Source organism: Pedobacter chinensis (assembly GCF_003339865.1).
Taxonomy (GTDB): Bacteria; Bacteroidota; Bacteroidia; order Sphingobacteriales; family Sphingobacteriaceae; genus Pedobacter; species Pedobacter chinensis.
The window spans coordinates 56530-114200 of sequence record NZ_QPKV01000001.1 but is presented as its reverse complement, the minus strand read 5'-3'; the positions used below and the strand labels follow the sequence as shown (position 1 = coordinate 114200).

General features: G+C 36.7%; 44 protein-coding genes (2 of these 44 only partly in view). 25 read left to right on the top strand and 19 right to left on the bottom strand.

Translation table 11 applies throughout. From position 1 onward, the window contains the following. Positions 1-271, top strand: the 3' portion of a protein-coding gene (locus DU508_RS00565; RefSeq protein WP_115400903.1) for a PIN domain-containing protein. It extends 149 nt beyond the left edge of the window; 271 of the gene's 420 nt are visible here — the last part of the coding sequence; the start codon falls outside the window, past its left edge; its stop codon occupies positions 269-271. A gap of 81 nt (positions 272-352) precedes the next feature. Here DU508_RS00565 and DU508_RS00560 read toward each other — a convergent pair whose 3' ends face one another. Further along, positions 353-688 carry a Rieske (2Fe-2S) protein gene (locus DU508_RS00560; protein WP_115400902.1) on the bottom strand — a complete coding sequence of 112 codons (336 nt, stop codon included), beginning with the start codon at positions 686-688 and terminating at the stop codon, positions 353-355. A 106-nt stretch (positions 689-794) separates the two neighbouring features. Between DU508_RS00560 and DU508_RS00555 the strand changes: the two genes are divergently transcribed. Genes DU508_RS00555 through DU508_RS00545 form a run of 3 tightly spaced genes read left to right on the top strand, consistent with a single transcriptional unit; the run spans position 795 to position 3761 of the window. Beyond that, complete coding sequence (locus tag DU508_RS00555; protein WP_115400901.1) at positions 795-1418, top strand: 7-carboxy-7-deazaguanine synthase QueE; 624 nt, start codon at positions 795-797, stop codon at positions 1416-1418. Between the two features lie 37 nt (positions 1419-1455). Continuing rightward, on the top strand, positions 1456-3342 hold the full coding sequence (locus tag DU508_RS00550; protein WP_115400900.1) for an OmpA family protein: 1887 nt from the start codon (positions 1456-1458) through the stop codon (positions 3340-3342). A gap of 2 nt (positions 3343-3344) precedes the next feature. Beyond that, positions 3345-3761: a DUF6526 family protein gene (locus DU508_RS00545; RefSeq protein ID WP_115400899.1), complete on the top strand. Its 417-nt coding sequence runs from the start codon at positions 3345-3347 to the stop codon at positions 3759-3761. A gap of 421 nt (positions 3762-4182) precedes the next feature. Here the strand turns inward: DU508_RS00545 and kdsA are convergent, their stop codons facing one another. After that, positions 4183-4995: a 3-deoxy-8-phosphooctulonate synthase gene (kdsA, locus tag DU508_RS00540; protein ID WP_115400898.1), complete on the bottom strand. Its 813-nt coding sequence runs from the start codon at positions 4993-4995 to the stop codon at positions 4183-4185. A gap of 74 nt (positions 4996-5069) precedes the next feature. Further along, entirely contained in the window at positions 5070-7259 is a 2190-nt protein-coding gene (gene recQ, locus DU508_RS00535; protein WP_115400897.1) for a DNA helicase RecQ, read from the bottom strand. A gap of 91 nt (positions 7260-7350) precedes the next feature. Between recQ and DU508_RS00530 the strand changes: the two genes are divergently transcribed. Together DU508_RS00530 and DU508_RS00525 are read left to right on the top strand one after the other, a co-directional pair. Further along, complete coding sequence (locus DU508_RS00530) at positions 7351-8319, top strand: KpsF/GutQ family sugar-phosphate isomerase (protein ID WP_115400896.1); 969 nt, start codon at positions 7351-7353, stop codon at positions 8317-8319. Positions 8320-8333: 14 nt separating this feature from the next. Continuing rightward, complete coding sequence (locus DU508_RS00525; RefSeq protein WP_115400895.1) at positions 8334-9425, top strand: mannose-1-phosphate guanylyltransferase; 1092 nt, start codon at positions 8334-8336, stop codon at positions 9423-9425. On the opposite strand, the gene DU508_RS00520 is transcribed toward DU508_RS00525, so the two are convergent. Together DU508_RS00520 and rlmB are read right to left on the bottom strand one after the other, a co-directional pair. Continuing rightward, on the bottom strand, positions 9422-10171 hold the full coding sequence (locus DU508_RS00520) for a DUF5995 family protein (RefSeq protein WP_115400894.1): 750 nt from the start codon (positions 10169-10171) through the stop codon (positions 9422-9424). The two genes, DU508_RS00525 and DU508_RS00520, sit on opposite strands and share 4 nt — an antisense overlap. Before the next feature lie 68 nt (positions 10172-10239). Continuing rightward, positions 10240-11007, bottom strand: coding sequence for a 23S rRNA (guanosine(2251)-2'-O)-methyltransferase RlmB (gene rlmB, locus DU508_RS00515; protein ID WP_115401019.1), 768 nt, complete (start codon positions 11005-11007; stop codon positions 10240-10242). A gap of 197 nt (positions 11008-11204) precedes the next feature. On the opposite strand from rlmB, the gene dnaB reads away from it, so the two are divergent. Beyond that, positions 11205-12770, top strand: coding sequence for a replicative DNA helicase (dnaB, locus tag DU508_RS00510; RefSeq protein ID WP_115400893.1), 1566 nt, complete (start codon positions 11205-11207; stop codon positions 12768-12770). Between the two features lie 117 nt (positions 12771-12887). On the opposite strand, the gene chrA is transcribed toward dnaB, so the two are convergent. Further along, positions 12888-14105, bottom strand: coding sequence for a chromate efflux transporter (gene chrA, locus DU508_RS00505; protein ID WP_115400892.1), 1218 nt, complete (start codon positions 14103-14105; stop codon positions 12888-12890). A gap of 52 nt (positions 14106-14157) precedes the next feature. Then, a complete protein-coding gene (locus DU508_RS00500) occupies positions 14158-14493 on the bottom strand; it encodes a tetratricopeptide repeat protein (protein WP_115400891.1) in 336 nt (111 codons plus the stop codon). Positions 14494-14623: 130 nt separating this feature from the next. Here DU508_RS00500 and DU508_RS00495 point away from each other — a divergent pair, with 130 nt between their 5' ends. From DU508_RS00495 to DU508_RS00475, 5 genes are all read left to right on the top strand, one after another. Beyond that, positions 14624-15361 carry an electron transfer flavoprotein subunit beta/FixA family protein gene (locus DU508_RS00495; RefSeq protein ID WP_115400890.1) on the top strand — a complete coding sequence of 246 codons (738 nt, stop codon included), beginning with the start codon at positions 14624-14626 and terminating at the stop codon, positions 15359-15361. Between the two features lie 116 nt (positions 15362-15477). After that, the gene (locus DU508_RS00490; protein WP_115401018.1) at positions 15478-16446 is read left to right on the top strand and encodes an electron transfer flavoprotein subunit alpha/FixB family protein; all 969 of its coding nucleotides are present in this window, start codon (positions 15478-15480) and stop codon (positions 16444-16446) included. Positions 16447-16515: 69 nt separating this feature from the next. Beyond that, positions 16516-17130 carry a bifunctional nuclease family protein gene (locus DU508_RS00485; protein ID WP_115400889.1) on the top strand — a complete coding sequence of 205 codons (615 nt, stop codon included), beginning with the start codon at positions 16516-16518 and terminating at the stop codon, positions 17128-17130. A gap of 170 nt (positions 17131-17300) precedes the next feature. Further along, positions 17301-18686 (top strand): nucleoside permease, encoded by a 1386-nt coding sequence (locus tag DU508_RS00480; RefSeq protein WP_115401017.1) that lies wholly within the window; start codon positions 17301-17303, stop codon positions 18684-18686. A gap of 20 nt (positions 18687-18706) precedes the next feature. Next, a complete protein-coding gene (locus DU508_RS00475) occupies positions 18707-19828 on the top strand; it encodes a DUF3667 domain-containing protein (RefSeq protein ID WP_115400888.1) in 1122 nt (373 codons plus the stop codon). Positions 19829-19964: 136 nt separating this feature from the next. Here the strand turns inward: DU508_RS00475 and DU508_RS00470 are convergent, their stop codons facing one another. The 4 genes from DU508_RS00470 to DU508_RS00455 form a co-directional block, all read right to left on the bottom strand. Then, on the bottom strand, positions 19965-21254 hold the full coding sequence (locus DU508_RS00470) for a citrate synthase (protein ID WP_115400887.1): 1290 nt from the start codon (positions 21252-21254) through the stop codon (positions 19965-19967). Positions 21255-21386: 132 nt separating this feature from the next. Beyond that, entirely contained in the window at positions 21387-21914 is a 528-nt protein-coding gene (locus DU508_RS00465; RefSeq protein ID WP_115400886.1) for a DUF3347 domain-containing protein, read from the bottom strand. Positions 21915-22010: 96 nt separating this feature from the next. Next, positions 22011-22562, bottom strand: coding sequence for a hypothetical protein (locus tag DU508_RS00460; RefSeq protein ID WP_147273574.1), 552 nt, complete (start codon positions 22560-22562; stop codon positions 22011-22013). 367 nt (positions 22563-22929) lie between these two features. Beyond that, complete coding sequence (locus DU508_RS00455; protein WP_233509358.1) at positions 22930-26160, bottom strand: TonB-dependent receptor; 3231 nt, start codon at positions 26158-26160, stop codon at positions 22930-22932. Positions 26161-26946: 786 nt separating this feature from the next. Here DU508_RS00455 and lpdA point away from each other — a divergent pair. The 9 genes from lpdA (at position 26947) to asnS (ending at position 37451) form a co-directional block, all read left to right on the top strand. Then, on the top strand, positions 26947-28335 hold the full coding sequence (gene lpdA, locus DU508_RS00445) for a dihydrolipoyl dehydrogenase (RefSeq protein WP_115400883.1): 1389 nt from the start codon (positions 26947-26949) through the stop codon (positions 28333-28335). Between the two features lie 625 nt (positions 28336-28960). After that, the gene (locus DU508_RS00440; protein ID WP_115400882.1) at positions 28961-29290 is read left to right on the top strand and encodes a DMT family transporter; all 330 of its coding nucleotides are present in this window, start codon (positions 28961-28963) and stop codon (positions 29288-29290) included. 193 nt (positions 29291-29483) lie between these two features. Continuing rightward, positions 29484-30323 carry an MBL fold metallo-hydrolase gene (locus DU508_RS00435; RefSeq protein WP_115400881.1) on the top strand — a complete coding sequence of 280 codons (840 nt, stop codon included), beginning with the start codon at positions 29484-29486 and terminating at the stop codon, positions 30321-30323. 556 nt (positions 30324-30879) lie between these two features. Beyond that, a complete protein-coding gene (locus DU508_RS00430; RefSeq protein WP_115400880.1) occupies positions 30880-31239 on the top strand; it encodes a hypothetical protein in 360 nt (119 codons plus the stop codon). Between the two features lie 195 nt (positions 31240-31434). Beyond that, positions 31435-31962, top strand: a complete 528-nt coding sequence (locus DU508_RS00425; RefSeq protein WP_115400879.1) for a ferritin — start codon at positions 31435-31437, stop codon at positions 31960-31962. 444 nt (positions 31963-32406) lie between these two features. Next, positions 32407-33855, top strand: a complete 1449-nt coding sequence (locus tag DU508_RS00420; RefSeq protein ID WP_115400878.1) for a circularly permuted type 2 ATP-grasp protein — start codon at positions 32407-32409, stop codon at positions 33853-33855. Positions 33856-33864: 9 nt separating this feature from the next. After that, complete coding sequence (locus DU508_RS00415; protein WP_115400877.1) at positions 33865-34800, top strand: alpha-E domain-containing protein; 936 nt, start codon at positions 33865-33867, stop codon at positions 34798-34800. 47 nt (positions 34801-34847) lie between these two features. Beyond that, a complete protein-coding gene (locus DU508_RS00410; protein ID WP_115400876.1) occupies positions 34848-35834 on the top strand; it encodes a transglutaminase family protein in 987 nt (328 codons plus the stop codon). Between the two features lie 168 nt (positions 35835-36002). Beyond that, on the top strand, positions 36003-37451 hold the full coding sequence (asnS, locus tag DU508_RS00405) for an asparagine--tRNA ligase (RefSeq protein WP_115400875.1): 1449 nt from the start codon (positions 36003-36005) through the stop codon (positions 37449-37451). A 421-nt stretch (positions 37452-37872) separates the two neighbouring features. Here the strand turns inward: asnS and DU508_RS00400 are convergent, their stop codons facing one another. Continuing rightward, the gene (locus tag DU508_RS00400) at positions 37873-39534 is read right to left on the bottom strand and encodes an FMN-binding glutamate synthase family protein (protein ID WP_115400874.1); all 1662 of its coding nucleotides are present in this window, start codon (positions 39532-39534) and stop codon (positions 37873-37875) included. A 628-nt stretch (positions 39535-40162) separates the two neighbouring features. Between DU508_RS00400 and DU508_RS00390 the strand changes: the two genes are divergently transcribed. From DU508_RS00390 to nhaA, 4 genes are all read left to right on the top strand, one after another. Continuing rightward, positions 40163-40783, top strand: a complete 621-nt coding sequence (locus DU508_RS00390) for an L-threonylcarbamoyladenylate synthase (protein ID WP_115400873.1) — start codon at positions 40163-40165, stop codon at positions 40781-40783. 148 nt (positions 40784-40931) lie between these two features. After that, positions 40932-46685, top strand: coding sequence for a lamin tail domain-containing protein (locus tag DU508_RS00385; protein ID WP_115400872.1), 5754 nt, complete (start codon positions 40932-40934; stop codon positions 46683-46685). Positions 46686-46693: 8 nt separating this feature from the next. Continuing rightward, positions 46694-47614 (top strand): PorP/SprF family type IX secretion system membrane protein, encoded by a 921-nt coding sequence (locus DU508_RS00380; RefSeq protein WP_115400871.1) that lies wholly within the window; start codon positions 46694-46696, stop codon positions 47612-47614. Positions 47615-47796: 182 nt separating this feature from the next. Further along, positions 47797-48951, top strand: coding sequence for a Na+/H+ antiporter NhaA (gene nhaA, locus DU508_RS00375; protein WP_115400870.1), 1155 nt, complete (start codon positions 47797-47799; stop codon positions 48949-48951). 324 nt (positions 48952-49275) lie between these two features. Here nhaA and DU508_RS00370 read toward each other — a convergent pair whose 3' ends face one another. The 7 genes from DU508_RS00370 to ccoG all read right to left on the bottom strand — a co-directional run. Then, positions 49276-50682 (bottom strand): TolC family protein, encoded by a 1407-nt coding sequence (locus DU508_RS00370; protein WP_115400869.1) that lies wholly within the window; start codon positions 50680-50682, stop codon positions 49276-49278. Further along, positions 50669-53860: an efflux RND transporter permease subunit gene (locus tag DU508_RS00365; RefSeq protein ID WP_115400868.1), complete on the bottom strand. Its 3192-nt coding sequence runs from the start codon at positions 53858-53860 to the stop codon at positions 50669-50671. Before DU508_RS00365 ends, DU508_RS00370 begins: the two co-directional genes overlap by 14 nt. A gap of 10 nt (positions 53861-53870) precedes the next feature. Beyond that, positions 53871-55073, bottom strand: coding sequence for an efflux RND transporter periplasmic adaptor subunit (locus tag DU508_RS00360; RefSeq protein WP_115400867.1), 1203 nt, complete (start codon positions 55071-55073; stop codon positions 53871-53873). A 69-nt stretch (positions 55074-55142) separates the two neighbouring features. Beyond that, complete coding sequence (locus tag DU508_RS00355; RefSeq protein ID WP_115400866.1) at positions 55143-55748, bottom strand: TetR/AcrR family transcriptional regulator; 606 nt, start codon at positions 55746-55748, stop codon at positions 55143-55145. A gap of 347 nt (positions 55749-56095) precedes the next feature. Continuing rightward, the gene (locus DU508_RS00350) at positions 56096-56794 is read right to left on the bottom strand and encodes a sulfite exporter TauE/SafE family protein (protein WP_115400865.1); all 699 of its coding nucleotides are present in this window, start codon (positions 56792-56794) and stop codon (positions 56096-56098) included. Further along, positions 56794-57222 carry a FixH family protein gene (locus DU508_RS00345; RefSeq protein ID WP_158542109.1) on the bottom strand — a complete coding sequence of 143 codons (429 nt, stop codon included), beginning with the start codon at positions 57220-57222 and terminating at the stop codon, positions 56794-56796. The genes DU508_RS00350 and DU508_RS00345 overlap by 1 nt, the downstream gene beginning before the upstream one ends. A gap of 64 nt (positions 57223-57286) precedes the next feature. Further along, positions 57287-57671: the end of a cytochrome c oxidase accessory protein CcoG gene (gene ccoG, locus DU508_RS00340; protein WP_115400863.1), read on the bottom strand. Its footprint extends 995 nt past the window's final position; only the last 385 of its 1380 coding nucleotides appear in the window; the start codon falls outside the window, past its right edge; it ends in the stop codon at positions 57287-57289.

Here is a 57671-nt window from a genome sequence, read left to right as displayed (position 1 = left end):
TTTTGCTGAAAAGAAACACAATTCACAGATGGCAAAACAAAAAATCGATTTGCTTTGCCTGCATATTAAAATCGCACCAAATTCATCAACTGGTGTTTTCAATACTTTATCAAACAAATCTATTCACGATTTTGAGGATGGGTTAGAATATTACGCAGCAGAATCTGCGAATTGCAAATGCATCATTACTGAAGATATTCAAGATTTTTATTTTTCAGAGATTGAGGTTCTCAATTGTCAGGAGTTTTTTAAAAGGCATTTGCTTAATTGATTTTTTCAATACATTATTACTCTGAATACATTTCAGCGTCTTAAAAAGACATCGAAATGGATCAATAGGATGGCTTTCAGCTTATCCCCAAAGCTTGCTCCACCAACTCTCTTCAAAACCAATATACAATCCATCTTCCCGTAATTCTGTAGGATAAATATTAATATAATCTCCTTGTCCGTCTGCTCCTCTTCCTGTTCTTAGATTATACTCATATCGATGAATCGGACAAACCAGATTTCCATTTTTACACCAGCCTCCAGAAAAATGTCCTCCCGCATGCGGACAGGTTGATTGCGTTGCCACAATTTTATTCTCATTATTAATTATACATACCTGTTTCCCTGCTACCGAGATTGTTTTAATGGAACCATCAGCAGGAATTTGGACTGTATTTAAAGCTTTATGCCACTTCATAATCACAAATTAAGCATTTAAATATCAGTGTTATTTCATCTTTCGATTAAATTTTAAATCATAAACTGCTACACCATATTTTTTTAAGATATTTGCATCCTCAAAAATGAAACAAGACATACCAGAAGACGGCACATTACTTCCTTTAATGGAAGAATTCTATACCATACAAGGCGAGGGATTTAACACAGGCAAAGCGGCTTATTTTATTCGCCTGGGCGGTTGCGATGTTGGTTGCCACTGGTGTGATGTTAAAGAAAGCTGGGATGCTGAATTGCACCCATTAACCAATGCTGATGTTATTGTAGAAAATGCTGACCGTTTTCCAGGTAAAGCTGTGGTTATAACTGGTGGAGAGCCCTTAATTTACAATCTGGATTATTTAACCAACAGGCTTAAAGAAAGAGGGATTTTAACCTTTATTGAAACTTCAGGTGCTTATCCGCTTTCGGGAAACTGGGACTGGATTTGTTTATCCCCTAAAAAATTTAAAGCGCCGCGACCAGATATTACACCTTTTGCAAATGAACTGAAGGTAATTGTTTTTAACAAAAGCGACTTCAAGTGGGCTGAGGAATATGCGGCAATGGTTTCTCCAAACTGCAAACTGTATCTTCAACCAGAATGGTCTAAATCAAAAGAAATTACGCCATTGATTATTGATTATGTAATGGCTAACCCAAAATGGGAGATTTCTTTACAAACGCATAAATTTTTAAATATTCCTTAAATAGTTTACATTAGCTTTGATAACCAAATGTTAATGTATGAAATACTGGCTTCTCCTCTTTTTTAGCACGCTGAGCATTTATTGCTTTGGGCAAAATTCAACAAACAGAAAAGCTCAAATCTACTTCGAAAAAGCAGGCCCCTTCATACAAAAACAAGATTATGTGTCAGCTGCACAAAATCTGGAAATTGCGGTACATGAAGATCCAAAATTTCAAAGTGCATTCATTCTCCTGGCAGATATTTATCGCATTCAAAAGAAATATACAGAAGCCAAAAATTCATTTCAAAAAGCAATTTCAATTGACAAGAATGTAAAGCCACCAGTAATTTTTGGATTGGCTGAAACGGAATTTGCCACACAAGAATATTCGAAAGCAAAAGCTCATTTCGAAGAGTTCTTAACTCTTGACTCTTCATCTGATCGAAGTAAAAAGGCAAGAAAATATTTATTAGATTGTGATTTTGCAGCCGTAGCCATCAAAAAACCAGTAAAATATGTTCCTAATAATCTTGGCAATGGTGTAAATACTACAGATGCAGAATATTTTCCTGCTTTAACCGCTGATGGAGAAACACTTATTTTCACTCGTCAGGTAAATGGAAATGAGGATTTCTGGACATCACAATTCAAAAATAATGTTTGGAATGTGGCTACCCCACTTTCAACTAAAATAAATACAACTCAATATAATGAGGGCGCTCAAACCATTTCTCCAGATGGAAAATACTTGTTTTTTACTGGCTGTAATCGTCCAGAAGGTTTAGGAAGATGCGATATTTATGTATCCCATCGTGAGGGTAAAGATTGGGGAGAGCCTTATAATATCGGAAAACCAGTAAATTCTGAATACTGGGAATCCCAGCCAGCAATCAGTCCCGACGGAAGGACCTTATATTTTATCAGTAACCGACCAGGTGGTTTTGGGGGCTATGATATCTGGAAAAGTACAATTACTGACGATGCTAAATGGGGACCTGCAATTAACCTTGGCTCAGAAATAAATACACCTTATGATGAGAATACACCATTTATTCACGCTGACGGTAAAACCTTATATTTCTCTTCTGATGGATGGCCCGGATTTGGCAACAAGGACATTTATTATAGTAGAATGGACGATGCAGGGAAATTCCAAAAACCCATAAATCTGGGATATCCCATTAATTCATTTGAGGATGAAAGCGGATTAATTGTTAGCGCTGATGGAAATTTCGGACTTTTCTCTTCAAATTTAAAAGATGGTTTTGGTGGACAGGATATTTATAGTTTTGGAATCCCTGAACAGGCTAAACCCTTAAAAGTTTCATATGTGAAAGGAATTGTAAGAGATAAGGATACTCAAAAAACTATCGAGAGTAATGTACAGGTAGTTGATTTAAAAACAAATAAAACAGTATTTGATGATTATACAGACCCCGAAACTGGTCAGTTTTTAGCTGTAATGCCCATTGGGAGTAATTATCTCTTCAACGTAAATGCTGAAGGTTATTTATTTTACTCAGAAAACTTTGAGCTAAAATCTGGAGATATTAACAAACCCTATCAAATTGAGGTTTACATAGAAAAGATTAAAGCTGGTGCAAATGTTACTTTAAAAAATATCTTTTTCGACACCAATAAGTACAACCTTTTACCCGCTTCGATAAGAGAATTAGAAGTTTTAATTAATTTCTTAAATGAGAATGAACGGGTAAACATTGAAATTCAAGGCCATACAGATAATGTTGGGGACGATAAATTGAATGAGAAATTATCATTTAACAGGGCTAATGCAGTTTATGAATACTTAATAAAAAACCATATTGATGCAAACAGGCTTACCTTTAAAGGTTTCGGGGCCAATAAGCCTATCGCAGACAACAAAACTGAAACAGGCAGAAAAAATAACCGAAGAACATCATTCATCATCACTAAAATTTAATTATGTCTCAACATTACGGCAACCATAAAAGATTTCATAAGTTATTCCACTTTTTAACTGTTCCTCTGATCGCTTTTGGGCTTGGTTTTGCAATCTACTCTTACATTGCTGTCCCAACTATAATTACAGCTTTAATTGTACTCGCTTTTCTTTTAATTGGTATTGTTGCATTATTTGCGAGGATGTTTGCACTTAAAGCACAAGACAGAGCAGCCAGAGCTGAAGAAAAGCTAAGGTATTATATTTTAGCTGGAAAAGCTTTGCCACAAGAACTTAGTATGAGACAAATACTAGCTTTGCGTTTTGCAAGTGATGAAGAGCTTTTAGTTTTGGTTGACCGGGCAATTTCAGAGAAATTATTGCCTGACGAGATTAAAAAAGCGATTAAAAACTGGCGAGGAGATTATCACCGGATATAATTGTAAATCAGTCATTCTGAAGGATAATTTATTTTGCTTCGCAGCTACTTCGTGGTCATAAAAATCAATATAAATGATGTTAAGATTCTTCAGGTAATTTTCCGCAGATGTCGTTGATTACGCAGATAAATAAAGTCTGCGTAATTTTCTTAAATCTGCGGGATGTTCTTTCTTTAAGAATTTGAGTTAAAAAAATGATTAATAATATGTTACAAAAAACATCAATGGTAATGCAGTGAATACCTGCGAAGCATGAGTGCCATTTAAAATAACATTATTATGAATAACCTCCATGCAACCAAAGGTAGAAGCATTATTTGCTACCGGTTACCATAAATTAAAAGCCAATGCTAATTGATTACATTCTTCGCGGGCTCAGAATAACAACATCAAACAAATAATTAAAACCTTGTCCTTTAGATTATAAAATTGCCTGTCTGATTCTGATCAGTTTAGTTAATGTTTCTTCCAACAAATCTAAATGCAACATATTGGCACCATCAGATTTTGCATTTTTTGGATCAGGATGTGTTTCAATGAACAATCCATCTGCTCCAACTGCAATAGCTGCTTTTGCTATTGTTAAAATCAACTCGGGTTTTCCACCTGTTACACCACTACTTTGATTAGGTTGTTGCAAGGAATGGGTACAATCCATTACCACAGGAACACCAAAACTTTGCATTTCTGGTAATCCCCGATAATCAACAATTAAATCCTGGTAACCGAATGTATTTCCTCTATCCGTTAAAATCACTTTGTGATTTCCAGCCTCTTTAACTTTTTCTACGGCGAATTTCATTGAACCAGCTGAAAGAAACTGTCCTTTTTTAACGTTAACTACTTTTCCCGTTTCAGCGGCAGCAATAAGCAAATCTGTTTGGCGGCATAAAAATGCAGGGATTTGTAGTACATCAACGTAAGAAGCGGCCATGGCAGCTTCATCACTTTCATGTATATCGGTAACCGTTGGAACACCAAATTCACGACCAACTTTCTCTAAAATTTTTAGTGCTTTCTCATCTCCAATTCCTGTAAATGAGCTTCCCTTACTTCGGTTTGCTTTACGGTAAGAACCTTTAAAAATATATGGAATCTGAAGTTTATCCGTAATAGAAACAATTTTTTCAGCAATCCTCAAGGCTATTTCTTCGCCCTCAATTGCACATGGACCAGCCATTAAAAAGAAATTTCCAGAATCGGTATTTTTTAATTTATCTAAATAGTTTAACATAGTTGAGATATGAGAAGTGAGACATGAGAATATAGGACGCTGACCGTTTCAAATCTCATATCTAAAATCTATTTTTAATTTCCTAATTCTGACATGAATTTAATCCGCATTAACTGAATTTCTTCACGGGTGTAATCAGTTTCTCCCAATTCATTTAACGCCTCATCAATTGAATCGCTTTCAGCGGCTCTGAAGTAATCAAAAACTTCATCTTGCCGATCATCATCAATTACTTCATCTATGAAATAATTCAGATTCAATTTTGTGCCTGAGTTAACGATAGATTCAACTTCTTTCAAAATTTCTTCGTAAGTAATGCCTTTTGAATCGGCTATATCTTCTAATCCGATTTGCCTGTCGATATTTTGAATAATAGAAACCTTCATTTGCGACTTATTGGCCTGAGTTTTAATAATCAAGTCTATAGGGCGTTCAATGTCGTTATCTTCCACATATTTCTTGATCAACTCTATAAAAGGTCCTCCGAATTTCATTGCCTTACCAGATCCGACTCCAGAAATCTGGCGAAGTTCTTCCATTGTAATAGGGTAATGGGTACACATTTCCTCCAGCGATGGATCCTGGAAAACCACAAATGGCGGCACATTTTTTTGCTTGGCAATTTTCTTGCGTAAATCTTTAAGAAGTTGCAGCAAATGGGTATCCAAAGCGCCAGATCCTTGTTTTACATCGTCGTCATCATCATCTGCACCACTCTCGATTGGTTCATTTAAGATAAATTTCAAACTGTAAGGATTGATGATAAAATCTTTTCCTTGTTTGGTTAATTTTAATAAACCGTAATTATCAATATCCTTAAAAAGGTAATTATTTAAAACTGCCTGGCGGATTACTGATTTCCAGAGTAATTCTCCCTCCTCTTTACCAATTCCAAATTCAGGAACTTTACTATGTTCGTAAGCGATGGTTTGCGCTGTTTCCAAACCCAGAAAAACATTCAGCAAATGTGCATCATCAAATTTTTCCCCGGTTTTTTCAATAAATTTTAACAGTGTTGATAATTGATTTTCAGCATCAAACTGTTTTTTAGGTTTCTTGCAGTTATCACACATGCAATTACAACCTGTTTCGTTGAAATTTTCTCCGAAATAATGAAGAATTTGTTTACGGCGACAAACGCCCGATTCAGCATAATCAATTACTTCCTTTAATATTTGTGTACCAATTTCACGTTCAGAAACCGGTTTATCTTTCATGAATTTGGCCAGCTTATCTACATCTTTTTGAGCATAAAAAGCAATACAAACTCCTTCTCCTCCATCACGGCCGGCCCTGCCAGTTTCCTGATAGTAACCCTCCATACTTTTCGGAACATCGTGGTGAATAACGAAACGAACATCAGGCTTGTCAATTCCCATCCCGAAAGCAATAGTGGCAACAATTACTTCAGCATCTTCCATCAGGAATTTATCCTGAGTTTCAGCCCTCACTTTTGGATCTAACCCTGCGTGATATGGTAAAGCACTGATTCCATTCAGGTTTAGCGCTTCAGCAACTTCTTCAACTTTTTTACGGCTCAGGCAATAAATAATCCCTGATTTACCAGGATTGGATTTGATGTATTTTATAATTTCCTTTGTGATATCTTTTTTCGGACGGATTTCATAAAATAAGTTCGGCCTGTTAAATGATGATTTAAATAAGGTAGCCTCAGACATGCCAAGGTTTTTCATAATATCCTGCTGCACCTTAGGCGTAGCGGTTGCCGTTAATGCAATGATTGGAATGTTATTCCCCAAGCCTGCAATAACCTGTTTAATTTTACGGTATTCAGGTCTGAAATCGTGGCCCCATTCTGAGATACAATGTGCCTCATCAACTGCAACAAATGAAATTTTAATCAGATTTAAGAACTCGATATTATCTTGTTTTGCCAATGATTCTGGCGCAACATAGAGCAATTTCGTCTGTCCACTTAAAAGATCAGATTTAACCTGGGTAATTTCAGATTTGTTCAGGGATGAATTAAGAAAATGAGCAATACTATCATTTCCACCAAATGCCCTTAGCTGGTCAACCTGGTTTTTCATTAATGCAATTAATGGAGAAATCACAATTGCTGTTCCTTCACTCATTAAAGCAGGTAGTTGATAGCAAATAGACTTCCCTCCGCCCGTTGGCATAATAACAAAAGTGTTATTGCCCTCTAAAATATTTGTAATGATCGACTCCTGATCACCTTTGAAATTATCAAACCCGAAGAAATTTTGCAGGTTGTCAAATAACGACTTTTTCACGTCCATTTTGTGTAATAAAATATGCGATGCTATTTTTGTATCCAAAATAACATAATTTTACAAGAATTTCAAGTATCACCCAACAATTATTTTCTCTTTGAAAAGTAAAAAATATATTATCCAATCAGCCATAAGCACATTAGAGCTTGAAGCTGCAGCAATATTAAATGTTGCGAAAAACATTAACGATGATTTTGAAAAAGTGGTATCTGCCATATTACAGTGTGATGGACGTGTAATTGTAACCGGAATTGGGAAAAGCGCAATCATTGCTCAAAAAATTGTTGCTACCTTTAATTCGACAGGTACACCAGCAATTTTCATGCATGCTGCTGATGCGATACATGGCGATTTAGGAATGATTCAAAGAAATGATGTGATCATTTGTTTATCCAAAAGCGGTAACACACCAGAGATAAAAGTTTTAGTACCATTATTAAAAACTGCCGGAAACAAGCTCGTTGGAATGGTTGGCGAATTAGGATCTTTTTTAGCAGATCAGGCTGATTTGATTTTAAATACCTCGTTCGAAAAGGAAGCTTGCCCGCATAATTTAGCACCAACCACAAGTACAACAGCACAACTGGCTTTGGGAGATGCATTGGCCATTTGTTTGTTAGAATGCAGAGAATTCAATGAATCGGATTTTGCCAAATACCATCCCGGAGGATCATTAGGAAAAAAATTATATTTAAAAGCAAAAGATTTAGCACTTTCAAATGAGAAACCATCCATTAGCCCGTCAGCACCGGTAAAAGATGTTTTAATAGAAATTAGCAAAAACCGTTTAGGTGCAGTAGCTGTTGTTGATGCGAAGAATAACGTAGTTGGAGTAATAACTGATGGGGATATAAGAAGAATGCTGGAAAATAATAATTCGATAGCAAACTTAAAAGCAGAAGATATTATGGGACGAACACCGAAAAGTATACAATCTGACGCGCTCGCTATTGATGCACTTCACATTATCAAAGAAAATAACATTACACAGTTGTTAGTTCTGAAACAAAACACTTACTTTGGTATCATCCATTTGCACGATCTTTTGAATGAAGGTATTGTGTAATTTTAAAATAGAAAATGAATAAAGATTATTACGCACTAATTATGGCCGGTGGAGTCGGCAGCCGCTTTTGGCCAGTTAGCAGAACCGAATACCCGAAGCAATTTATCGACTTTTTCGGAGTTGGTAAAACGCTAATTCAAAGTACTTACGAAAGATTTTTAAAAATTTGCCTGCCAGAAAACATTTTCATTGTAACAAATGAAATATATTCTGATTTGGTAAAAGAGCAACTCCCTCAATTATCTGACAATCAAATATTGGCTGAGCCTTTATTGAGAAATACTGGTCCTTGTATTGCTTACGGCAGTTTAAAAATTGCTGAACTCAATCCTAATGCTACAATAGTTGTAGCACCATCTGATCATACGATTGCAAATATTGATGGCTTTGTCAAATCTATTGAACAATCTTTAGATGCGGCATCGAAAAACGATTGCCTGATAACGCTTGGTATTAAGCCCAACAGACCAGATACGGGATATGGTTACATCCAGCATACAGATTACGTTTTAAATACCGATACCGATTTACATAAGGTTAAAACTTTTACTGAAAAACCTAATCTTGAATTAGCTAAATCTTTTCTGCAAAGCGGAGATTTTTTGTGGAATGCAGGAATTTTCATATGGTCAGCAAGATCAATTTTAATGGCATTTGAAAAACACTTGCCCGATATGTACGAAATCTTCAATGTTGGCCGATCTGAATTGAATACTGAACGGGAAAAAGATTTCATAAACAACGCTTACTTGCAATGCACCAATATTTCCATTGATTTTGGTATAATGGAAAAAGCAGATAATGTTTATGTTCTTCCCGCTGATTTTGGTTGGTCTGACCTAGGCACTTGGGCATCCATCTATGAAATGGCAGAGAAAGATTATGTGGGTAACGCTGTAATTCCTTCAGAACAGGTTATCATGTTCGATTCATCGAATTGTATGGTAAATGTTCCCAAAGATAAGCTTGTAATTCTTCAGGGGCTTCATGATTATATTGTGGTAGAAAACAATAACATGCTGATGATATGTCCTCGTAATGAAGAGCAAAAAGTAAAAGAGTTTGTTGCAGAGGTAAAATCGAGATTTGGAAATAAATTTATTTAGTCCTTTAAAAATTTAATAATCTCGCCTACATCATTTGGCTCAAAAATCCTAACTGTTCTTAAGAGTAAATTTTGAGAAAAGTTAGGATTTATAATGTTCTTCGCTACAATGGCAATTTTGCCATCAAGGGTGCTGATATACCGATCATACATATTGGGTAAAACAGCTGAAAGCCCAACAGCATTAGCCCATGCTGTATTTCTTGCCGCCGTAATGCTGAAATTAATAACAGATTCTTTGCTTTTGTTATCAACATATTGAAGCAACTTCATAGGCATACATATTTCTTCCAGATCTTTTTGAACGATATTAATTAAACTGCCGATGATATTGTTAATCAGATCAAAATCTTTTTTGATCAGCTGGATGTTTGTTCCCTTACTGGTTTCGGCAGCAGCAATTCCAAGATCTAAATTGATATGGGCGTTCATTCCCAGCAACAAATGTTGAATAACCGTATAAGGCTGCAAGGCAGCATTAAAAGCAGCCTGCCATGATGAAGTTAAGGGTGTATTTTTTGAATTGCAGTAATAAGCGTCAATATAGCGGTTAGCAAAAATCACATCGAGTTTTTCCATTCTTGGTCCATCGGCGAAAAGCCCATCGTTAATTCCATTTTGAACAGCAACGGTCATTTTACGATACAGGCAGGCAAAATAACCCGCTCTGGATTTTTTCACAATACTGGAATCAATGATTTCATCTAAACGAGAAATTACTTCAGCAATGGTTTTTGCAGGTTGCATAAGGTTTGATTTCTAAATAAAAATACATAATTATATTTCTAATCAGGAAACAAACCAATAAGAAAAATTTAGATATTTCTTTGTCTTACAGCCTCATACAAAATCACTCCGGCAGAAACAGAAACATTTAAAGATTCTATTTTACCTGCCATTGGAATTTTTGCCAGATGATCAGCAACTCTTAAAAGATCATTGGAAATCCCTTCATCTTCTGAACCCATTATGATTGCAGTAGGCATGGTGTAATCAGGAGCATAAATCAAATCATTTGTTTTCTCCGTACACGCCACAATTTGCAGACCACTATCTTGCAGGAAAAGACAAGTTTTATGAAGGTTTGAATGCCTGCAAATTGGAATACTGAATAAAGCACCTGCAGACGTTTTTATGGCATCAGCATTAATCTGCGCCGCATTTTTTAAAGGAACAACTATTGCATGAACACCAACACATGCCGCTGTACGGGCAATTGCGCCCATGTTGCGAACATCAGTTACACTATCTAAAACCAAAATTAAGGGTATCTCTCCTTTTTCGAAAACAGCAGGAATAATATCTTCAATGTTTTGATAAGTAATCGGAGAAATAACGGCAATAACACCCTGATGATTTTTTTGAGACATTCTGTTCAACTTTTCAATTGGAACAGAATTTAAAGGAATTAAAGTATCTTTAAGAAGTGCTTTTAACTCTAGAAATAACTCTCCACCCAACCCACGTTGCTGATAAATCGTTTCAATATCTCTGCCAGCCTTAACTGCTTCGATTACAGCTCTAATGCCAAATACGAATTCATTATTTTCCTTTGCCCTCTGAGGTCTTCTAAAATTATCCATGTTCTGAAATTGTTTGCAAAAGTATTCAAATAAATGTTTAGCCCCTAATCTATCTCTGCTTATTAACATTTAATTGTTCAAAAATTTATTACTTTTTTGAAAAGCTGAAAAATTTAATCTGATTAGGTTTCAATTTGTTAACAAACAGCTAGTAACTTGTTAAAACAACCGCGTCAAAAATTAACTACTTTTGTTACATGAGTATCGATAATGAACAGGGCGGAAAAAACAGTATATCATCCCGTAAAGCAAGACTGAGTAGCACGGTAAGTTCAATGGGCAAGCTGCCTCCACAAGCATTAGATTTGGAGGAAGCAGTATTGGGTGCTTTAATGCTTGAAAAGGATGCGTTATCTGCGGTAATTGACATTTTAAAGCCAGAAATTTTTTATCAGGAATCACATCAGAAGATTTTTGCAGCAATACATATGCTGTTCGAAAAATCAAAACCTGTTGATATTTTAACGGTAACTTCGGAGTTACGCCAGATGGGTACTTTAGAGATGGTTGGCGGGGCTTATTACATTACAAACCTAACCAATCGGGTAGCTTCGGCGGCAAATATTGAGTACCATGCCCGTATCATTTCTCAAAAATATATTCAACGTGAGTTGATTAGGATTTCAACAGACATTATCACAAATGCTTACGAGGATACAACAGATATTTTCGATTTATTGGACCACGCTGAAAAAGGACTATTTGATATTGCCCAGAACAATTTACGTAGAGATACGCAAAAAATGGATGATATCATTAAACAATCTTTAGCAACTCTTGAGGAATTAAGAACCAAAACCGATGGTTTAACAGGTGTGCCAACTGGTTTTACCGGACTAGACCGAATTACCGGAGGTTGGCAAAAACAAGATTTGGTTATTATTGCTGCTCGTCCGGCGATGGGTAAAACTGCTTTCGTACTTACCTGTGCCAGAAATGCAACTGTAGATTTTCAAAAACCTACTGTGGTTTTCTCTCTGGAGATGTCATCTGTACAGTTAGTGAATCGTTTAATATCAGGTGAGGCAGAAATTGAACAGGAAAAAATTAGAAAAGGAAATTTACAGGAATGGGAATGGCAACAGTTACATAGCAAGATTGGCCGTTTAACTGAAGCTCCCCTACTTATTGATGATACCCCGGCTTTGAATATTTTTGAATTCAGGGCAAAATGCAGAAGATTAAAATCGCAGTATGATATCCAACTGGTTATTGTCGATTACCTGCAGTTAATGCATGGCAAGGGTGAAGGTGGCAAAGGTGGCGGTAACCGTGAGCAAGAGATTGGTAGTATTTCAAGGGCATTAAAATCAGTTGCTAAAGAATTAGATGTTCCTGTTTTAGCCTTATCACAATTAAGTCGTGCAGTAGAGAGCAGACCAGGTTTACAAGGTAAAAGGCCGATGTTATCCGATTTACGTGAATCGGGATCAATTGAGCAGGATGCGGATATGGTATTATTCCTTTATCGTCCTGAATATTACGGCATTACCGAAGATGAGCAAGGAAGATCGCAAGCTGGTATTGGTGAGGTTATTATTGCAAAACACCGTAACGGTGAAACCGGAATCGTTCCGCTTCGGTTTATTGGTAAGTTTGTTAAATTCGCCGATTTAGAAGAAGATTTCACGGCTCCAGCTTCATTTGCAGCTGCAGATCCTTCTGCGGGAATGTATCCTTCACAAGATTTTGAAAAACAAAGCAATGTAATCATCCGGCCATCTAAAATGGATGATTATAACGATGATGATCCACCGTTTTAAATTTAAAATGGAAAATTAACTGCTTAAGAGATTAACTTGAATTTCGATTAATTTTAAGGAAAAGCATTTTCATATGCTCAATATGTAACCAACTCTCCCTTACGATGTACGTGCTAATTAAAAAATATATCCAATCAAAATCCCGGCTAAAACAATAATTGGAGGACTTACTTTAGTAAAATTCAATAAAAGAAAGGTAATCAGCATAATACTCAAAAACAACCAGTTAAATCCCATTGGGATGAGTAAGAGGATAAAAGCGGCTATAATAAATCCAACACTCACTGCATTAATGCCAGAAAGACTGTGACGGATTCTTGAGATTTTTTTCAGATCATCCCAAAATGGAACAATAAATAAGACCAAAATCAAACCCGGCAGATTAATCCCAATAACTCCAATCAATCCCCCCAAAATCTGTCCCCATAAACCATAACCAAAGTTTTTCATACTTAAAGCACCCAGGTAACTGGTAAAGGAAAAAGTTGGTCCTGGAAGTGCTTGTTGTAGCGCAAAACCAGATAAAAATCCTGGTGCCTGTAAATAATGTTTCATTTGTACAAACTCTGTAAACATCAGCGGAACAAGCACCTGTCCGCCACCAAAAACTAAAATTCCGTTACGGTAAAAGTTCTCCAATAAACGAATCGGTAAGCTAAAAGGTGAAGTTCTGTTGATAATTGCTCCAACCAGGGCAAATAAAAGTAATGCGCCTAAAAAATAGATCAGCTTTCGGGGATTAATATTGGAGAATAATTTGACACGCAGCTCGGTTTCTTCTCTTGGTGTTTCAATGGCTGATGAAATGATTCCGCCGACTAAAATCGCTAACGGAAAAACGTAGGCATTTCTTAAAACGAATGTGGCCACTACCGATCCGACAGCTAAAAAAACCGAAACCTGCGAGGAGAGCACTTTTCTACCTAATTTCCATGCCCCATAGGCCACAATACCCAGGGCAATTGGTTGTATATATTCTAAAACATCGTTAAATTTCTGTTTTTGATCGAGCAAAGCATAACTGATCGCAGCAAAAGTCATGATGGAGGCGGTTGGCAGAATCCATATCAAAAAAGTAATAATGGCCAGCTTCAATTTACCTACTTTCCAGGCAATGCCAACTAATGTTTGAGTAGATGCGGGTCCTGGTAAAACCTGTGCCAAAGCATTTAGCTCTAACAGCTCTTCTTCAGAAATAAATTTCGTGCTTTGAACAAAGTATTTCAACAGTAAAGATAAGTGAGCCTGCGCCCCGCCAAAAGAGGTAAATGTAAAAAACACAACGTTCCTGATAAACAGCCACTGCTTTTTAGCAGCGATAGGTTTAGTTTGCATTTATATATGATTTCTAGAATGGAGAACTGAATACTTAAAATTGCAAACTGGGTTAATCATCTTCGTAATCTAAGCCAGCTGCTGTATTATAGGCACTTTGTAATTCAAAAAAAGCATGCATATCTCTCTTGTTTCGGGCTACATTCATTCCTTTTTGATAAATTTCTATCGCCTTTTCTTTTTGATCATCTTTCTCGAACAATTTACCCAAATGATAATAAGTTCCTACATAATCAGGATGTTTATCAGTTAATTGAAGATAAAAAGAATAAGCTTTTTCTTTATCATTTTGAGCGTTATACTCTGTAGCTAAGGCATATAGTATGAACGGATCATTTGGATCACTTTCTAAAAACTCCAATAACTTTGCTAAACGGTTAGATGACATTTTATTTCCTTGCTTTTTTAATTAAATTTGCAGAAAGACCTTATATAAATAATACAATGAATATGATTTAATCGAACCCTCTTAATCAGCGGGGCGACTCAATCATATCTATTTAAACCACTATTAACATATGAAAATATTAGTTTGTATCAGTAACGTGCCCGACACGACGACAAAAATAACTTTTACCAACGATAATACCGAATTCAATACTGCAGGAGTGCAATATATTGTTAATCCTTATGATGAAATTGCCTTATCAAGAGCAATTGAGTTAACGGAGGGTGGTAAAGGCACGGTAACCGTTATCAACGTTGGCGAAGCCACAAATGATCCTACCATCAGAAAAGCACTGGCCATTGGTGCTGACGATGCTGTACGCGTGAATGCTGCTCCCCGCGATGCCTATTTTGTGGCTAAACAAATTGCAGAATATGCAAAAGACAAAGATTTTAACCTGATCTTAACTGGTCGCGAATCTATCGACTATAATGGAAATCAGGTTGCTGCAATGGTTGGCGAATTTTTAGATATTCCTTCCATTTCAATCATTAAAAAATTAGATGTTGACGGAGATAATGCAACTGTAGAAAGAGAAATTGAAGGTGGTAAAGAGGTTGTAACAGTTTCAGGAAAATTTGTTGCTAGTTGTGCCGAAGGTGTTGCAGAACCTAAAATTCCCAACATGCGTGGAATCATGAGTGCCAGAACAAAACCATTGACAGTTGTTGATGCAGTTTCAATTGAAGAGGTAACCAAAGTAACCAAATATGAAACACCTGCCCCACGAGGAACGGTAAAGCTGATTCCTGCAGATCAAACAGAGCAATTGATAAACTTGTTGCACTCAGAAGCGAAGGTAATATAAATTAAGCTGGCAGTTTGAAGTTTTCAATTTCCAGTTGTCTGTAATAGAGAGATAATTAATAGCATTAATTTCATTATAAAATAAAAATCCCTTTCATGGGGTTTATCGATAAAAATATGTCAGTACTAGTATATGTAGAACAAGCCGAAGGTAAATTTAAGAAATCCGTTTTTGAAGCCGTTTCTTATGCAAAAGCCATTGCCGATCAGCAATCCACTCATTTAACGGCAATATCCATCGGTGATGTGGCAGAAAGTGAATTAAAAGAATTGGGTAAATACGGCGCTTCGAAAGTATTAAATGTAAGTGCCGATCAACTGAAAACTTTTGTTAATCAGGCTTATGCAAGTGTTATTGCTGCCGCCGCCGAAAAAGAAAGTGCTGATATTGTGGTTTTATCTAACTCGTTCTCCGGAAAAGGTTTAGCGCCACGTATTGCGGTAAAACTTAAAGCCGGTTTGGCTGATGGAGCCGTGGAATTGCCAAGTAATGATGGCAAATTCTCAGTTAAGAAAACAGCATTCTCAGGAAAAGCTTTTGCCGTTACCGAATTAACTTCAGCGAACAAAGTAATCGCTTTAAATCCAAATGCTTTTGGTGTTAAGGAAAATGCCACCGATGTTACTATCGAGAACTTCTCTGCCGATATTAAACAATCAGACCTGGGAACTGTTATCAAAGATATTGTCAGGGCAACTGACAAGGTTTCTTTACCAGATGCTGAACTTGTGGTTTCTGCTGGCAGAGGCCTAAAGGGACCAGAAAACTGGGGAATGATTGAAGAATTGGCCGGGTTATTAGGTGCTGCAACAGCATGTTCAAAACCAGTATCTGATGCAGATTGGAGGCCGCACTCTGAACACGTTGGCCAAACAGGAATTGCCATTAGTCCAAACCTGTATATTGCTATCGGTATTTCCGGAGCAATTCAACATCTGGCTGGTGTGAGTTCATCAAAGGTAATTGTTGTCATTAACAAAGACCCGGAAGCACCATTCTTTAAGGTTGCCGATTATGGTATTGTTGGCGATGCTTTCGAAGTTGTACCTAAATTAATCGAAGCTTTAAAAGCACATAAAGGATAATTTTTGTCATCCTGAGCTTGTCGAAGGATTAAAAAATGTTTCAACAAGCTCAACATGACATAACAGATTATGAAAAAAGTTAAGTTAGATATTGTAGGTTTATCTTACAGCCAGACTCAATCTGGTGCTTATGCCCTTGTTTTAGGAGAAGTAAACGGCCGCCGCAGATTGCCTATTATAATAGGTGCATTTGAGGCGCAGGCTATTGCAATTGAAATTGAGAAGATGACGCCCAGTAGGCCATTAACACATGATTTGTTTAAATCAATGGCCGATACTTTTCATATCAATATTCAGGAGGTTATTATTTACAATCTGGTTGATGGCGTTTTTTATGCCAAACTGATTTGCAGCGATGGTAAAAACACACATGAAATTGATGCCAGAACTTCTGATGCCATTGCCCTGGCTGTTCGGTTCAACGCATTGATTTATACTTATGAATTCATCCTGGCATCTGCCGGAATTGTGATTGAAGGTAATGATTTTCTGTTTTTAGAAAACATGGATTCAATTGCGAAAGAACCTGATGCAGATAGCTTGCCAACATCATCAAAACAGCAAGGTTTTGGAGATTTAACATTGGAAGAATTACAGCAGAAGCTGCAGGAAGCAATTGCCGAGGAGGCTTATGAAAAAGCAGCCCGGTTAAGAGATGAATTAAATAAAAGAGGAACATCATAAATTGCTTAGTTCTTTCTCCAATCTTCATTTTTTTTAAAATTTTCTTAGATAAAAAGCTAAAATTTCAAATGACCCAAATTGTTTAAAATAATTTGGGTTCATTTTTGAATTATGTTTTAAAATAGTTCTATATTCAACCTTTACTTTCAAAAATCAAACAAAAAAATATGATGAACGTTAAGTTTCGCTTAACTTTGATGAGCTTTATGCAGTTTTTTGTGTGGGGCGCCTGGCTTATCACTATCGCAAATTACTGGTTTGGCACAAAACAATGGGATGGTACTCAATTTGGTGCAATTTTCGCAACAATGGGTTTTGCATCTTTGTTTATGCCTACTTTAACAGGTATTATTGCAGATAAATGGGTAAATGCAGAAGTGTTATACGGGATACTTCATATTTTTTATGCCTGTGTTTTGTTTTATTTACCTCAGGTTGAAAGTCCGAATGCCTTTTTCTGGACCATACTTATGGCGATGTGCTTTTATATGCCTACCATATCATTGAGCAATTCTATTTCCTATACTACTTTAAAATCAGGAAATTTAGATGTGGTTAAAGATTTTCCACCCATCCGCGTTTGGGGAACAATTGGTTTTATTGCTGCGATGTGGATCACAAATTTAACAGGAAATAAAGCTAGTGCTTACCAGTTTTACATTGCAGGAAGCGGCGCACTATTATTGGGCTTATATGCTTTCACGCTACCGAAATGTAAACCGACTCGGTTAATATCTGAAAAAGCATCATTAATGGAAACTTTAGGCCTAGAGGCTTTTAAATTATTTGCCAATTATAAGATGGCTCTATTCTTTATTTTTTCGATGTTTTTAGGAGGTGCTTTGCAACTTACCAATGCCTATGGAGATGTATTTTTAGATGAGTTTAAGAACTTTCCAAAATACGCCGAATCATTTGTGGTTAAGTATTCTACAATTATCATGTCAATTTCTCAGGTATCTGAAACGCTTTTTATTTTAGCCATTCCATTCTTTTTAAAACGATTTGGCATTAAAAAAGTAATGATCATTGCAATGCTGGCCTGGGTATTTCGTTTTGGGTTATTTGCATATGGTAATCCGGCAGGAAACCTTTGGATGATTATTTTATCGTGTGTGGTATATGGTATGGCCTTCGATTTCTTTAATATCTCGGGTTCACTTTTTGTTGAGACTTCAACAACTGCAAAAACCCGGTCATCAGCCCAGGGAATGTTTATGATGATGACAAATGGTTTTGGCGCTGTATTTGGCAGTTTGGTTTCAGGTTGGATGATTGATAAATATTTTACCAAGTCTTTCAATGATATTCAGGCCACTTCAGTGTTTGTCGGTTCAGAACCAACCAATAACCATTTACTTAATTTTATTAAAAGCCAGGGGGTTAGCATTTTAAACAATGGAACATTTGATAAAACCATTCACATGAAAGATTGGCATAGCATATGGCTTTCATTTACCATTTATGCCTTGATTATTACCGTTTTGTTTGCAATATTATTCAAACACAAACACACTAAAGCCGAAGAGAAAGCAATTGACGCAATAACTCATTAAAGCATACTACGAATCTCCTTATGTCAGCCGGTAAGTATAGAAAAGAACATAACTGTTTAAATTGTGGTTCTCATGTAGAAACACATTATTGCAGCAATTGTGGCCAACCAAATTTAGAATTAAAAGAAAGTTTCTGGGGTTTTATCAGCCATAGCATAGCTCATTATTTTCACTTCGACAATAAATTTTTTCAAACCCTTACCCCTCTCCTTACCAAACCTGGAAAAGTTACTTTAGATTATTTAGCTGGTAAAAGAGCCAGATATATCAATCCGGTAAGCATGTATATTTTTGTATCGATTGTTTACTTCTTAGTTGCTTACTCTCCGGAGCATGTTAAAAAAAGTGACGATCATGTTGAAAAAAAAGTAACGGCTGAACAAAAAGCTGCTATAGACAGTGCCAATAAAGTACTTAGCGCAATAGGCTTGAAAAGTAAAGCACCAAATATTATCAATAGAACAAAACAAGGTATTGAGGAAGGCTTGGATAGAAGTGCATTTAGAGCATTAAGTTTCAAGCAGCAAAGTGTGGTATTAGCCGACTTAAAGAAACTTAACCAGACTAAGAAATCAGATTCATTAACAAATGTGATCAAGAAATTCAACCTGATTCACGACAACAGAAATGACAGTACCTATGAAGCTTATTTAGCCCGACAAAAAAGATTACCTCTTTTTGAAAGGGACAGTTGGTTTGAGCGAATGGTTAAAAAACGCTCGATTACCATTGGCGAAAAATCTGAAGTAATCCAAGAAACCCTGGAGCATAATCGCCCAAAACAATATTTTTTATTAATGCCCCTGCTGGCATTATTTATTATGTGGAATTTTAGAAAAAACCACATTTATTACCTCGACCACCTGATTTTTACGATACATGGAATGACTGCATATTTCATTGTATCCATATTTACCAAACCATTAATTAAATATGTTTTTGGAACTGATTCTGTAGTTTCGAGTATTATTGGAATTGGAGTATTAATATGGATATGCTGGTATCTTTACCATGCGCTTAAGGTATTTTATCAAAGGAAGAAAGTAATCGGTAAAATGATCATGATTTTAATTCTCTATGCTGTGGCTTTAAAATTAACCGAAATGGTTATGATTAATTTAATTTATTATGTGGCCACTTAATCAAAAAAAAGCGCTCTAAAAATTTTCGTTTCAGTAATCGCCTCCAACCTGATGAAGATTTGAATATTGCTATTAAGCAAATTCCTGTTTTCACAAAAAAGCCTCAGAAAAATCTGAGGCTTTTTTGTGAAACGGCTTACTTTCTATTTTTGATTTCAACAAACTCCCTATCTGTTTCACCAACATAAATTTGACGGGGACGACCAATAGGCTCTTTGTTTTCATGCATTTCTTTCCATTGAGCAATCCATCCTGGTAAACGCCCCAAAGCAAACAATACTGTAAACATTTCTGAAGGGAAACCTAAAGCCCTGTAAATAATACCGGAATAAAAATCTACATTTGGATAAAGCTTCCTATCAATAAAATATTGATCTGTTAAAGCAGCTTCTTCTAACTTTTTAGCAATTTCTAAGATTGGATCATCAATGCCTAAGTTCTCCAGAATATCATCACATGCTTTTTTGATGATTTTAGCGCGTGGATCAAAGTTTTTGTAAACCCGGTGCCCAAAACCCATCATACGGAAAGGATCATTTTTATCTTTTGCTTTATTAATCCATTTTTCAGTATCACCACCGTCAGCTTTAATCAACTCCAGCATATCAATTACCGCTTGATTTGCGCCACCATGAAGCGGACCCCACAATGCAGCTATACCTGCAGAAATAGAGGCATAAAGGTTACAGTCAGAAGAACCAACAATACGAACTGTAGATGCTGAGCAATTCTGTTCATGATCAGCATGCAGGATAAGCAATTTGTTCATTGCATTAACCACAATCGGATTTACTTCATAATCTTCAGTACGCTGACCAAATGTCATCCAAAGAAAATTAGTAACATAATCGTATTTATTTTTAGGATAAATAAGTGGATGCCCTAAAGATTTTTTATAAATAAATGAAACAATTGTAGGCAGTTTAGCCAATAATTTGATGATGGTTAAATCCTGTTCTTCAGCTGTTTGATTAGGTTTTAAACATTCAGGATAAAAAGTAGATAATGAAAAAATCAACGATCCCAATTGGCCCATTGGATGAGATCTTGATGGGTAACCATCAAAAAACTTCTTCATATCTTCATGAATCAATGTATGCTTACTGATTTCAGCTTGAAAGCCATCTAATTGTTCCTGAGTGGGTAAATTACCGTAAATGATCAGATAAGCAACTTCTAAAAAACTTGATTTTTCAGCAAGCTGTTCAATAGAATAACCTCTATATTTTAAAATACCTTTTTCCCCATCTAAAAAAGTGATTTTACTTTTTGTCGACCCCGTATTTTTAAAACCAGTATCTAAAGTTACAAAACCTGTAAGATCTCTTAATTTCGATATATCAATGGCCTTTTCATCTTCTGTTCCTGTGATTACTGGCAATTCTATTGTCTTACCATCGACTTTAATCTCTGCAATATCTGACATATTATTGTATTGTGTTTATAGCTTTCTAAATTATATAAAATTAATATACATGCATAACAAATCTGTTAAATTAATATGAATAATCGGTCAAAAAGACGTAACAATCATGCTTAATTTAATCAGGTTTTGTAATTATTTTCCATTAATCTCTTCGGCAACTCTGCCGCATTCCAACATTTCATTACCGTAGTACGGATTTCTAATTTCTTTCTCTGTTGATAGCCAATCTCCTCCATCTCCTTTGTTGGCCATAGGACAATGCTGAACATAGATAGTTCCTGCTTCTATATCAGTATTTTTTAACAGCGCAATAACATCTGCACTTAAAACTGTAAAATTTTTACGTTGAGTAACAAGGTCACTGGTAGAAGCGATTTTAGCAGCTATTTCGGCAGTAGGTTCGCAACCTTCGTAATTGGCCAGACTGGTTTCCAGCACAGTTGCAGATTTTTGAGCAGCATCAGCATCTGAAGAAACCAGCGCATTTTTTAAATCTATATACTGTTTTAAGATGTTAGATTTTTTTTCATCCTTGATGGTAATATTGCTTACCAGAGATGAATCTTGTTGTAAAGAGTCTGTATTTTCCGTTGATTTTTTCTCTGCCTGATTGCAAGCCATTAACGTAGCTAATATGGCAATTCCTAATATCCTTTTCATTGTATTTGGTTTTCGGCTCAAAATAGCAATTTTAATATTAAATCAATAAAAAAAGCCCCGCAAATTGCGAGGCTTCGGAAATATATGATGATTCAATTATAATTTGAAATTATATGCCAATCTTAAAGCATATTGACCTGTTTGTCTGAAATAGGTGGTTGATGAACTGTTATTTACATAACCTTCATATCTTACACCGATATCAAATCCACTGTTCCATTCATAACCAACCCCCCCTGTATAGATAAAATTGGTTTTTGCACCATCCTGGATGGCGAATCCTGCTCCGGCCTCAGTTGCCAGATACATTCTTTTAATGGCAAACACTTTTACACCACCTTTAGCAGGAATAAAATCAACATCAAGAGAATTGTTTTTACCCATTAGTTTAGTGTAACCGCCTGATGCAGTGATGGCAACATCCTTTGTAAGATCCCATTGCAATTTTAAATCAGCACCATAGGCATAATCCATTGGAGATTTATCTCTAAATAAACCACCACTTATTCCAACTCCCACTTTAAATCCCATTCCATTATCCATCATCGTTCCATCCATGGTAGTCATTGTTTGTGCATGCAAATTTGTCATCGTAAAAATTGCAAGAGCGGTAAATGTCGTTGCAAAAAGTTTTGTAATTGTTTTCATGTTAGATATTTTAAGTTATTCATTAAGGGTTTTGCTATATATACGACAATAAAAAGATAACAGATTTTATAATTTTCATCTTTTCAGAAATTTTCATCAATAAAAAGCATCCGCATTTCGTGGCTGTTGCATAACAACTACTTTGTTGGTTTAAAAACAGCAAATCATAAAATGGAAAAGAATCAGATGTAAATAAAGACGAAAAGCAAGACGACCTCCCAAAAAGCATAAGCTAAAACAGAAAAGAATTCCAAATCAACGCTATTACGAGCCTTCAGATCATGATTTTAGATTTTTGGAAATCCTCATTAAAACAAAAGCTCCGACTTTTCAGTCGGAGCTTTCAATTAAATATTTAAATCAAGTATTAGTTAAAGTTATAACGAACGCCTATTTGAGCTTGCCATCTCGAAGCAAATGGAGCAACTTGATATGCTGTACCATTGGTTGGGGCACGGAAAGTATAACCACCACCAGTAGTAGCGTTGTAATTATAATTAATTAAAGTAGATGCACCATTTGATAACGAGTATAATTTACCCCAATCTTTATTGATTAAATTACCAACGTTGATGATATCTAATGATAATTGCAAACTATTCTTAGTTCCTTTACCACCTACTACACCTAAATCTTGCATAACACGAACATCAAATTGATGTTCCCATGGCATCCTTGCACCATTACGTTCAGCATATTGACCTCTTCTAGTGCTTAAGTATGGGTCATTGTTGATGAAATCATTTAAAGCAGTCCATTGTTGAGCAGGAGTGAAAACTTGTGTACCAACTGTCAAAGGAGTTAGGTTAATTTCACTTTGAGTTTTAGGTACATAAAGTAAATCATTTTGATTATTTCCATCTTGGTTAAGGTCACCAAAATATAAATAAGTAAATGGAGACCCAGATTTACCTACATAGAATAATGAGAATGTAGTTCCAAATGACTCATTTTTACCATATTTAATTGCATAATTCAACGCACCAGTAACTCTATGTCTAACATCAAAGTTAGAATAAGCTAAATCAGGATTATTTGGATCATTGACGATTTGAACAAATCCAAAGTTTGAAGAAGCTGTACTGCTAGCACCAGAGTTAACATCCTTAGATTTACCATAGGTATAAGATCCTGATAAGAATAATCCAAAATTAAAAGCTTTTTGCAATTGAGCTGTTAAGTTATAGCTGCTTCCTTTATCAGTGTTATCTAAATAATAAACGTTGGTAAAAGTAGTATTTACTTTTCCAGCCGTTGCTGGATAGTTATATAAAGGGCGAAGATCGGCACCACCTGTGATACTTGCAGGAATAGTTCCAATAGCAGGTTTCATGTTGATGTTTTTATATAATACGTTATTTACAGTTTTACTATATAAAGCCTCTAAAGTACCTGTAATTCCACCAGGTAATTTAAAATCTGCTGCTAGATTTGTTCTAAAAACTTGAGGTAATTTAAAATTTTTATCAGCTAGGTTCACTTCATAAGTTGAAACAGAACCACCTGCGGCTCTTTGATTCGCAGGATCAGCAATAAAAGTACCCGTACCGTTAGTTGCATTTACTGCACCATATAACATTCCACTGTTAGTAAATTGGTTTGATAACCATACGAATGGAGCACGACTAGTCAATAACCCAGCACCCCCTCTTAATTGTAAAGCTCTGTCACCAGTTAAATCCCAGTTAAAACTTAAACGTGGAGAAACTAAAATCTGACCACTTGGAGTTTGATCTGTTCTTTGATTAGCAAAAGTAGAGGCAATGAGAGGATTAGCAGCAGGATCGTCAAAAAACAATGGTACATCAACTCGTAATCCAGCGATTAACTTGAAGCCTTTGAAAGCATCGATTTCATCTTGAAAATAAAATCCTAATTGAGCAGCGTTAAATTTCGCTGCAGGAGTTGGGTCTCCAGGTACCACTGAATAAGTTGCTGCTGCAATGTTTGGTCTTGCATTCGTTACAAAATCATTCAAGTTACTATAAGTATAACTTCCTGCAAAGTTGTTCATGAATAAGTTTCTAAACTTGAAAAACTCATTATGTGTACCGAAAGTAAAGGTATGTTTGTTAGCAAAGATTTTTAAGTTATCAGTAAATTCGATAATGTCCTGATCTAATTCATTGGCTGTAGAACTTCTTTCAGAACCAACCAATACAGAGTTACCAGAGATACCATTAATGTTATTGATTTGGATTTGCGGGAATAATGACCCTGCTGTTGATCTGAAATCTCTAATTCTTTGGTAACCAACTATTAAATTATTAGATACATTTTGAGAGATTGCGCTTCTTAACTCTAATACCGATACATTTTGATTGTTATTGAATCTATAAGCATTGTTTCCAAAACGGAACTGGGTTGTACTTCTGCTAATGTTATCGTCAAATGCTTTAATATAGTTATGACGTAATGTTAACTGATTTTTTGCATTAATATTCCAATCCAAACGAACAAAAAGTTTATTGTTTTGTGTTTTAGAATCTATTGCGCCTGAACTTCCGGCATCATAGCCATATCTAGTTTGTAGAGTATTAGCGATTGTTTGTGCATCTGCAGCTGTTAGAACAGATCCAGGATCACCTACATTTAAAGTGGTTGGCTGTTGAATCCTACCCATTTCTCCATTAACAAAAAGAAATAATTTGTTTTTGATAATGGGAGCGCCCAAACGGAAACCATATTGAGTATTATAGAAATCAGCCGCTTTTGTATTTAAACCGTCAACACTCTTTCCAATAGTATTTTGATTTCTACCAAAAAAGTAAGCAGAACCCTCAACTTTATTAGTACCAGAACGAGTGATAGCATTAATACCACCACCTGCAAAGTTTCCTAAAGTTACATCAAAAGGAGCCAACACTACTTGTAATTCCTGAATAGCATCTAATGAAATTGGTTGAGTTCCGGCTTGACCACCTGGTGCACCACTACTAGCTAATCCGAAAACGTCGTTGTTTACAGCACCATCAATGGTGATGTTATTAAATCTGTTATTTGCACCAGCGAAAGAGTTACCGTTTGCTTGTGGTGTTAAACGGGTAAAGTCACTTAATGAACGTGATAATGATGGAAGACTTTGCAATTGTTCTTTACTGATATTAGTAGAAGCCCCTGTCTTTTTACTATTGAAAACAGGATCATTTTTACCAGTAATTACAATCTCATTTAGCTGTTTACTGTTGTCTGTTAAAACTATGTTTAAAACATAAGGATCACCTAACTTTAAAGTTAAGTCATTAATTTTTTCCGCATTATAACCAATGTAACTTACTTCTACTGTGTAAGGACCACCTACACGCATATTAGAAATAGTGTAACGACCATCGTTATTGGTTGATACAGAATAAACTGTACCAGTTGGAATATGCGTAGCTTTTAAACTCGCGCCAGGTAGAGCACCTTTTGCATCTCTAACTGTCCCTGTCATTGTTGATGTGGTTACCTGTGCCTGAGCACTAAAAGTAATACCTGCAATAGCAACAATAACGAATACTAATCTTAAAAGTAAAGATTTGTTCATACTTCTTTTTTTAATTGTTTTTGTTTGTTGAATAATAATCGGGGTGATTTTTATTGCCGCAAATGTACTCAATAATATTTAACACATTTTAACATCCAATGTTAAATTATCGTTAAGTATTATAAAACTTTTCAACAATTAACATGTTTTATTGGCATGATAACTTTCACTTTATCAACAGTTTGAATATAGAAATGAATAACTATCAAAAAAAGAACAAAAATATTACAATATATCAAACAAAAAACGGAGTTTCGTTACATTTTACCAAAAAACATATTCCAACAATTTATTTTTTGAATAAGTAAACTTACAAAAGACCAACTAAAGCAGAAATTCTTCTTTTGATCAGAAGTTTTCCGAACAAAACGTTGAAAATCATAAAAATCAATTCACAAGTTTTAAATCAGCTGATTAAAACCAATCAATATGGATAAAAGATGAGTTTTATTTATAATTTGAGGATCATGACAAATAATGATGTTATTTGTAATTCAAACGAATCTCTTCCCATCAATAAACTTAAAATGGATGTTTACTTGATTTGTCAATTTTTCTGTATTTGATAAAGGTATCTTAATAATCATCCCATCAATTAACATTTTTTTTTTAGTTTTGGCAATTGTTGAACAAGTGCTCGACAGATGGTAATGAGGACTGTAAGCAATCATCAAACCGGAAATATCCGTTAGTACGAGGGCTACTTTACCAAAAGATACTTTATAATAGAACAAAAAAGCAAATCTCTTTTAAAATAGATTGAACCATCCATAATTAAATCGCAATTGAATAAACGAATGATGATTTTTAATTATGGTAAGCTCCATCTGAAAGATAAAAAACAAATTAAAAAAACAGATGAATTACGACGTTATTGTTTTAGGCAGCGGCCCAGGTGGTTATGTAGCTGCAATCAGAGCTTCACAATTAGGAATGAAAGTTGCTATTGTTGAGCGTGAATCATTAGGTGGTATTTGTTTAAACTGGGGTTGTATCCCAACGAAAGCACTTTTGAAAAGCGCTCAGGTTTTCGAATATATTAACCATGCTGCTGATTATGGAATTACTACATCGGGCGCTACAGCAGATTTTGCAGCAGTTGTAAAACGCAGCCGTGGTGTAGCAGACGGAATGAGCAAAGGCGTTCAATTTTTAATGAAGAAAAATAAAATTGACGTAATCATGGGGACTGGTAAAGTTAAACCAGGCAACAAATTAGAAGTAAAAGGCACTGATGGTTCTCAAAAAGAATTAACAGCTAAAAACATTATTATCGCAACAGGTGCCCGTTCAAGAGAGTTACCCAACTTAAAGCAAGACGGCAAAAAAATCATTGGCTATCGCCAGGCAATGGTTCTTCCCGAATTACCAAACAGTATGGTAGTTGTTGGATCTGGAGCTATTGGAGTGGAATTTGCCTATTTTTATGCTACTATGGGAACTAAAGTTACCATTGTCGAGTTCATGGATAATGTAGTGCCGGTAGAAGACGAAGACGTATCTAAACAATTGTTGCGCAGCTTGAAAAAGGTAGGCATTGATGTGATGACTTCAGCAAGTGTTGAATCTGTTGACACCAGTGGTGCAGGTTGTAAAGTTTCAGTTAAAACGGCATCAGGCATGCAAACAATCGAAGCTGATATTGTTCTTTCTGCAGCTGGTATTGTTGCAAATATCGAAAACATCGGTTTGGAGGAAACAGGCATTAAAACTGAAAAAGGTAAAATCGTTACTGATGAATTTTATAATACTTCGGTTAAAGGATATTATGCCATTGGAGATGTTGTAGGTGGTCAGGCACTGGCTCATGTGGCATCTGCCGAAGGTATTATTTGTGTAGAAAAAATTGCTGGTCAGCATGTTGAGCCATTAGATTACAACAACATTCCGGGCTGTACTTATTGCACACCAGAAATTGCATCTGTTGGTTATACCGAGAAAGCGGCTAAAGCAGCTGGTTACGAATTAAAAATCGGCAAATTCCCATTCTCAGCTTCTGGAAAAGCCAGTGCTGCCGGTGCAAAAGATGGTTTTGTGAAATTAATTTTTGATGCTAAATATGGTGAATTATTAGGTGCTCATATGATTGGCGCTAATGTTACCGAAATGATTGCTGAAATCGTAGTGGCCCGCAAGCTGGAAACTACTGGCCATGAAATGATTAAATCTGTTCATCCTCATCCAACAATGAGTGAAGCAATTATGGAAGCGGCAGCAGACGCTTACGGCGAAGTAATACACTTATAGTCGGAAGTCCGGAGTCAGAGGTCCGAAGTCAGAGCGCAGAGCTCCATGCATTAAAAAGTCAAAGGTGTTCAAATTATTTGGACACCTTTTTTGGTTTAAAAACCCGTTTAGCGCTGTCATTCTGAACGCAGTGAAGATCTGCGAAACAAGCATGCGTACAATTGAAAATAACTTTATTAATGAATAATCTGCAAGCGATGAGATGCTAACATAAATAATTCAACAACCAATCCTGAGCGAAACGGTAACCAAAGCCTATGAGTCAGATATTCTTCATCACATTATCAATGACTTGTTTTGACAATTTTCTGTTAATCAATACTTTAACTTAAATTTATAAAGAAATATCCCGCAGATTCGAGAAAAATTACGCAGACTTTATTTTATCTGCGTAATCAGCAGCATCTGCGGGAAATACTGAAAGAATCTCAATGTCATTCATATTGATTCTTATGACTGCGAAGCTGCGAAGCAAAATAAACTATTCCTCAGAATGACAAACCCGTTTGATCCATTATTAATCAAACCTTCCTATTCACCAACCATTACGCTCAGTTAAAACATTTATGCTCTTTACCTGTTCAAAATATAACAAATCATTTTTTCAACTTAAATAATCAACACTATGCATTGGATTTTACTTGTTATCGCCGGACTTTTCGAGGTTGGATTTACAACTTCTCTAAAATTATCAGAAGGATTTACAAACTGGAAATGGGCAGTAGGATTTGTGGTTTGCGTGATCATCAGTTTCGTTTTTCTCACCAAATCAATTGAGCAAATCCCACTAGGTACCGCTTATGCAATTTGGTCGGGTATTGGAGCGGTTGGAACTGTACTCGTTGGGATATTATACTTTAAAGAAGATGCTAATTTTTGGAGAATATTTTTCATCGGATTATTGATCATATCTATTATAGGCTTAAAATTAGTTACACCAGATAAGTCTGCTTAATAATTTAAGTCCGGTCAATATATATACGACAGGTGCTTCACCCCACTCACAAATTAAAGCCTCATTATCGTATTTGAGAAGGAACGACGAAGCAATCTCATCCAATAGCTGTATATAACCCGATTAAAAAATTGATATTGCTCATCAACACAAAACATCATAACTTTAAAGCCAATACATTTATAATAGGGTTATGACTTTACACACCATTGATACAGGTTTATTTAAATTAGACGGCGGCGCTATGTTTGGTGTTGTCCCGAAAGTAATCTGGCAGAAAACAAACCCTGCTGATGCCAATAATCTTTGTACCTGGGCGATGCGATGTTTGCTTATTGAAGATGGAAATAAATTAATTTTAATTGACACTGGTATTGGAAATAAACAGGACGAAAAATTTTTCAGCCACTATTACCTGCATGGCAACGATTCAATGGAAAAATCTTTAGCCAATTTAGGTTTTAGCACAGCTGATATTACTGATGTTTTTTTAACGCATTTGCATTTCGATCATGTGGGCGGTGCAATTATCCGTGAAAATGAAAAGTTAGTGCCTGCATTTAAAAACGCAAACTATTGGAGCAATGAAAAGCATTGGCAGTGGGCTGTTGAACCGAATGCAAGGGAAAAAGCTTCCTTTTTAAAGGAAAACATACTGCCTATTCAGGAAAGCGGACAACTGCATTTTATACCAGAAAAGGAAAACATTGAATGGCAAAAGAACATCAACATTACGTTTGCGTATGGCCATACCGATGCAATGATGCTGCCCAAAATAAGCCACAAAGGTAGAACTATCGTTTATATGGCCGATCTCCTTCCCTCAGTTGGTCATTTACCTTTGCCTTATGTAATGGCGTATGATATGTTCCCTTTAAAAACGTTAACTGAAAAACAGGCTTTTTTAGAAGAGGCAGTGAATAATGATTATATATTATACCTGGAACATGATCCGGTTAATGAATGCTGCACCTTACAAAGAACAGAAAAAGGAATTCGGGTGGCTCAAACTTTTAAATTGAGTGAGATATAAATGATCAAACAGGATAACCGGCTGACGCTAAAGTTATGGCACTATTGATTGTTCTGTGCGTTCAGTGTTTCCGTGACAAAATATAATCTGCGGCTGCTTTACAATCCATAAACCTTCACAAGTTTCAGCGACAATTGCCTTTTATCTGAGCCCTGAAAAAATGCGCTCGCTTTAACATCAGGCAAACATTCTTATAAGCATTGCCCACGGAAACATAGATAACACAGAATCAAGTTCAATATTGTTCCTTGCGTTCAGTGTTTCCGTAGCAAAATATAATCTACGGCTGCTTTACAATCCATAAACTTCGCAAGCTTCAGCAATAATTACTCATTACTGAGCCCAGAAAAATACGGTAGCATTAACATCAGCAACCTTCCTTCCAACTTAATTACCTTTATGAAGTCAAACTTTTCATGTTACTTCCAATGCCATTTTGAAATTCATGATGTTGAAACGGAGCCAATCTATAATGAAACCCGATCTGGTGTCATATTAAAAATTTATTTGATCTTTTATTTGTATTTAATCTAAATAATACCAATTTTTGCATCAGATGGAAAAAGCTTGTATCGATATCAATGAACTGGTTAACGTATTCTCAAATGTTCACGGTTCTATTTATCAGTCAGATAAATTAAATTGCTTTTATGTTGATTTTGGCGGTAAATTCGCTAAATACAATTGCCTGTCTCTTCAAAAATTAAAAAAGGTTGTTGAGCAAATTGATATTGAAGAACTGCTTTTAAATACCCACAGAGCAGATTTCGAATTGGTTACTTTTAACGGTTGTGAGCATATTTACCTGCTTAACGCATTAGAAATAGTGGCACTTAAAGATTTATTGCAGGGCACATTTACAATGTTTAAGTTGAATCACTTAATTAGCGATTGTCTTTATAGATTGGTAGTTTAATTCACTGACTCATATGCTTATAAAGGCGATTACCAACCAATTCCTTATTGTCCTCATCCCCCATCATTTCATCCTTATTTAAACTGATTATAAACACTTATTGATCAGCAATTTAGACTAATTTCATATTGCAAATAAATGTTACAAATGAACAAATTCACTTTACATTTGTATTGTTATTAAAGCACAGAAATTATGAAAGATCTTATGCGTATAAAATGTTTAATATCTCAGGATATTGAAACACTTTTAAATCAGCAAATAAAAAAAGAAGCACACTCTTCATCACTATATTTATCAATGGCATCATGGTGTAACCAGAATGGTTATGACTTTTCTGCTGATTATTTCACAAAGCAATCTGAAGAAGAGCGAATGCACCAGTTAAAATTGTTTAAATATGTTTTAGACATGGGAGGAAATGCCATATCTCCGGAAGTTACTGGAATTAAAACTGACTTTGCGGGATTTAGAGAAGTTTTTGAAGATGCACTTGAAGCAGAAATCGCGATCACTCAAAGTTTTAAAAATCTTGCAGCAAAATGCCATAAAGAACAAGATTTTGTTACAATGGAATTTTTAAACTGGTTCCTAAAAGAGCAACGTGAAGAAGAGTACAAAGCACGTAGAGCACTTGAATTGTTTGAGGTAATTGGTGAAGAAGGTATGGGAAGATGGGAAATTGACAAGCACGTTAATAAAATCTCCTATTCAGAAGAATAACAACTAACAAAACATATATCCATAAGCCATCTTAATTAAAATTGAGGTGGCTTTTTTCTTTTCAATATTTTTTTTACCGAATCTCATAAAAAATAAAAGCTTCCTCAGTTACCCTTGGAAGCTTTTGTAGTTTAGGTTGTTTGGTTTATGTTGATTATGAATAAGTCTTAATTGTTTTATAAAAAAAGCGCCGTTGCCAGCGCTTTTTTTAAACCAAATATATAATAATAATTAACGAGCATTACAAAAGTACAACATTAATTGATATTAGCAACAAAAAATTGAAAATAATTTAAAATATTTTGCAAAAAACACACAAACAACTAAAAATCAACAATAAAAAATAAATAATAACATCAGTAATCTAATTTTAATTAAAATTTTATATAATTTTTTATAATTTTTTGCTTTCAAAATCATACTTTAAGCAAATATTTAAGTCAAATGGTAGAAAATTTTATTAAAAATTACTTAAATCATCCAAAAACATACGATGAAATGTTCCTAAATAGTGACAATTACAGAAATCACTATTCAAATTTCATTAATAATTTTTCAAAAGAATCTCTTGAAAATCTCAACAAAAAAGAAGAGTTAGCAAAAAAACTTTTTATGAGTCAGGGAATTACCTTTACTGTTTATGACAGCGGCGAAGGAATTGAAAAGATATTTCCTTTTGATATTATTCCGCGTATTATCACTTCTGCTGAATGGTCGTTTATCGAAAAAGGGATCAAGCAACGCCTAAAAGCTTTAAATCTTTTTCTGAAAGATGTTTATAGCAATCAGTTTATTATTAAAGATCAGATTGTTCCTATAAATGTGATTTACTCCTGCCCTCACTTTTTAAGGGAGATGCATAATGTAAATGTATTGCATGATATTTACATCCACATAGCAGGCATTGATCTGATCAGAGATTATGACGGAACATTTTACGTTCTGGAAGACAATCTTCGTACCCCTTCAGGAGTGAGTTATATGCTTGAAAACCGTGAAATAACAAAGAGGTTGTTCCCCGATCTAATCCCGCAATGCGGTGTAAGAAGTGTAACGGAGTATCCAACCATTCTTTATAAAAATTTAATGGCACTATCACCCAGGGCTGTTTCCAATCCCACTATTGTGCTTTTAAGTCCGGGAATGTATAATTCAGCTTATTATGAACATACTACGCTGGCCCGTTTAATGGGCGTTGAATTGGTTGAAGGAAGGGATTTAGTGGTTAAAAATCAAAAAGTTTTCATGAAAACCACAACAGGATTACAGCAGGTTGATGTTATTTATCGCCGTGTTGATGATGATTACCTTGATCCACTGGTCTTTAATCCAAACAGTGTGCTGGGTGTTGCGGGCTTGATGGGTGCATACCGCAAAGGCAATGTTGCCATTGTAAATGCAGTGGGTAATGGTGTAGCTGATGATAAAGCGGTTTACAGCTATGTGCCCGAAATGATTAAATATTACTTGAATGAAGAGCCGATCCTAAAAAATGTACCAACTTACCAATTGAGCAATCGCGATGAACTGGACTATGTTTTCGAAAACATCAATAGCATGGTAATCAAGAAAACCAATGGAAGTGGTGGTTATGGAATGTTGATGGGACACGCAGCATCCGAGCAGGAAACTGAAGAATATAAGATAGAGATTTTAAAAGATCCACGTAATTTCATTGCTCAACCAACCATTAGCCTGTCTTCTGCCCCATGTTTCATCAATGGAAAACTGGCGCCACGCAGAATAGATTTACGGCCTTTTGCCTTAAACGGTCCTGATGGGATTTCGATTGTTCCAGGAGGTTTAACAAGGGTTGCACTTAAAGAAGGTTCACTTGTAGTGAATAGTTCGCAGGGTGGCGGCAGCAAAGATACATGGGTTTTAACTTCTTAAAATAATAATATGTTAAGCAGAGTAGCATCAAGTTTATATTGGTTAAGCAGGTATGTGGAGCGCAGCGATGGTATGCTTCGCATGCTAAAAATAAATTATGCATCATCGCAGGATACCATTCAGGAATTTACCTGGAAACCAATTATCAGAATTTTTTCTTCTGATGATGAGAATGAGTTATTAAACATCCAGCACGACAGCAGGGCGGTAATTGAATATTTATTGTTAAACCGCGATAATCCAAATTCAATATTAAATATTGTTACACTTGCCAGAGAAAACGCACGGAGTGTACAGGAGCATATTCCTAAAGATTTATGGCAATGCCTAAATGAATATTATCATACCGTAAAAGATGAAAAACTACTATGGTATGTTCAGAAAGATGACCCCATCACAGCACTGGATGTTTTAATTAAACAGGTAATGCTTTATCATGGTACTGCTGATAGCGCAATGGAACGCGGCGAAAGCAGGAGCTTTATGAAGATTGGAAAACATTTAGAAAGAAGTATTCAATCTATTGATATTTTAGACATCAAATTTAGCTCCATTAGCAGCAACCCGGATCTGCTAACAGACATTGCTTACTGGAAACATTTATTGCTTTCCATTGGTGGGTATGAGCTATACCTTAAAACCTACAGACAGGGTTTTGATGCCAAAAACATCATTGAATTGGTTATGCTGAATAACGATTTCCCGAGGTCGGCACTTTACTCGATGAATAATATTGAGAGATATTTTAATCGATTAAAAAGTGAAAGCAATATAGAACATTACAATAACCTATCGTTCAAAATAGGAAGATTAAAAAGTATGATTACCTATAGCTCAGTAAATACGATGGAAGAAGAACAACTTCATCATTATTTAACAGAAATAAGGGCCGAACTTTTCGGGATCGGCAATCTTTTAAATGAATATTATTTCGCAAATTCATAAAATTTAAATTAATCACCACGATTAGTTTATTAAACAGAATAACATTTATGCCAGTTTTTAAAATCAAACATATTACCAACTACAAGTACGAATCGCCCGTTCGGGATAGTGCAAACCAGATTATTCTGTTCCCGATAAAGGATGATTTTCAAAAAGTGATCAAACATGATCTGAATATTTCAGGTAGTCCTGAAATTGAAATCTTTATTGACTACTATGGAAACGAGGTTGGTACCTTTACTCAGAATGAACCCCATACGCAGTTAAAGATATTCTCTAAAGTTAGTGTAGAAACCTTTCCAAAGCCATTACCGCAGGATGATATGTTTAGCAGTGAACAATGGAACAGTTTAGCGGCCATAAAATATGAAGTCCCTTTTATTGATTATTTAAGACAGGAATCTTTTGATGGAATTATTCAGTTAAAAGAAACTGTACTGAATATTAAAAATGAGGATGATACGCCTTATCAAACCGCGATTAAATACTGTGCGCATGTTTTCAGCAATTATGAATATATTAAAGGTATAACGGCTGTTGATACCACTATTGATGAAATTCTAAAATTAAAGGCAGGTGTTTGTCAGGATTTTGCGCACGTTCTTACAGCCATGCTTCGTTTAACCGGCATCCCAGCCAGATATGTGAGTGGTTATATTTGTCCGAACAGAGATGGCATGCGTGGTGAAGGCGCTACTCATGCCTGGACAGAAGCTTATTTACCAGAATACGGCTGGCTGGGTTTAGATCCTACAAACAACTGCATTGCAAATGAAAACCATGTGCGGCTGGCTGTTGGCAGAAACTTTGCAGATTGCTCACCAGTGAAAGGCGTTTATAAAGGTGGTTTTGAACACATTATGGAGGTAAATGTTTCCGTTGGTTATAATGATGAAGATTTTAATGATCATGAGAACTATTTCCAGCCAAAAGAAGTGAATTATACCAAACCATCAGGAATAATAACCAATGCCCGAAAACAAAACAGCTACCAGCAATATATAGAGGCAATGCAGCAACAGCAACAACAGTAGGCAGTTTTCAGTTTTCAGTAGGCAGATCGCAGTTGGCGGTTAGCATCAAAAACGCTCATAGGTTTTAAGATCTGCGGGGGCTAAAGCACAGAACTGTAAACTGACAATTTAAAACTACTAACTGATACAGTTTTTTTTTCTAAATTTGCGGCTTTTACAAATAAGAATATGATTAAAAGACAGCAAATTAAGGATTTATTAAAGTCGACAGCATTTGACACAGAAGTAACGGTTATGGGATGGGTTAGAACTTTCCGTAATAATCAGTTTATCGCTTTAAATGATGGAAGTTGCATGGGCAATATCCAGATAGTTATCGATTTTAATAATTTACCCGATGAGCTGTTAAAAAGAATAACCACTGGTGCGGCCATTTCTGCTACTGGTAAACTGGTAGAATCGTTAGGAAAAGGCCAAACAGTAGAGATTAAAGCCACAAACGTTGAAATTTTAGGCGATAGCGATCCTGAAAAATTTCCTTTACAACCTAAAAAGCATAGCCTCGAATTTTTACGTGAAATTGCTCACTTGCGTTTCCGCACCAATACTTTCAATGCTGTTTTCAAGGTTCGTCATGCATTGGCTTTTGCCATTCATCAGTTTTATAACGAACGTGGTTTTGTATATATGCACACTCCGGTAATTACAGCCAGCGATGCTGAAGGAGCCGGAGAGATGTTTAAAGTAACCACATTGGATTTTGATCACACACCACGTACCGATGATGGCAAAGTAGATTTTTCACAGGATTTCTTTGCCCGTGCTACAAATTTAACGGTTTCAGGTCAACTGGAAGGTGAATTAGCTGCAATGGCTTTCGGTAAAATTTATACTTTCGGTCCAACTTTCAGGGCTGAAAATTCAAATACCACCCGCCACCTGGCTGAGTTTTGGATGATTGAACCAGAGGTTGCTTTTGCAGATTTAGAAGATAACATGCAACTTGCAGAAGACATGATGAAGTATGTGATTAAATATGCTTTAGATCACTGCAAAGAGGAATTAGAATTCTTAAATACACGTTTGGCTGAAGAGGATAAACAAAAGCCTCAAAACGAGCGCAGTGAATTAGGTTTACTAGAAAAATTAGATTTTTGCTTAGCTAACGATTTTGAGCGTTTAACTTACACTGAGGCGATCAGAATTTTAAAGTCTTCAAAACCAAATCAAAAAAAACAATTTAAATATTTAATTGATGAGTGGGGTGCTGATTTACAAAGTGAACACGAAAGATATTTGGTAGAAAAGCATTTTAAAAAACCTGTTATTTTAACTGATTACCCAGCTGATATCAAATCTTTCTACATGCGCCAAAACGAACCTGATGCTGAAGGCAGACAAACCGTTGCGGCAATGGATATTTTATTTCCAGGCATTGGCGAAATGATTGGTGGTTCTCAACGTGAAGAACGCCTTGATCGTTTAACCAAACGGATGGAAGACATGAATATTCCACAAGATGAACTTTGGTGGTATTTAGATACCCGTCGTTTCGGTTCTGCACCACACGCAGGTTTTGGCTTGGGCTTTGAACGCTTAGTATTATTCGTTACCGGCATGACAAACATCCGTGATGTAATTGCATTTCCTCGTTTCCCTAAAAACGCAGAGTTTTAGAAAGGTAGAAGGTTTGAGGTTGAAGGCAGAAGGTTGTAAAAACCACCTGCTAAGAACCGTTATTATTATCAGCATGGTCTATTAAAGGCCTTTTTATAGTGAAAAAACTAGCATTCATTGTTCTGGAGCTCAAGACAATGAATGCTGGTTTTTCTTTTTTAATAATCATTGGGCAAGAGTTTCCAATTGTCTTTCTGAACACAGTGAAGACCGCGAAGCAACTACGAAGTAAATCCTTGATCTACTGGCATTGTACCTGGTTTACTGCTGAATTGTTATTGGTGTTATTAAAGTTTAGTGTTTCATCGGGTGCGGATTCTTCATACCTCAGAATGACAGGCACATCCACATGCTCTCCTTTCTGAACGCAGTAAAGACCGTGAAGCAGCTACGAAGTAAACCCTGATCCAAACCTAAAAAGTTAATGTCCCTCATTAGGCATGGTATCATGGTATGAATTCGCATGAGCATAATCAACAGCAGAAACTTTATAATCAGTTGGTGCAAAACTTTGCGAAGTACTTAAAGCCATTCCCAACTCAAAACGGGTTGGATATGGCGTTTGCAATAAGCTACCTGCCGGAATATATGGAAAACTCTCTAAATACGATTGCATTAAGCTCGGGCTAACCCTTCTGTTAATATATGCCCGGCTAAGTTGAGCAGGCTCCCGAAGTCCCGCAGCACCTAACAACTCTACTGCGCTGGCAACCGTTAAATTATGAAAATTTTTAACCCTAACCGTTTTGTCTTCGACTACTAAACCTTTCATCAGGCTTTGATCTTGGGTGGCCACACCAGTCGGACAGGTATTGCTATTGCATTCCAAAGCCTGAATACAGCCTAAGGCAAACATCATTCCGCGGGCGGCATTACACATATCTGCACCCAAAGCAATATTTTTTACCAAATCAAATCCGGTTGATACTTTTCCTGATGCGATAATTTTGATGTGTTTTTTAAGGTCAAAGCCATTCAATACATCATAAACAAAAGCAACCCCCTCACGCAATGGCATACCCACTGAATTTGAAAACTCCTGGGGTGCTGCACCTGTTCCACCCTCTCCTCCATCTACGGTAATAAAATCAGGGGAAATACCCGTTTCTATCATTGCTTTGCAAATGGCATAAAATTCACTCTTACGACCAATACATAATTTAAAGCCAACAGGTTTTCCACCAGAAAGATCTCTTAACTTTTTCACAAACTGCAATAATTCAATTGGTGTACTAAATGCAGAATGTGCAGGAGGTGATAAAACATCCCTACCTTCAGGAACCAAACGGATTCGGGCCACTTCTGCCGTTACTTTTTTTGCAGGCAACATACCGCCATGACCAGGTTTAGCACCCTGAGATAGCTTTATTTCGATCATTTTTACCTGATCAGTTTTAGCCCGCTCTGCATAAGCATCGTAGTTAAATGTCCCATCATCGTTCCGGCAACCAAAATAACCAGTACCAATCTGCCAGATTAAATCCCCACCAGGTTGACGGTGATAATCACTTATTCCACCTTCGCCGGTATTGTGCGCAAAGTTGCCCAGTTTAGCACCACCATTTAAGGCCAGAATTGCATTCTGACTGAGTGAGCCGAAACTCATCGCCGATATATTATAAATACTTGCTGAATATGGCTTTTTACAATCCGGACCGCCAACCAAAACCCGGGGATAGGAATTTAATTCATGGTGTGAAATGGCCGCTATGCTATGACTTAACCATTCATAACCGTTATCATAAACATTAAGCTGTGTACCAAAAGGAATGGTATCGTTATCTTTTTTTGCACGTTGATAAATTAAAGATCGGTTCAATCTGCTATACGGCGTACCGTTCGTATCGCTTTCTACAAAGTATTGATAAACTTTTGGCCTTAATTCTTCCATGAAATATCTTAACCTGCCAAAAACAGGATAATTCCTCACTATGCTATGTTTCGGTTGATATAAATCATAAATGCCTAGTATTACAAACGGACCCGTGAAGATGAAAGTCCACCATAGAAAGGGATGGTACAGGCCCAGCATAATGGTTAGGGCAACTAAAAATGCGGCAATCGCGATGAAAGCTTTTCTCATGTTTTGTTAAATTATATGTAGTATCTACATTGTAGAATAACAACTTTGTTATTTTCTACTTTATATACCAATTCTATGTTCTAAATTAATTCTCCCGGACCACTATCCAAATATTGATGTTTAGCGGCCCGGGGCTTCTATTTCTTCAGGAGTATACTCAATTTCTTTTATCAAAGTATTTATTTGCCTGAGAATCGATTCATCAACAGATTGCTAATAGAGATCGTCTCCCAGGCCACATCAAGAAATAACTTATTCATGATCAGTCAAGTCTTGCTCCTTTGCTATTTTTTTATAATCTTTTAATTCTTGTTCAAATCTAAGTGCATTTTTTGGACTTTTTAATAAATAAAAAGTTTCTTGCATGCTATCGTAATCTGCTTAGACAGAACCACAATATCCTCCTCCTTTTGCTCTGGTAACAAACAAAGGAGTGATTAGAAAAACTTCATCTAAATAAGATTTAGGTTTTGCCTGAATGATGCATCATTAGTGATTTCCAAGTAAGTTTAATATTCCTCAAAATTAAGGATAATAAATACTATGTATAACAATTTGTACATCATAAAAATCTTTGTAACCAATAAATCTTTAAACAACCAACACATTAAATTGTTATTTTTACGCTATGCTAATTAAGATTTATCCGGAGAACCCTAATGAAAAAGCAATTGAACAAGTTGTTGAAGTGCTTAAAAAAGGTGGCTTAATCATCTATCCTACTGATACTATTTATGGTCTGGGTTGTGACATCACTAACCCGAAAGCCATCGAAAAAATTTGCAGAATAAGGGGTATAAAACCAGAGAAGGCGAATTTTTCATTCATCTGCCATGATCTTAAACACATTTCAGATTATATAAAACCGATTGACAACACTACATTCAGGGTTTTGAAAAAAGCTTTGCCTGGTCCTTTCACATTTATTTTCAACGCCAACAATAACGTACCTAAACTACTGAGTTCAAATAAAAAAACTGTAGGTATTCGTGTTCCGGATAATAACATTGCCCGGTGTATTGTTAAGGAATTGGATAATCCGATTCTTTCCACTTCCATAAAAGATGATGATGATGTTATTGAATACTCCACTGATCCGGAATTGATTCATGAAAAATATGAAAATCTGGTTGACTTAGTCATTGATGGAGGCTATGGCGATAATGAAGCATCAACAGTTATCGACTGCACAAACGGAGAATTTGAAGTTATTCGTGAAGGTAAAGGCAATATCGAAGATTTCTTATAGCATTAGCCTAAAAACTCCAACAGAACGAACTTTAGATTCAAAAATTATCTGTCACCATATTTATTTTTCCACAATTGATTGAATTAACATTAAATTAATCTGACAATAAGGCTTTTGCATATACATTTGTTGTAAACAAAACAACTATATGAAAAGACCCTTACTTCTCATTTTAATTCTTCTGGTCTCATTTCCAGTTTTCGCCCAGGTAACATTAACAACATCTCCATATGTTGAGAATTTTGATGGGATTGGAACTGGATTACCAGCGGGTTTTACGGTTAGAACCGGAGCAGATGCAAATGCTTTAGGCGCTACAGCTGCATTAACTACAGCAGCAACAGTCTGGAATAACACGACAGGAGCATTTAAAAATTTCGCATCCGCTACTGCTGGTGCTGCAGCCACAACGGCCACTCAAAATGCCTCGACTGATCGAGCGCTAGGTGTAAGGCAAACAGCTGCTATTGGTGACCCCGGTGCTGCATTTGTATTTCAAATCGACAACACCACAGCCAAAACTGGTTTCAAACTCAGTTTCGACCTGCAATCTTTAGATGCCGGATCTAGCAGATTAACCACCTGGAGCGTAGATTATGGATTTGGAGCAACTCCAACAAGCTTTACTAATGCAGGTGCTGGAAGCTTAACTACCGGTAATTCAATTTTTAGCAACTCAACTGTTAATGTTGATTTTGGCAGTGCATTAAATAATCAGGCCGGTCCAGTTTGGATTCGTATTGTTACTTTAACCGCAACAACCGGAAGTGGTAATAGAGCATCCACAGCTATTGATAATTTCAATTTAAGCTTTACCTCAGGTACTGTAACCGGCCCAACTTTAACGGCCACACCAAATGCTTTAGATTTTGGAACGCAGTTGACAAATACCTCTTCGGCAGAAAAAACATTTGTTTTGAATTCTTCGAATCTGACTACAGATGATGTTAGTTTAACAACTACAGCACCCTATTCCATTTCAAAAACATCTGGTGGAACTTTTTCAACTTCATTAACCTATACCAATGCTGAACTTTCTCCGGGAGGTAACACCATTTACACTAAATTTGCACCCACATCTGTAGGCGCTTCAAACGGAGCAATTACCATTTCAGGCGGCGGAACAACGGCAAATTCATCAGTTACGCTAACAGGTATCGGCCAATCGGCGGTGTTAACTGTTGATAAAACCTCATTGGATTTTGGCACTCAAAATACAGGAACAAATTCCACTGTTCAAACTTATATCCTAAGCGCAACGGGATTAACTGATGAGGTTAATATAACGTCTGCCGAACCATTTTATATTTCGAAGGATAACATAACTTTTAGTACCGCAGTAACCTACTCTATTGCAGAACTGGCTACAAGCAAAACTGTTTACGTTCGTTTTACACCTACTTCTGCAACCAATTCTTCGAATAATATTTCCATTACGAGTTTGGGCGCTACCACACAAAGCATTGCGGTAACAGGTAGCGGGACCACGCCATCCACTACAGCAAATCATGTTGTAATTTCTGAAGTTTATGGTGGTGGTGGAAATTCTGGCGCTACTTTCAAAAATGACTTCATTGAGTTATATAACCCTGGAAATACTGCCGTGGATTTAACGGGTTGGAGTGTTCAATACGGCGCGGCTACAGGAACATCATGGCAAGTAACTCCACTAACAGGAAGTATTCCTGCTAAAGGTTTTTACTTAGTGCAGGAAGCTGCAGGCGCCGGTGGAACTGTTGACCTCCCTACGCCCGATGCGATTGGAACCATCAATATGGCTGGTACCGCATTTAAAGTTATTTTAAGTAATGCTACTACAGCTTTAACCGGTGCTAATCCATCAGGCACAGTTGTTATAGATAAAGTTGGTGTTGGACCTACTGCAACTGGTTTCGAAACCGCACCAACTGCTGTACTTACCAATACCACATCAGCAGAAAGAAAAGCCAGTGTAACTTCAACAGCTGCAACTTTGGGAACAGGTGGTTCAGAAGAATTTAATGGTAACGGTTATGATACCGACAATAACAGTACTGATTTTGTAATTACAGCGCCAAACCCTCAAAACACCGCTGTAAAGGAACCTACGGGTGCTAATCATATTGTAATCTCCGAAGTTTACGGGGGTGGTGGAAACTCAGGTGCTGTTTACAAAAATGACTTTATTGAGCTTTATAACCCAACTTTAACTGCTGTTGATTTAACAGGATGGTCTGTTCAATATGCAAGTGCTGCCGGTACTTCGTGGCAGGTAACCACACTATCGGGAAGTATTGCTCCAAAAGGTTTTTACCTGATCCAAGAGGCTGCCGGAACTGCCGGAACAACTAATTTACCAACACCAGATAAAACAGGAACAATTGCAATGGCAGCGGGTGCCGGAAAAGTTTTATTAGCCAATGTTACTACCGCACAAACCGGAACATTACCTGCAGGACCACAAATAGTTGACTTAGTGGGTTATGGAACCACAGCTGTTGGGTTTGAAGGCTCTGGTCCTGCTCCTGTGCCAACTGCAACATTTTCAGTTGAACGTAAAGCAAGTGCAACTTCTGATGCAACAACCTTAGGCGCTGGCGGGACAGAAGAATTTGATGGAAACGGTTACGACAGCGATGATAATTCATTTGATTTTGTGGCCAAAGTTGCCAATCCACAAAACTCTACGGTTACCGAGCCTACATCAATGACAGGCCCATATTTGGCAACAACGCCTAAAACCCTGGCTTTTGGCAATCAGGCCATTAATACTACCTCAGTATCAAAAAGCTACATTTTATCTGCCGGAAATTTAATTAATGCCACAACTGTAACTACAACAGCACCCTATTCAATTTCAAAAGATAATGTTACTTTTTCTACCTCATTAAATTATACAATTGCAGATTTAATTGCTAACCAAACCATTTATGTAAAGTTCAGCCCAACTACAACAGGAAATTCAACGGGAGCAATTTTACATTCCAGTGCTGGCGCACCTACTGTTACACTTGCGCTGACCGGTCCTGGAATCGATCCAAATCAAACTGCTTTTAATTTTGAAAACTGCACCACTGTTGGAAGTTCTGCACTGTCTGATGGTTTTTATCAATACAGTGTAACAGGCCCACAAACCTGGGGTTGTACCACTACTTTTGGACATGATGCTTCAGACCCAACAGGAGCCGCCAGTTTGGGTAATGCGCTGCAAATTAATGGTTATTCAGGCGGAAATGTTCAGAATGAGGACTGGTTAATTTCTCCGGCACTAAATATTTCATCATTTAATTATGCCATTTTATCTTTCTGGACAAGGTCTGCTTTTGCAGGAGATAAACTTCAGTTAAAGGTATCAAGCAATTACAGTGGAACAGGAGATCCGGCTTTAGCAACCTGGACTTCTTTAGATGGTAAATTTCCGGAAACTGGTTCAGACAGATGGATAAAGTCAGATAATATTGATTTATCAGCTTATAAAGGTTCGCCGGTTTATGTGGCTATTGTTTATAATTCTACCACATCGTCTGCAAGTAGATGGACAGTTGACGATTTTGCTGTAACCAACTCCAGTACACCTCCGGCTGTTGATATTACAACATCTACAACGAGTTTAAATTTTGGCTTTCAGGCGCCAGGTACTACTTCTGCCGAAAATACATTTGTTTTCTCTGCCGGAAATTTAACAGGCGACGTGACCTTAACTGCCCCTGCAAATTTCAGCATCTCCAAAACAACCGGAGGTAGTTTTGGTCAATCTGTAACGTACGCTAAAGCTGATATTAACAACACTTCTCCAACGGTTTATGCTAAATTTTCTCCAACTGTAGCCAATACAAACTATATTGGAAATTTAAGCATTACATCTTCCGGATCAGCCAATAAAACAATCAGCTTTATAGGAAATACTTTTGACACAGCAAACAGCCTGGAAGTTGTAAACTGGAATATCGAATGGTTTGGAAGTCCTGCTCAGGCCCCAACCAATGATGCTTTACAGGCTGCAAATGTTAGAACAATTGTAAACAATTTAAATGCAGATGTTTATGGTTTCGCAGAAGTTGTTGATACTACCCTGTTTAGAAATACGGTTTTACCTGCTGGATATAATGTTCTGTTTAGTGAATTTGGTTCTTATGCTGATGATAAAGCAGATGCTGACTATCCATTAGCACAGAAATTAGCATTCATGTATCGTACAGATCAAATCAAACCGATTTCAACTTTAGGTGTTTTGAGAGATACTTACGATCCGGCAGTTGCTTCTACCAGCGCTGATGGAACACCTTACAAAAATTGGTCATCTGGTCGTTTCCCTTATATGATGCAGGCCCAGATAAAAATCAACAACAAATTGGATACAGTTTATTTTATTGAAATCCATGCAAAAGCCAATACCGGAACAACTGCCGATCAGATTGATTCTTACAACCGTAGAAAAGGGGGAAATAAACAGTTAAAAGACTGGATTGACTCTAATCTTGCTGGTAAAAAAGTAATTATTTTAGGTGATTTTAACGATGTGTTGGATCCCGACAAAACCATTGCCCCTATGCCGGCAGGAACAGGCACATCCTATTCTGATTTCACTCAGGATGTTGCTAATTATTTCCCTATTACTTTACCATTAAGCCTGGCAGGCAAGCAATCCACTACTGGCTTTAATACGGTTATTGATAATGTGATCATCTCAAAAGATTTAAATAAAAATTATATCCCGGCCTCTGCAGAAGTGATGGATGCAGTTAAAAACCTGGTTACCAATTATAGTTCTACAACGACTGATCATTACCCAATTAAATCAAGATATTTATTTGGAAATGGCGTTCCAACAATGGATGAAATTGCTGATCAAAACGTTTGTTATTCATCAGCGAATCAAACCATTGCCGTTACAGGAATATCAGCAGGCCCTGAAACCACTCAAACCATCACACTTTCAGTAAGTTCTGATCATGCAAATTTATTCGATGTTTTATCTATCGCTGCAAATGGAACAGATAAGGGAACAATCACTTACCATTTAAAAAACAATGTAAGCGGCGTGGCCAATATCACGGTAACGGCAATGGATAATGGCGGGACAGATTTTGGGGGCATTGATAAAATTACAAAAACATTTAAACTAACAGTTACTGCAACCGCTACAGGAACAATTGCCGGAACAACAGCAGTTTGTTTAAATGGAACGGCTCCGACCATAACTTTTAATGGTACCAATGGTATAGCACCTTATACTTTTACTTATAACATTAACGGAGGGACAAATCAAACCATCACAACAGATGGAACAAGCTCATCAGTAACCATTACAGCACCAACAAATGTGGCAGGTATTTTTGCATATAACTTAGTAAATGTGAAAGATGCAAACTGCGGACAAGCGCAAACCGGAACAGCAACCATAACGGTAAATCCTTTGCCAGTTGTTATCATTAATAGTAATAAAGGAACGTCAATTTCTAAAGGAGATGCCATTCTGTTAACTGCAAGCGGTGGTAATCAATATAGTTGGACCGGTGCTGAAATCATTAGCGGGCAGAATGCCGCAGCAGTAACAATCAGACCAAAACAGAGTGGTACCTATAAAGTTGTGGTAACGAATGCCAATGGCTGTACATCTGAACAAAGCATTACCATCACTGTTATGGATGATTATAAATTAGAGGCCAGTACAGTTATAACACCAAATGGAGATGGTTATAATGATAAATTCATTGTTAAAAACATTGATTATTATCCGAACAACACCTTGAAAATTTTTGACAAGGCCGGGCGTATTTTATACACCAAAAAAACTTATACAAATGATTGGGATGGAACAGTAAACGGAAGTCCGCTTGCTGAAGGAACATACTACTACATTATCGATTTAGGTAATGGCATCGGCACTTTCAAGGGATACATTAACATTATTAGAGACTAATTACAGACATGAAAGCAATTACAAAAAACATAAAGCAAGTGCGTCGCGTAACGTTTCTATTTGCTACAGGCCTATTATTTTTTAATTCAGCAAAGGCACAGATCCTTCCATTGAATGCTCAATATTTCCAGAACCGGTATTTAGTCAATCCATCCATGGCAGGTATAAATGACGGTTTCAATATTAATGGAAGTTTCCGTAAACAATGGTCTAACATTCCAGGTGCACCGATTACCCAAAGTGTAACAATGGATGAAAAACTAAATAAAGTGGGTTGGGGAGTAAATGTTTATAATGAAAAATCAGGAGGACTTCAACGTACAAAAGCCGTAGGAACATTTGCTTACCATTTACCCTTAAGTGATCAGGAACAACAGTTAAACTTTGGTGTTTCCTTTGGCGTGAGCAGAGATCGGCTTGATTTAGGCAGTGTTAGAAACAGCGACCTCAATGATCCATCAATTGCCCGCTTTAATGATAGGGGTTCTTACCTGGATGGCGATTTTGGCGTTTCCTATACTTCAAAAGGCTTAACTGTTGAAGGTGCCATTCCGAATATGCGTTCAGTGTTCAGAAATGATGATTTAAACTTCGCTGATAAACCAACCTTTTACTCTGCAATAAGCTATAAATTTGATTTGGGAACCGGAATAAATGGAATCAGTCTGGAACCAAAAGGTGTTTTCAGGGGGATTAAAAATTACAAAAATTTATGGGATGCCGGTGTAAATGCCAATTTTGCAAACGATAAATTATATGTGATGGCGATGTACCATAATACTCAAAACGCGACTGTTGGTTTTGGAATGAATTATAAATCGACTTTATATTTCATGGCTTATTACAATACAGCAACTTCTGCCATTAGTGGCTATACTGATGGTGATTTTGAAATAAATATCCGTTTGAATATCGGGAAGAAACCATAATCGGTACTTGAGTTCATCACGAATTTCTAAAGCCGCAGATTTGTAGATTTTAAATCTATGATTCTGCGGCTTTTTCGTAGTGATTTTTTTGCTAAAAATTAAACCTGCTTCGCCTCACACTGGAAATCAGTGAAGAAAATATTCTGTGACCATGCTTTCCTTTTTTTCTTATTTTTACCGGCATGACGAAAATCATCAATCTGGAAATATTCAAGCGTTTTTTAAGATCGGGTCAGGTAGGTGGTTTTTTATTATTGATTTGCGTAGCCATTTCTTTGTTAATCGCAAACTCATCATTAAAAGAAAGCTTTGAAACATTTTTAGAAACTGAACTTGGTTTTGGAGCAGTAAATTACAGCATTTTAGCCTGGATTAACGATGCCTTAATGGCTGTATTCTTTCTATTGGTCGGGTTAGAAATCAAGCGGGAGTTAATTGAGGGCGAGTTATCTTCAGTGAAAAGTGCTGCCTTGCCAGTTATAGCAGCACTAGGCGGAATGCTTGTGCCTGCCATAATTTATACTTTATTCAATAATGGAACAGCTACTGCTGGCGGTTGGGGAATTCCAATGGCAACAGATATTGCATTTGCATTGGCCATCATTGCCATGCTTGGAAAAAATGTTCCGGCAAGTTTGAAAATATTTTTAGCGGCGCTCGCTATTGTTGATGATCTGGGGGCCATTCTGGTTATTGCCATATTTTATACCAATCAAATTCATTTCGAATACCTGGCAATGGCTGGTGGAGTTTTGGTGCTGCTGGCTTTGATGAATTACCTCGGTGTAAAGAGCATCATTTTCTATATAATTCCAGGCATATTTCTTTGGTATTTCATTCATCATTCCGGCATCCATGCAACCATCGCCGGAGTACTTTTAGCTTTTACCATTCCAACCAATGAAACTGATGTTTTATCTCCTTTGGAGAAACTGGAACATGCTTTAACTATCCCTGTAAATTATTTGATTATGCCAATTTTTGCTTTGGCAAATACCAATATCACTATTGAAAAAGAGATGTTTAAAGGCCTAATCTCTCCTTTAGGATTTGGAATTATCATTGGCTTATTTGCCGGGAAAACCATTGGGGTTACTTTCTTCAGTTGGCTGGCAGTAAAACTTAAATGGGCTGATTTACCAACGGGAGCAGGTTGGAAACATATTCTGGGATTAGGAATGCTGGCAGGTATCGGTTTTACCATGTCGATATTCATTGCAATGCTTTCATTTAATGATGAACTACATATTTTAGAAGCTAAGTTTGCAATTTTAACAGCATCTGTGCTATCAGGAATGATTGGTTTTGTGTTTTTGAAAGCGGTAAAAAAAGTTTAACCGCAAAGTACGCAAAGCAGTTTTTTACCACAAAGAACACAAAGATTTCCACAGAGAACACCAAGAAAAACATAAAGCTCTTGTTCCCTATGTCTTTGGTTTGAATGGAAGTGTAACATATAACTGCAAAGTACGCAAAGCAGTTTTTTTACCACAAAGAACACAAAGATTTTCACAGAGAACACCAAGAAAAACATAAAGCTTTGTGTCCTCTGTGCCTTTACTCGGTGTACTCTGTGGTTATTTTATTGTGTACCTACCTTGTCGTTCTTTGCGCCTCGACTTTGCGTTCTTTGCGGTTAATTTGTGAGCGGTATTACAAATCTAATTCCAGCCACCGCCTAGCGAACGGTATAAACCAACAACTGCATTTAATTGTTCTGTTTTGATTGCAGTTAACTCCAGTTCACTTTGTAATAAATTTCCTTGGGCAGTAATAACTTCTAAATAATTGGCCATTCCACTTTTAAATAATAAACTGGCATTTTTAGATGCTTGCTGCAAAGTCTGTGCTCTCTTTTCAGCAATGCTATATTGCATTTTCAATTTTTCCACTTTGGTAAGCTCATCAGAAACCTCTCCTACTGCATTTAAAACTGATTGGCGGAATTGAATAACTGTTTTCTCTCTATCTATTTTGGCCAGTTCCAGATTCGATTTCAACTGTCCTCTTTGAAAAATGGGCTGTGTGACCCCACCGGAAACTATACCAAACAATGACGCAGGCACACTAAACCAATTGCTGGCTTTAAACGAATTCACGCCACCATTAGCTGTAATAACTAACGAAGGATATAAGCTTGCTTTCGCCACGCCAACCTTAGCATTAGCCACATTTAAAGCCAATTCTGCTGATTTAATATCCGGCCTCCGACTTAACAGTGCTGATGGAAAGCCAGCATTTAAATCCTGAGGAATACTCATCTTATCCAGGCGATTGTTTCTGTTAATTGCCTTTGGTAATGTGCCGATTAATATGTTCAGGGCATTTTCCTGTAAAGTTACATTTTGCTCCAGGCGTGGAATCAATTGCGCTGCATTTAATTGTTGGGCTTCAGCTTGTTGAATAGCCAATGAAGTAACCTGACCTGCCTCGAACTGCAAATTGATGATTCTTAATGTACTATCACTCAGTTTCAGGTTTTTCTTTGCAATTTCCAATTGTGCATCGAGCATTAATAAATTATAATAACCCTGCGCAACATTGGCAACTAAACGGGTTTGAACTGCTTTACGTGCCTCTTCGGTCTGCAAAAAACTGGCTAAAGCGCCAGCTTTCTGATTACGGATTTTCCCCCAAATATCAGCCTCCCAAAATACGCCAAGATTGGCATTATAATCTTCAATATGGGTTGAGCCTGTAAATTGATTTAAGCTTAACCCGTTTAAGCTGTTATCTGATGGGCGGCTTGAACTCGCTGCAACCTGTAGTTTCAATTCAGGCAAATAACCTAGTTTTGATTGTTTGAACAATACTTCTGCTGCATCTATATTTTTCAATGCAATTTGCATATCATAATTTTTAATCAATGCCGTATCGATTAAATTCTGAACAGTAAGATCATTGATAAAGCTTTTTAAAGGCAAATCGCCAATACTTGATGAATCTTTGGGTATTGAATTTCTAAATAATCCCGGCGCAACATTTGGCAGAGATAAATCTTTAGAAACTGAACATCCGCTCCAGATCAAAGCCAGGAGCAGGATGGTAAAAATATTAAACCGTTTCATAAACTATATGATTAACTGGTTCTTCGTGATGGCGAACAACCGCTTGTGATTTTTTTGAAATTTTTTCTTGTAAATACTGGAAAACAATGAAGAGTACAGGAATGATGAACAAACCTAAAATCACTCCAGATACCATACCACCTGCCGCACCAATACTAATCGAGTGATTACCTTGAGCTGATGGTCCTGTAGCACCCATCATTGGAATTAATCCCACAATGAAAGCCAGCGAGGTCATGATGATTGGACGCAATCTTAATTTCGCAGCCTCTAAAGCTGATGCGACAAGAGGTTGTCCGGCCCGTCTTCGCTGTACTGCGAATTCCACAATCAATATCGCATTTTTGGCAAGCAACCCGATCAGCATAATCAGTGCCACCTGAACGTAAATGTTATTCTCAATCCCTGTTAAACCAATGGCCACAAACACACCAAATATCCCGGCAGGAATTGATAAAATTACAGCCAGAGGTAAAATGTAACTCTCATATTGTGCAGAAAGTAAGAAGTAAATAAATACCAGGCACAATAAAAATATCACTGTAGATTGACCTCCTGAAGAAATTTCTTCACGTGTTTGGCCTGAAAATTCGTAACTATAACCCGCTGGCAGTTGTTTTTCAGCAACCTCTTCAATCGCCTTGATGGCATCACCAGAACTAAAACCAGGTTTAGGAATGGCATTGATAGAAATAGAGTTGAACAGATTATACCTTGATGCGGTTTCAGAGCCATAAATACGGCTTAATTTTACCAAAGTATTGATAGGAACCATTTCGCCCCGATTGCTTTTCACAAAAACCCGGTCGATTGATGATGGATCTGCCCTGTCCTGAACATCGGCCTGAACCACCACGCGGTAATACTTACCAAAACGGTTAAAATCTGATGCCTGAGCACTACCGAAATAAGTCTGCATGGTTTGCAGAATATCTTTCACATTTACCCCTAATTGATCAGCCTTTTCATCGTTGATATCCAATTGTAATTGCGGATAATCGGCCTTGAAACTGGTAAAGGCAACTGCAATTTCAGGACGCTTCATCAACTCGCCGATAAAAGCTTGGGAAATACCGCTGAACTTATCAAGCTTACCGCCCGTTTTATCCTGCAATACCATATCCAAAGCCTCCACATTACTAAAACCTGGAACGGTTGGAAAACTGAACACGAAGAAACTTCCACCGGAAATACCGCCTAGCTTACCGCGTACCTGATTCATGATCTCTTCAATATTTTTAACATTCCCCCGCTCTTCATTCGGTTTAAGCAATACGAAAACAACTGCTGATGATGGGCTGGTTGAATTGGTTAATAAGTTAAAACCAGAAATGGCAGTCACAAATCTCGATGCATCCAAACCTCTCAAAGTATTTTCAGCTTCTGTCATTACTTTTTGTGTTCCATCTAACGATGTTCCTGATGGCGTATTTACTGCAATGGCAATAAAGCCCTGGTCTTCAGTAGGAATAAATCCTGAAGGTGTTGTTTTAACCATGAAAACTGTAGCTAATGTAATCACAACCAAACCTCCGAGGCTAAGCCATTTATGACGGATCAGGAATTTCAATCCACCAACATAACGATTGGTTAAAGCGTTGAAGCTGCTGTTAAATCCGTTGAAAAATCTTTGTTTAAATCCCGTTTTAACATCTGCTTTTTCTCCGGCAGCATGATGATTATCTTTTAAAAATAAAGCTGCCAATGCAGGACTTAAAGTTAGCGCGTTAACCGCCGAAATTACAATTGCAATGGCCATAGTGAAGGCAAATTGGCGATAGAAAACACCTGTAGAGCCTTCCATAAAGCCAACGGGCAGGAACACTGCTGCCATGACCAAAGTGATGGAAATAATGGCACCTGTTATTTCATGCATGGCTTCATGTGTGGCTGCTTTTGGCGCCAGGCGCTTATGCTCCATTTTTGCATGTACAGCTTCTACAACAACAATTGCATCATCAACCACAATACCAATGGCTAATATTAATGCGAATAATGTTAACAGGTTAATCGAAAATCCGAATAACTGCATGAAGAAAAACGTACCCAAAATGGCTACCGGAACCGCAATTGCCGGAATCAATGTTGATCTGAAATCTTGCAGAAAGAGGAATACAACAATAAATACCAGTATAAAAGCCTCAATTAATGTATGTTCAACTTGTTCTATCGATTGATCTAATGAAACTTTTGTACTGTAAAAAATATTGTGTTTAATTCCTGCAGGAAAATCTTTAGCAGATTTTACCATCATTTTATTAATTGCCACCTGAATATCGTTCGAGTTAGAACCTGCTAACTGAATAATTCCTATGACGATACCTTTTTTACCATTCAAACGGGTCAAACTGTTGTAAGAATAAGCACCTAATTCGATCCGGGCGACATCTTTTAAATGCAGAATAGAACCGTCGGCATTAGCGCGTATAGCGATGTTTTCATATTCTTCGGGTTTAGTTAATTTACCTTTATACTTAATTACATATTCGAAAACCTCTTTACTTCTCTCACCAAATTTACCTGGCGCAGCCTCCAGACTTTTATCCTGAATGGCTTTCATTACTTCATTTGGCGTAACTTTATAGGTCGACATCTGCGTTGGGTTTAACCAGACACGCATTGAATAATCTTTTACACCACCAAATATAGCCGCTGAACCGACCCCAGGAATACGTTTAATTTCGGGGATGATATTGATTTGAGCGTAATTGGCCACAAACGTCTGATCATATTTGGATTCATCATCAGTGTACATCCCGATGGCCATAATGAAACTGTTCTGCTGTTTCGCTGTGGTTACCCCTTGCTGAACCACTTCGGCCGGCAACTGACTTGTTGCCTGAGCTACACGATTTTGAACATTTACAGCAGCCTGATCGGCATTTGTACCGAGTTTGAAGAAAACAGTGATCGCCAATGAGCCATCATTACTGGCGGTAGAACTCATATAGGTCATGTTTTCTACCCCATTTATTGATTCTTCAAGCGATGGTGCTACTGAACGTAAAACCGTTTCTGCATTTGCCCCCGGATAAACCGCTGTGACTAAAACCGATGGTGGTGCAATATCAGGAAATTGTTGTAAAGGCAATTTTGTAAGGCCAAGTACACCCAATATGACCAGCAATATGGAGATAACGGTTGCCAGTACGGGCCTTTGTATAAATATTTTAAACATTGCTTTAAGCTTATTTTTTATTAATTATTTGAGCTGCTTTATCTGTTGATTTCTCGGGTTGAATAACCTGCCCCTCCTGCAAACGATCTAACCCACTTAATACGATTTGATCTCCGGATTTTAAACCATCTTTAATCAGATAATTGTTACCACTTTTACCAATAACGGTAATGGGCATTTTAGTAACTTTGTTTCCCTTGTTTAAGGCGAAAACAAAAACTTTATCCTGCATTTCTACCGTTGCAGATTGAGGAATTAAAATGGCATCATCATGTTGTAAACCTAACCTGATTTTTCCTGTATTACCTGAGCGCAGGGTACCGCTGGCGTTTGGAAAACTGGCTCTTAACGTAATAGCCCCGGTATTTTTATCAAACTGACCATCAATCATATCGATTTTACCTTTTATAGGATAAATTGAGTTATCAGCCAGCACCAAATCAACCGCCGGAAGACGTTTGATTCTATCGGCAGGTGTTTTTCCTGGATAGTTTGCATTGAAGCTATTGAAGTCATTTTCAGCTAACGAAAAGTAAACATGTACTTCATGAATGTCTGATAATTGTGTTAGCGCTGTTTGATCTGACGGGGAAACCAAACTACCCTGTTTTTTTGGAATAAGGCCAATGTAACCGCTTACTGTTGCTTTAACATTGGTATAACCTAAATTAATTTGAGCTGCTGCAACACTTGCTTTAGCCTGTTCGGCATTTGCCTGTGCAATTTTATAAGCTGTTTTGGCTGTTTTTAATTGAAATTCAGACACAACCTTGTTTTGTACCAATGGTGTTAATTTATCAACCTCCAGCTGTGCATTTAAAATGGCTGCTTCAGCAGCATGTAAACTTGCTTTTGCATTGTTTAATGCCTCCCGATATGGATTTTCATTGATTTTAAAAAGGGTTTGCCCTGCAGTTACAAATGCACCTTCATTAACCAGAACACTTTGTAAATAACCACTAACCTGCGGACGAATATCGATATCAACTGCGCCCTGAACAGAAGCCGGATACTCAATGAAGGTTGTTTGGGTACTTTCAGCAATCATGCTTACCGGTAAAACTGGTGGCGGTGGTGCAGCAGCCGATTGCTCCGGAGAAGATTTACAGCTTGAAAGAATTATGGAAAGAATAGAAATGACAAATAGTGATTTAACACCATTAAACTGTTTAACAGTGTTAAGTGATAAATGCAAGCGATGTAGAGATTTCATATGATTAAATTTATTGTGATTTATAGTGTATAAATAATCTAACAGTGTTAAATTAGATTTTAAAAAAAATTAGCTATTAATAGATAATGTAATGCCCTTAATGGCATCTTTTAATATTTGCTGATTTAATTCATCAGTGGTTCTTCCATTCGGACGCACCAAATTGATTGAAATTAAACCGTGAATGATAGACCAGTAAGTGTAATATTTCATGCAGATGTCATCTTCGGAAACCGGTTTCTTAGTGAATAGCGATTCTATTACATCGCCCAGCATTGTACTAACATTTTCAGCTTCAGGCATTGAATTTTTAACGTTGCAACAAACCATATCCACACCGTACATCAACTGATAAAATTCTTTATGCGTAAAAGCGAAATTCCAGTAAGCAACCCACATGGCTTCCATTTTATCTTCCGGAGCAATGTGTTTATCTCTGGCTTCACGAATGTCTTTTGCCAGAATCAGATAACCTCTTCTGGTTAACTCCACTAAAATTCCATCTTTATTTGGAAAATATTCGTAAATAATTGGTGCAGTATATTCGATCTGGTCAGCAATTTTACGCATACTCAATGCCTGCCAACCTTCTGTTTGTACAATATTTAAGGCCGCATCCAGAATTTTTGTTCTGGTTTCATCTTTTAAACGTAGAATTCTTTCTTTACTTCCCATGACTGGAATATAAGGTGTAAATAATCTAACACCGTTAAGCAAATGTAGAACCATTTCAGAAATTGATAATCATTCAATTGTCAAATGAAATTTATCGCTTATAAAATCTCTGTTTAAACGGTCGAAAATCAATTTTTCTGGATTAATTATTTTTTATGAGATTTCATTTTGACAAAATAAAATCATGACAGGCAGACATTTTTACAATTTGGAAAGCAAAACAGTAGCTTTTTTGAAATACCTACCCTGCCCTTTATTACAATCTTTCTAAATATCTTGAGCTTTATTTATGTAGCTGAGTATTTGAATGGGCAACCTGACAAATAAATTTAAGCTTATTTTTGCAACTATCTGCACAAACCAGCTGCTCCAAAACTATTTGTTGTGTGCGGAGAAAGAAATGGAATACCTAATTCTGCTGCCCGTAAAATGAATACCAACCCTATAAAAGCCATAAACCAGGGTACAAGTGTTTGTGTGTTAAAACGGATATATTTTTTGAGATAAATCCCTCCCAATGAAATCATCAGCATTAATGGCGCTGTACCTAAGCCAAACAAAAACATAAAAGTAGCTGCAGATTGGATATTAGTGGCATTTAAAGCAGTGGAGAGCGCCAGATAAACCATTCCGCAGGGTACTAAACCATTAATTAAACCTGCGACAAAACCCCAATAAGGCTTGTTATAAACTCTGGCCATTAATTTTCCAAGTGGACTAAAAAAATTGGATTGCCATATTGAAAATTTATTTCGGTAATGTTCCCGAAATTGTAATAACGCAAATAATAACAGTAAAACTCCGACACCAACACTCAGCACCCTTTGATCGCTGAAGATCCTAATTGTACTCCCCAAAAGTCCCACCAAAAAGCCGAGCAAAGTATAAATTAGTATTCGCCCCAACTGATAAAGAAAAAGCTGAAAAACCGAATGGAGGTTGCGGGTTTTCCCAATTGGAAAACTAAGCATGATTGGACCGCACATTACAGCACAATGCAAGCTCCCGAAAAGTCCCATTAAAAAAGCCAGCGGTAGAAAATCCATTATAAAGTGAGATTTCTTTTAAACATAAAATCCTTTCCGTTAACCTGCCATTGTAGTTTTAAGAACCACAAGCCTTTAGGCAAGTCAGTTCTGTTAATCAGAATCAGATTAGCATTACTTATTGTATTACCTGTATATTTTTTGTCATCAACATTGTTCGATGCTCTTTTTAGAAACAACTCATAACTTGCAGAATCTTTCATTTTAATCACAATTTGTTGTGGCAAAAGCTTTATTTCAGGTTCGGCATCAGCATTTAAAGTATGTTGTGTTGCATCAAATTCTTTATTGTAGTTAATCCCTTGTTCATAGTAATCATCTTCGATCAAGGCATCACGGCCGTGCACATAAAACATATAACTTGCCATAGCAATGATGAAGAGCATAAAAGTTGCCATGCCCAATACTATTTTCGTTCCCCAGTTCATATACTCTTTATTTAATATTATCAGATCACTCATTCAGTCATCCGCTCATTCAATCATTCGCCTCTCAATCATTAAACTCAGGCTGTGCAAAAAAACTTGTACTGGCCTCGCTAATAACCTTACCATCTACCAAAACCTCAAATACGACTTCAGTTTTATATTTTTTTATTGTTTTATTTTTTCTGACAAGGAAGAAAGTAACTTGTGCACTTCCCTCTTTTGGTAATACACCAGCGGCTTGAATAAATTCAATTTTATCTCCTTTATTTTTTGATTTAAATTGAAAATTCATGGGTTTATTCGTTTTATTGATCAACTCAGCATTGTAAAGATTACTCGTTTCCTGATTACCTCTGGTTTGATAAAGCGTTCCACTTGCTCTTAAAACCGTTGTTTGCACATCTTCCCTTTTATAAATGAGCGATGAAAAAATCATTACCACTACAAAA

Bases quoted from the DNA above. Each gene is read 5' to 3' on its own strand.
- DU508_RS00560 (WP_115400902.1), bottom strand. From the start codon at position 688: ATGAAGTGGCATAAAGCTTTAAATACAGTCCAAATTCCTGCTGATGGT.
- DU508_RS00555 (WP_115400901.1), top strand. From the start codon at position 795: ATGAAACAAGACATACCAGAAGACGGCACATTACTTCCTTTAATGGAA.
- DU508_RS00550 (WP_115400900.1), top strand. From the start codon at position 1,456: ATGAAATACTGGCTTCTCCTCTTTTTTAGCACGCTGAGCATTTATTGC.
- DU508_RS00545 (WP_115400899.1), top strand. From the start codon at position 3,345: ATGTCTCAACATTACGGCAACCATAAAAGATTTCATAAGTTATTCCAC.
- kdsA (WP_115400898.1), bottom strand. From the start codon at position 4,995: ATGTTAAACTATTTAGATAAATTAAAAAATACCGATTCTGGAAATTTC.
- recQ (WP_115400897.1), bottom strand. From the start codon at position 7,259: ATGGACGTGAAAAAGTCGTTATTTGACAACCTGCAAAATTTCTTCGGG.
- DU508_RS00525 (WP_115400895.1), top strand. From the start codon at position 8,334: ATGAATAAAGATTATTACGCACTAATTATGGCCGGTGGAGTCGGCAGC.
- DU508_RS00520 (WP_115400894.1), bottom strand. From the start codon at position 10,171: ATGCAACCTGCAAAAACCATTGCTGAAGTAATTTCTCGTTTAGATGAA.
- rlmB (WP_115401019.1), bottom strand. From the start codon at position 11,007: ATGGATAATTTTAGAAGACCTCAGAGGGCAAAGGAAAATAATGAATTC.
- dnaB (WP_115400893.1), top strand. From the start codon at position 11,205: ATGAGTATCGATAATGAACAGGGCGGAAAAAACAGTATATCATCCCGT.
- chrA (WP_115400892.1), bottom strand. From the start codon at position 14,105: ATGCAAACTAAACCTATCGCTGCTAAAAAGCAGTGGCTGTTTATCAGG.
- DU508_RS00500 (WP_115400891.1), bottom strand. From the start codon at position 14,493: ATGTCATCTAACCGTTTAGCAAAGTTATTGGAGTTTTTAGAAAGTGAT.
- DU508_RS00495 (WP_115400890.1), top strand. From the start codon at position 14,624: ATGAAAATATTAGTTTGTATCAGTAACGTGCCCGACACGACGACAAAA.
- DU508_RS00490 (WP_115401018.1), top strand. From the start codon at position 15,478: ATGTCAGTACTAGTATATGTAGAACAAGCCGAAGGTAAATTTAAGAAA.
- DU508_RS00485 (WP_115400889.1), top strand. From the start codon at position 16,516: ATGAAAAAAGTTAAGTTAGATATTGTAGGTTTATCTTACAGCCAGACT.
- DU508_RS00480 (WP_115401017.1), top strand. From the start codon at position 17,301: ATGAACGTTAAGTTTCGCTTAACTTTGATGAGCTTTATGCAGTTTTTT.
- DU508_RS00475 (WP_115400888.1), top strand. From the start codon at position 18,707: ATGTCAGCCGGTAAGTATAGAAAAGAACATAACTGTTTAAATTGTGGT.
- DU508_RS00470 (WP_115400887.1), bottom strand. From the start codon at position 21,254: ATGTCAGATATTGCAGAGATTAAAGTCGATGGTAAGACAATAGAATTG.
- DU508_RS00465 (WP_115400886.1), bottom strand. From the start codon at position 21,914: ATGAAAAGGATATTAGGAATTGCCATATTAGCTACGTTAATGGCTTGC.
- DU508_RS00460 (WP_147273574.1), bottom strand. From the start codon at position 22,562: ATGAAAACAATTACAAAACTTTTTGCAACGACATTTACCGCTCTTGCA.
- lpdA (WP_115400883.1), top strand. From the start codon at position 26,947: ATGAATTACGACGTTATTGTTTTAGGCAGCGGCCCAGGTGGTTATGTA.
- DU508_RS00440 (WP_115400882.1), top strand. From the start codon at position 28,961: ATGCATTGGATTTTACTTGTTATCGCCGGACTTTTCGAGGTTGGATTT.
- DU508_RS00435 (WP_115400881.1), top strand. From the start codon at position 29,484: ATGACTTTACACACCATTGATACAGGTTTATTTAAATTAGACGGCGGC.
- DU508_RS00430 (WP_115400880.1), top strand. From the start codon at position 30,880: ATGGAAAAAGCTTGTATCGATATCAATGAACTGGTTAACGTATTCTCA.
- DU508_RS00425 (WP_115400879.1), top strand. From the start codon at position 31,435: ATGAAAGATCTTATGCGTATAAAATGTTTAATATCTCAGGATATTGAA.
- DU508_RS00420 (WP_115400878.1), top strand. From the start codon at position 32,407: ATGGTAGAAAATTTTATTAAAAATTACTTAAATCATCCAAAAACATAC.
- DU508_RS00415 (WP_115400877.1), top strand. From the start codon at position 33,865: ATGTTAAGCAGAGTAGCATCAAGTTTATATTGGTTAAGCAGGTATGTG.
- DU508_RS00410 (WP_115400876.1), top strand. From the start codon at position 34,848: ATGCCAGTTTTTAAAATCAAACATATTACCAACTACAAGTACGAATCG.
- asnS (WP_115400875.1), top strand. From the start codon at position 36,003: ATGATTAAAAGACAGCAAATTAAGGATTTATTAAAGTCGACAGCATTT.
- DU508_RS00400 (WP_115400874.1), bottom strand. From the start codon at position 39,534: ATGAGAAAAGCTTTCATCGCGATTGCCGCATTTTTAGTTGCCCTAACC.
- DU508_RS00390 (WP_115400873.1), top strand. From the start codon at position 40,163: ATGCTAATTAAGATTTATCCGGAGAACCCTAATGAAAAAGCAATTGAA.
- DU508_RS00385 (WP_115400872.1), top strand. From the start codon at position 40,932: ATGAAAAGACCCTTACTTCTCATTTTAATTCTTCTGGTCTCATTTCCA.
- DU508_RS00380 (WP_115400871.1), top strand. From the start codon at position 46,694: ATGAAAGCAATTACAAAAAACATAAAGCAAGTGCGTCGCGTAACGTTT.
- nhaA (WP_115400870.1), top strand. From the start codon at position 47,797: ATGACGAAAATCATCAATCTGGAAATATTCAAGCGTTTTTTAAGATCG.
- DU508_RS00370 (WP_115400869.1), bottom strand. From the start codon at position 50,682: ATGAAACGGTTTAATATTTTTACCATCCTGCTCCTGGCTTTGATCTGG.
- DU508_RS00365 (WP_115400868.1), bottom strand. From the start codon at position 53,860: ATGTTTAAAATATTTATACAAAGGCCCGTACTGGCAACCGTTATCTCC.
- DU508_RS00360 (WP_115400867.1), bottom strand. From the start codon at position 55,073: ATGAAATCTCTACATCGCTTGCATTTATCACTTAACACTGTTAAACAG.
- DU508_RS00355 (WP_115400866.1), bottom strand. From the start codon at position 55,748: ATGGGAAGTAAAGAAAGAATTCTACGTTTAAAAGATGAAACCAGAACA.
- DU508_RS00350 (WP_115400865.1), bottom strand. From the start codon at position 56,794: ATGGATTTTCTACCGCTGGCTTTTTTAATGGGACTTTTCGGGAGCTTG.
- DU508_RS00345 (WP_158542109.1), bottom strand. From the start codon at position 57,222: ATGAACTGGGGAACGAAAATAGTATTGGGCATGGCAACTTTTATGCTC.